This window comes from Actinoallomurus purpureus, assembly GCF_024055795.1.
GTDB classification, from domain to species: domain Bacteria; phylum Actinomycetota; class Actinomycetes; order Streptosporangiales; family Streptosporangiaceae; genus Actinoallomurus; species Actinoallomurus purpureus.
Map to the genome: position 1 here is coordinate 919,107 of NZ_JAMXMY010000001.1, position 57,671 is coordinate 976,777.

The window sequence follows — 57,671 nt, forward strand, 5'->3', positions numbered from 1 at the left end:
GTGGCCGACGGCGGCAACCCCACCCAGTGCCGTGCCTCGGCCGCGATCGAGGCGACGTAGACCGGCCGGCCGCGCCCGTACCTGCCCACGACACCGCTCGGGTGGACCACACGGACGGCCAGGCCGAGCAGGTTCAGGAAGAACGGCGCGACCTCGTCGGCGAGGCTCGGCCAGAAGTCCGGGTCGGCGATGCTCGTGATGATGTCGCGCAACGCCTGGCCGCTGTCGAACCGCTGATCGATCAGCTTGGTCAGCGCCAGGTAATCCTCGGGGTGAGAGCCCGATCCGGCATGATCACGTTCGGCCGGCCGGGTCGTCCGGTGCTCCTGCTCGTAGATTCTGCGCACCACGAGCCACAGATCGAGGTCCTGAGCCTTCTTGATCGCCTCGACCAGGTGGCCGCGCAGTTGCGCCGCGTCCCTGACGAAAGCCCCGTCGACGAAGACCTCGCCGCCTGCGGCCTGCAGGATTGCGTTGTAGAACCGATCGCGATCAGCGGGCACCTCGGCGAACCGCTTCCAATGGCGCTGGACCCACTGCCGCTGCCAGGCGCTCACCCCCGCCGGCACCGGCCCCTGCCATGCCGACGATGGCTCCGCGGGCCCATCCGCGGGCGCCAGGGCGAGGCCGTGGTCCGTGTCCGGCTCGCGCCGGCCACCGGCGACGGGGGCCGGACGGGTGCCGGCGCCCATGGCCGGCGGCGTCGTCAGCGGCGCCAGTCCCACCCACGCGTCCCCGGACTGATCGTCCCGAGCCACCAGGGCCAGCGTGATCGACTCATCGCCGTAGGAGGTCACACGCCCGTCCGCCGTGGCGACGCGGATGCCGACGCCCAGATAACGGTGCGCGAGCAACGGCCACAGGCGACTGGGCAGCGCGTTCCCGCCCTCCGGATCCTGGATGCCGGCGATGAGCTCCTGCCATACCTCACCGTCCGGCCGCTGGGGTTCCTGCCGCTCCACCCCGGTCGGCGACCCGTCGCCCGGATCCCGGCCTCCCCGCTGCGCCCGGGCGCTTGTGTACGCCTCCGAGATCGACTTCCAGTCGTCGGAATCCGCGGGGGAATACATCCGCTGCACCAGCGCACTCCGCGCCGCGACCGCGTCATCGAACTGCAGCGGAACCCCCGAAGCACGACCCGCGGCGATCAACGCGTCGAAGAAGCCGGCGTCGCCACCGCGCGGACCGACGAAGCTCATCCCCAGGGCGGCGGCCCGGACGACCTGTCCACCGGACAGCCCGGCGAACACCGAGCCCACGCCGGCCGGCAGCCCGAGCCACCGCGACGCTTCTCCGGAGCGCTCGATCTCGACGACCACGACCGACGGGGATCCCGACCCGTACGAGCTCATCCGCCCGTCGGCCGCGACGATCAGCACGCTCAAGCCGAGATACTCGCTGATCAGCGGCGGGGCGACCTGATCGCCCAGTTCCTCCCAGTAGCCGGCGCGAGACACGCTGGCCTGGACCTGCTGCCAGGCCTGCGCCTCGATCTGCTCGGTGAGCCGTGCCTGTTCCGCCGGCGACTCACCGTGACCGGGCTGCGCGAGCACTTTGGCCCGGGCGGCGGAGCGGTAAGCCGTGACCACCTTTTGCCACCAGTCAGCGTCCTCTGCCGGAGGCCGGCCGTCCATGCGCTCGCCGAGGAGGCGACGCAACGCGTCGACGTCGGCGAGCTCCCGTGTCTCACCGCCGACGGTGACCTGGCCGCGGCTCGCCGACAGCACCGCCTCGTACAGTGAGCCCGCCTTGTCCAACCGCAGTCCCCACGACTGCGTCCACCGCACCTGGGCCCAGCGCACACCGGCGGGCACACCACCCGAACCGAACCCGGGCCGGACCGGCGCGTCACCAACCGCGCGATCCGGGCCGTGCGTTGCCGGCGCGTTCGGACGGGGGGTTCCGGACGCCGGTGCCGGCCGTACGGTGGCGTTCGGGGCGAGCGCGGAAGTGTCCTCCGACGGGACGGTCACGTCGGTCCGTTCATGACCGGTCAGCATGAAACCGTAGACGGTGTCCTGCGACACCGATGCCAGCTTCCCGGACGGTCCGTCGAGCAACACCACGGCATTCAGCTGGGCGTCATAAATGGCGTTGAACACATGACCTGTGCCGTCGGGCCGGTACACGCCCACGATGCCGTGCGCCCCCGGCCCCTCCGCGACCAGGAGATCGACAATCTGGTCCGGCCCGCTCAGCCGCCGGAACGGTGCACCGAAATACCGCTCCAGGAGCGAGTCCTCACGCCGCCCGTCCGAAGGCGCCGGCGTGAACTCCTGTCCCGTCGACAGCTTCGTGGCCACCGCCACCGCGACGTTCACGCAGTTGACCAGATAACCCTCCTGACCGGCGTTGAACTGCACCGAGTTCAACGCGAGCAGGTCCGCGTAGTTCCGCTGCAAGAACGCGATCGCGTCCAGTGAATGCTCCGGATAACGCTCCCGCCAGTACACCTCCACCGCAGACGCCGGCTGCCAGCCCCTCGCCGTCGTTTCCGACGGTGCGGGCTCCGATCCGGACACCCCGGTGGCGGTGCGCTCCTCAGCGAGGGAGTCCTTGAGTTCTTCCAGGGCGGTCAACACCGCACTCTCCGCTGAGCCGACGCGGGGCCGCGTCGCGGCCGGTGCGTCCGGGTTGGACTCTTCGGCGGACCGTTTCAGGCGCTGCCCGCCCACGGCGCCAGACCACACCGGTTTCCCGCCCTGGGTGCCGAACGTGCTGAGCGACACCCACCCGTTCGGATCGGCGTTGCTCTCCGCGTCCATGGCCGGGGCGACCTTCGGATCGACCGCGCCCGGTCGGTAGGGCAGCGCGGCGTCTCCGAAATAGGAAGCCGGCTCCATCGACACCCACACCGGCCACACACCGGGGGCAACCTTCGCCCACCGGTCGCGCGGCGGATCCCACACCATAAACCCGACCATCGCGTCCGATATACCCAGATCCCAGATTTTTCGGACGAGTAGCTGACTGATGATGACGCCCGGGTTCTCGCCACCCGCAGAGCTGGGAGACGCACTGACGCCGGGCGACTCCACCCGTACGACCAACCTGCGCCCCCTGTTCGCGGTGACCTGCGCGGCGACATGCTTCGCGAAATCGGTAAGGCCGTCGGCCTGATGCGGCTGGAGTTCCTGCCCGGGGAAGAACTCCAGGTACAGGTGGCTCGACTCCCGGCCACGGAGCTCCTTGATCAGGCCATCGGCCTTCTGGACAATGGTGACCGAATCGGCATAGCCGAAACTGTTTGGCGTGGTCCGTGCGACGTCGGACCGGATGGCCTCGAGCGCCTGTCGGAGCGATCCGGCCCTCCAGTCGCCGAATCGGCGGAAGGCGTGCAGGGCGAGCACCGCTTCCGCAAGCAAGTTGGTGGTCACCTCGCCCTTGGTGATCGGTTCGCGAAGCCGCTCGAAGGCACCGTTAACGGTGTCCAGGAGGACGCGAACCCGCCCAACCAAGTCGTGGCCCTTTGGCCTTTCGCCCAGAGCCTTGACCGCGTCCTTCAGCGCACGGACGTAGACCCTGCCCTCCTCGCTCTTCTCGTTATTCTGAAGCCGCTCCTTGACCTGGTATGCCCACCGCGCGAAACTCTCGGCGGCTTCCGACCTGACCTTGATCTCATCGAGGGTGAGCTCGGACTCTTCCGAGATGTCGCGCCACTCCACGACGATAAGAGGATGCTTCAGGCGCCCGCCGTTGTCGTCCGGGAGGGGGAAGTTCGTACGGACGTTCATGCCCGTGTTCTGATCCACGTACAGACGACGGCGATCCTCGGGCCACAGCAGGTTGTCGGCCCAGTCGCCCAGCGACACGTCCGTCCGATACTGCAGCGCGTAGTCGAAGACATCCCGCGGAGCGGATCTGCGCCTTTCCACCACCCGGAGATCCTTGAGACGTTCTCTACCGAACTCTTTCCTGAGAACTTGTTCGAGCTCGCGCCTGATCTTGTCGCGTTTGCGATCAAGGAAGTCCTGGGCGTCCGGGGAGAGGAGAGACCTGATTCCGGCGAAGTTCGTGCGAAGGGTGCCGAACACCTGGTTCTTTGCTCGGTTGCCGTCGAACAGCTGCGTGTCGACCTGGGCGAAGACATGCGAGGCCAAGATGACCATGGCCTCCCTGAGCGCCAGCACATCCGGCGTGAAGTCCATCGCGGATACGGCATGCTTGTCGACCTCGCTTCCCGTACCGCTCTCGACGAACCAGCGAGCGATCTTGAGGGCGAAACTCGAGCTGAGGTCCAAATACCGGTGCAGGGTCCTATCGGTGAAGAACTTCTCAACGACGACCCGCAGGAAGGCCGAGTAGCCCTCCAACGGGATGCCCACCGAGATCTGCCCGTAAATCGAGTCCAGACCCTTCACGCCGTCGGGCCCCACCATAAGGGTGACGTCGGGATAGTGGAGCTTCTGTCGCCCCCCCTTCTTGGGCGGAAACAGCTCCTTCAGCGGGGTGCCCCGCTGATTCGGCCCCAGCACGCCCCGCCGCCCCAGCAGATCGCGCGGAGGCCGGGCCGTGCTCAACTTCGCGATGAGAGCTCGTTTGTTCGCGAACGCCTCCTCAGCGGAGCGCAGATTGTTCTCGCCTGGCATGATGACGCCGTGCGGGTCGGACACGATCTCAATGACCTTGACATCTACGAAGGTCACCGGCCCTAGGCCGGCCGCCTCTGCGGCCTTCCGGGAGGGGAAGTAGCGTCCCCCGGCCACCGGTAGCGTCCAGGTATCGGTCATCAGCTTCAGGCCCAGATCCGGGTCCTCCATGAGGACCACGTCGCCCTTCCAGGGGTTACCGTCGTGGCGGTGCACGATGACACCGATCTCCAGTTCATCCCCGGCTCTCCCGTACTTCAGGTCAGGTGACGGGTGGAGCAGCGCCTCCACGGTGGTCGCCGCCGTTACCACCTCTTCCTTTTCGGACAGCGGCACCGCATGGCCTGAGGGATCGACGACGATCACCCGTACCCCGGCGAACGGCTCCGCCTTGTCGATCGGCTTTTGCGTCTGCTCGATCGCCGGCGTGACCCTCTCCCCTTCGGCATTCTGGGTCTCGATGTGGAACACCGTCTTGCCTTCGTTACGCAGGACGAACCCATGCCGATGCCTGCGCTCCGATGGCGGTGACGTCAGCACGAACGCTGCCGCGCCGTGACCGAGCTCTTCAAGACGCTCAATGACGGTGCCGAGCGAGGGTTCCACCGGCCGCCAGTCACCGCCCAGAGCGGCCGCGAGAGAGTCCTGCCGCCGCGACTGGTAGAACGCGGAGTCGTCACGCGTGACTTGGGGGCCGAAGAACTCGGCACGCACCTTCTCCATCCGTGCGACACAGTCGGGGGCGTTGCTGCCACCCAGCCCGAGCGCCTTGCCGAGCCGCTTCTCCAGCATCTGGGCCGGGGACAGGGTCGGCTCGAGATCGAGGCGTGCCATCGGCTTCGGCTTCTGGGCGCTACGCGACCCGCCGGCCGAGGACGGGGCCGATTCCTGCCTAGGCTTGGCCGCGTCGCTGTCCAGGGAGAGCGTGAACGGCTTGCGCGTGTTCTGCGCGGCGACGGGCCCATGACGCTCGTCGGCTGCCGTCGGAGTAGGCCGGACGGCCGACGATGGTGCGGCCGCCTCCTGTGCGGCGTCGTGCGTGGGTACTTCGACAGCCGGATGCTCGACCGGCTCATGTTCGACCGGCGGGACGGTCACCAGGTGGCGGTCGATCGAGCCGTCGGGGTCGCGGACGAGCAGTTCGACCGGGATGCCGCGGTCGGCTGCGAGCCGCCGTGCCGTCTCGGAAGCGGTCGCCAAGTGTTCCGCGCGGGTCCACAGCCGTAGTCTCCCAGCGGTGTGCGCCGCGGCCCTCTCGACGACCTGGGCCGCGGCGTCGGGCGGCAGAGTGCCGTCCTTCGCCCACTGGGCGGGAAGCCGGTCCTCGCCGAGCGGTGGTCGTTCCAGGGCCAGATGCGGATCGGCGGCGATGAGCCGCTCCACGACGGTGGCCGGAAGCATGCCGACCAGGCCGTCCTTGTTCGTGACGGTTACGCGATGGCCGTGCGGACCGGTGATGTGGTACTCGGCGTCGAAGACGTAGTAGTCGAAGTCGCCGGCGCGCTGACGGTTGGACTCGACGTAGTCACCGGTCGAGTTCTTCTTGACGCGGACCGTCTTGCCGCCCCTGTCGCCGGCGACGCCGGGATCCAGCAGCGGACGCTCCGCGCCCTCCTGCAACGGCTGGCCGACCGGACGGCCGAGGTCGAACTCGGCGCTGGCGCTCCAGCCCCGGTGCTCCTCGTACTCGCGTTCCGGCTCGGCGGCGTGCTCGGGGAAGTTGAGCGCGGTGTACCCGCCCCGCGTCAGCCACCGCGCCCGGTTCGGCACGAGCCGCACGGTCAGGTGCTCGCCGTTCACGAGCGGGACGCGGTACGTGCCGGCCAGCAGCGCGGCGATGTTGGCGCGCAGGTTGCGCTCGCTCAGCGCGAGGTCGAGGGTGAATCCGTCCTGGGTGCCCGGCGCGAACTCCTCCACGATCGGCTCGACGCCGCGCGCCACCGCCTTCTCGTCGACGCGGCGCCACGGGACCGCCGCGAGCGGAGCCCACGGCGGCAGCTTCTCGGCGCCCGGCATCGACAGCGCCTGCACGTGCTCGGCCAGGACGGTCGCCAGCGCCGAGGGAGCCGACGCCGGCGTGCGCGCGACGACCGGTGCGGGCTTCGTGGACTCGGCGACCGGTGCGGGCTCTGCGGGCTCGGCGACCGGTTCCGTTGACGGCCGGGCCGTCGTCGTGGTGAGGTGCGTCGGCACGAGGACCGTCGCCTCGCCGTCCACCTCCACCGTCGCTGCCGAGGACCGGTCGGACGGGTACAGACGAGGCCACATCCGGCGGCTCTCACCCCGGGACAGCACCTCCATCAGGGTGGGCACGGCGGTCAGGGCCTGCTTGGCCCGCCGGATGAGCTCGTCCGGCGTGTACCGGTGGAAGACCTCGATGCGGTATGTGACCTTGTGCGTGAACTCCTGGGCGGTGTCCTGCGCGGTGGCGCGCCGGATGTCGCGTCCGACGCTGGTCGTGCCCACTTTCGACCGGCTGCCGTGCTCGTAGCCGCCGCTCACCTCAGCGGCCGGACGTAGGCCGCCCGGCGCGGCCGCCGACCGGCCGTGCAGGAAGGCCGCCACCCGGCCGGTGCGGCCACTGCTGCGGGCCTGGCCTTCCTGATCGAAGGCCTGCCCGCCGGTCGTCACCTTGACGTCGGGCCGGGGCCGCTGGTATTCGACCTCTTCCTTACTGACCGTGACGCGGATCCCGGTATGCACGGTGCCGGTCGTCCGCGGGGACATCTTCATGTCGTCCCAGGCGCCGTAGTTCATCCAGTACTTGGCCGGGAAATTGAAGATCTGGCGGATGCCGCCCCGGCGCGCGATGCCGAACTGGGCGCGAATCGCCTCTTCGGAGAACGCCGTGTCCACCGCGCGCACGATCTCCGGATCGGTGCCCCCGCCGAGGATCTCGATGATCTTGTCGCGCACCCCGTCCGCGTCGACGTTCTCCACGTATGCGACGGCCAGTGCGAGGTTCTGGTCCAGGTAGCCACGCTCGCCCTGCTTGGCGGGCAGGTCATCGCGGGCGGGGACAGGCAGGCCGTGGTCCGCCGCGCGGACGTACGGCGCGAGGATGTCCATGCCACGGTCGATCTTCACGTGGCGGGTGACCGCGTAGAACAGCGGTGTGGGCAGGCCCCGGCGCTCCTTGCGCAGCACGTTCCCCTTGGGCCGCTCCGGGAGCCTGCGCGGGCGGCGCCAGCGCACGTACTCGATCGTGTACACCGGGTCGGCGCCGACCAGTTCGCCGTCCCCGCTGTAGGTGCCCAGGTTCAGGTCCAGGCCACCGCCCAGCTCGCTGCTGTGCCGTGCCCACGACGCGTCACCGCCCCCGGTGAGGCCGCCCGAGACCTGGCTGGCCGACTTCTGGCTGGCCGTGTGCTCACCTTCCGCGGCGGGAGCCGCGCCGATCCGCCCGACCCCGCTGAGGCCGCCGGAGACGTCGAGTGTGTCGGTGACCTCGTTCTGCTCGCCGAAGCGAAGATCGGCCTCGGTGTACTGCTCCAGCGTGCCGCCCTTGACCGTCTTCTCGTGCCGGGCGTTGAAGGTCCGCACGCGGATCCTGACCTCCCGCTGCCACCCGTCGCCGGCCGGCGGCAGCGGAACCACCAGGCCCCGCTTGCTCATCATGGCCCGTGCATTCGCCTCCAGGAACGTCTGTGTGCCGACGCGCAAGATCCGCTCCGCCGCGCCGTACCGGCCGCCGGACGGCACGATTTTGGCGAGGACCTGCTGGAACGCGTCCGCCTTCGCGCCCACCCACGATGCCTCGTGGTGCTCTGCGATCATCTCGGCGAGCTGCGTCGAGATCTCGCTGACGCCGATGAGGCCGACCTGAATACCGGACAGGCCCTTCTTGGTCAGGTCGAACTCCTCGCCCTTCTCCTCCCCCGGCCAGGCGCCCAGCCGCGCGACGGCGTCGTCGTCGTTCGGGCGTGGTCCGCGAGACCAGGTCCGGCCCTTCTCCACCGTGACCTGGCCGACCCCGAGCAGCTCGTCCGCCGGTATCGGCTTGTCCGGCAGGTGCGCGTCCGAGACGGTGACGGCGGTCCAGTACCCCTCGCCGGACAACTCCTTTACCTGGGCCGCGACCACGCCTTCGGAGGCCCGCCGGGTCGTGACCGCCAGTGTGTAGGCGGTCTCGTACTCGAACCGGGTGACGTCCCCGGCGGTCCGGTCGCGGCGGTACTCCTTGACTCCCGTGGTGTCGATGACCTTGTGCGTCCAGGAACGCTTGAAATTCAGCTTGAGCGCGTTGATGTCCAGGCTGAACCCGTGGTCCACCCTGACCCGGGCCCGAATGTCGGTGCCGGCGCCGAGTGCGAGACCGGCCTTCTCCTCGGTGTCCATCGAGACGACGCCTTTGCGCTGCGAATCCAGCGTGACGCCGCGCTCGGCCACCGGTTCCCGGCGCAAGGCGCGCAGCTCGGCGTCGAGCGTGACGGTGAAGACGTGGTCGCCGACCGGGATTTCGTGGGAGACGCCACCGTCGATCAGAGCCGCATAGGCGCCGCGCAGTCCCGGCACGCCGAACTTCATGGCCAGCACCCTGTCCAGGTGCTGCTGCTCGGCCGCCGACAGCCGCTTCGCGACGCCCGCCGAGCGCATCTGGTGCGCCAGCGCGTCGCGCACCTCGCGATACGCCTCTTCCAGGCCAGGCGTCTCACGCACGATGCTCCGGCCCAGGCCCATCCGTGCGGCCAGTGCCTTCGGCTCCCGCGGGTGCACCCCACGCCACGGCCGCAACGGACCGCGGACCCGACCGTCCCTGTCGATGACGAACCGCGCCTCCGGCGATACGACCGGTGCGCTGCCTTCGGCGGCGTCGTCGTTCGCGAGCGGCCGGCCGTCGGCGGCGAGTACCGGTCTCTCCGGCCGCGCGCGTATCAGCGCCACGGCCCGAGCCCAGGGTGCCGGTTGGTCCGTGTTGGACTTGTCCAGCTGCCGCAGCAGCGCGTCGGTGAGCTGGACCTGCGGCACGCCGCCGCGCGCGACGAATTCGGCGAGGGCGTCCATGTGGGCCGCCCGCAGCGCCTTGACCAGCTCGGTGCTCTCGTCTCCCCGCTCCTCCGACGCATCGCCCCGGCTCTGCGCCGCTGCTGTCGGCGGCGCAGGGTTGGGCACGTACCCGCGCGGCTCCCGTGCGCCCGTCGGCGACTTCTCCATGAACAGGGCACCGACGACATGGGCCTCGTCGTCCACGACGTACCGCCACGGCGCGTTGCCCGGTCCCTCGGCCCGCGAGACCAGATGGGAGTTCTCCTCGCCCATCAGGACCCAGGTGACGCCGTCGTACCCGAGTTGCAGCGCGCGCCAGCCGGCCGACCACGGCAGCCCGGTGGGCGCCTGCCCGTCGTGGTACTTCGGGGGCAGGGCGATCTCGATCGGCCCCCGCTCGGCCAGCCACAACAGCTCGTCCACGCCGTGCACACCGCCCGGCGGGTACGGCGCGGGCGGGGTGCTGCCGCCGAACCTGTCCCTGAGCCGCTCGGTGAAGGGGGTCCGGCGGCGCGGCGGCAGCGCGGGCGCCCGCTCGGCCCGGCCGGCGGGCACCTCGAACTCACCAGGTCCCACCAGGCCGGAACCGGTGGGCTTTCCGCCCAAGGCCCGGCGCTCGAACTCCACGGCGTGCTCACGGCCGACGGCCAGCTCCCCGAGGACCGGTTTGGTGACCGTCACGTCGCCTCGGTCGGACCGGAGGGCGACGGTCATGAGGAACTCGGTGCGGTACCGGACCAGCCGGTCCTTACGCATGGTCGCATTCTTGGTCTGACCCTCCACGCCCACGGTGTGTCCGTGACCACGGGCCGAGGAGATCTTCGGCACCTCGACGCTGGGGGTGGCCAGATGCTCACCGATCTCGATGCCCAGTGCCAGACCCGGGGTGACGCTCGCCGAGCTCCCGTGCTCGCCGCCGTCGCGGAACATCACGGTGTCCGCGATGTCGTTGCGGATCAGAACTTCCTGTTCGGTCGTCGTGACATAGCGCACCGTGTGCGGCCGGGCGCTGATCTCCAGGTGCCCGTTGAACGACGACCAGCGGGAAACCTCCTCGCTGATCAGGCCCGACACCCAGCTGTCGGTGAGCCACCACTGGCTGCGGTCCTTCAGCGTCTTCTCGTTCAGGTACTCCTCGGCGATCTCCTGGCGAATCTCGTCCACCGCCTTTTCCGGCAGGCCGAGCTCCTCCAGCGCCGCGGCGAGGGCGTCCAGCACTCCGCCGGGGACCGCCGCGTTGACCGCGTGGTCCAGCCCCTGCAGCACCGACGGCTCGACCACCCGTACGGTCGGGTGCCCGTGCCCGTGCTCGCCGAGCCGCTCCTCCGCGGCCGAGGTTTCGGCGGAGGAGGAGTACACCGTCGGGAACGCCAGCCGCGCCCTGCCGGGCAGCACCAGGTCTTTCTTCGCCTGCCGGTCCACCGTCGCCGCGACCCGGATCCGTGAGGTGAAGGCGTGGGTGGCGTTCGCGATGACCCGGTTCCCCGCCTGCACCTCCATCGCGATGCTGCGCCCGGAGGAGTACTCGCGTTCCACCCCGATCTTCACCGATGGCGACACGTGCGACACACCAGCGTTCAACGCCGCCGACACGAACAGCAACGGCTCCACCCGGCCGCCGACCGCGGTCTGCAGTCGCCGCGATTCGCCCTCGCTGTAGGAGGTGTCGCCGTACTTGCTGAAGTAGGTCTGGTAGCCGGGCTCGTCCGGGCCGGCGATCGGCGGCGCGTATTCCAGTTCCTCGGCGGAGAAGGTGAGCTTCACCCGTACGGCCGGCAGGTCCGGCCGGAGTGGCTCGTCCGCGACGATCAGCGCGCCGTGGAAGAGCAGCCGCTCCCAGTTCCGGGGATCCTCCTCCCCTAGCAGCGCGATGATCTGCGTCCGGACCTTGGTGGCCGTCGCCTTCCGCATGCCCTTGGTGACGTCTTTAAGCCACTCATCCACCCGTACGTTCAGCCCGCCGGCCACGGACTTGCGCGTCACTGCCGCCATCGACGACACACCGCCGTCACCGAACCCGCCCTGACGCACGTACCAGGGCACGGACGGCGTGGAAGCGCCCGGCAGGGACTGCGCCGCATCCGCGCGTACGGCGCCGGGGGACTCAGTGCCGGGGGACGCGACAGGCCCGGTGACGCCTGGCTGGTCTCCAATCGAGGTGACGACGGCGGCGTCGGACTGAGGTGGCATCGGGCGCGGCTCATCCGCTGTCGCGTCGTCGGGCGACGCGGTCTCGGCCGGCGCCTCCGCCGGTGCCTCCGCCGACGCCTCGGCCTGTGCCTCCGCCGGTGTCTCGGCCGGCGTGCCGGCCGGCGTGCCGGGGGGCGGCGAGAAGATCGTTATGAACTGTTCAACGGCGGCGAGGTCGCGCGCGGCGGACCGTACGGTCTGTTCGTTCCACTGCGCGACCTCCTCGTCGTGAGACACCGCCGCCGCCCGTAGGTCCCCGGCCAACCCGGCGGCCCGGTTCTTATGGTTGCCTGCGGTCGCCGGGTCACGGGCGGGATCGAATTTGGTATTCCACAGGTCCTCGAGCCGCCTGTACTCCTCTTCCGAGCTCTGGTTCGCGGCGTCGGCGCCCCTGTCGAGCAGCCGCCCGATCTGTTCGTCGATATCGCGGCGTATCTGCTCCAGCTCCCGCTCCGCGTCGGACAAGAACTTCTCGGCGGCGACGGCGCGGGCCAGCAGGTCCGGCAGCGCGGGGTGCGAAGACGCCAGCCGCGCGCGACGCCCGTCGATCTCCTCCTGCAGCGCCTGATCGAACGTCTGCCGACGGTCCCAGGACGTCCGGTAGATCCGCCCCAGGTCGCGCGCTTCGATGCCGAACAAGTCGACGTCGGGGCGGAGGTGTTCGGGCAGCAGCCCCACCTTTTCCGCCTCGTCGGCATCGAAGGTCAGCGGGACGCCCTCGCGCTCGCGTGCCTCCTCGATGACCGGGTCGAAGGCGTGCACCCGCCCGTCCGGACCAGCCCACCGTTGCGTCTTCTTCCCGTCCGGACCCAGTATGTCCAGCCGCACGTATCCGTCCAGCTCATGCGCGATATCCCGGGCCAGGAACACCGGGTCCAGCGCCAGCACGCCGACCTCCGGCGGGAGCTCGGCGAGGGCGCTCTGGGCGTTGTCCGGGTGCAGCGCGTGGACCCGGTGCACCTCATTGATGATCGCGGTGGTCACCTCCGCGACGCTCGTGAGCGTGCCGGGCATCTTCGGCAGCATGTCTTGATAGCGCTGGTAGGTCGCGAGGGTGCGCGGTGTCTCGATGGTCGGATCGAACTGCCGGGCCTGCGCCAGGTCGGCGGTCATGGTGCGCACGGCCCAGGGCACGACCGCCCGGAAGGCATCATCGGCGGAGGCGGCCGCGTCGTAGGTCAGTACGACCGAACGACCGCCGAGCCGCGGCCGTTCCGTCTGTTCGCGGATCCGCCGTGCGACATCCTGGTACGCGCGGGCGGCGCCCCGGTTCCTCCGTGCCGCCTCCACCAGCAGCGGGGCGAGCTCGAACGACGTGCCATCCTGCTTCGGCCATGCCGCCGGCCGTTCCTTCGCTGCTGTCTGAGCCCGCTCGTCGCGCTGCTTGCGCAGCTCCTCCACCTGCGCCTGGCCCAGCATCGCGTACACGTCACCGGTGACCGGATCGCTTCTGTAGGTGCCCTGGTGGGTCCGCTTATTCCTGGGGTTCCAGAAGTGGTAGCGGTACTTTTCGGCCTCCAACCGGAACTGGCCGCGCAGCCGCACCATGAAGACCGGGCCCTGCTCCTTGCCGTGCTGTTCCCGGCGGTAGTTCTCGGTGCCGGCAGCGCCCTCGCCGGCGGACGTCGTATGGCTCTGCGAGGTCGAACCCTCAAGTGTGTTCGGCGGCGTGTGCGGGTGGGTCGTACCGGAGACCGAGCCGCTCGCCTCCGCGCTCATCCGCCAGTGATCCGATGACGCACCGGCCGTGGTGCCGCTCTGGTGCTTGACGTAACGGCCGATGCCGGTGCCCTTGTCGATCTGCGCGATGACCTCGAGGTCGAACAGGTCACCGGCTAGCCACACCGTGGCCCGGTCGGAGGAGTGCCCGGGCACGAACAGGTTCTCGCCGACCTTGTACCGCTCGCCGCGGATCGCCTTCTGCAGGTGGTTCCGCAGGTGGGTGCGTGACAGCCTGGTCGGCAGCGACAGGTTCGAGCGGGTGACGTCGTCGGCCTTCCGGTCGAAGAGCTCATCCAGCAACTTCATGCCCTCAGGGAGCAGGTCGTCCAGGAGCGTTCCGAGAAGATACGCATTGCCGGGCAGCTCCGGCAGCGGTACGAAGTCGCGCACCGGGTGCGGTCCCCGCATCTGGCCCGCCTCGGAGATGGCGCGCGGTATCTCCAGCTCGAGCGTGCCGGCGTGGGACACGGTCTCCGCGGCGCTGTGGTGCGTCCACCGGTCGAACCAGTTCATGAGCCGGTTGTTCAGCGGCCGGCCGGACATCTTCAGCCGCCGTACGCTGACGGTCAGCGTGTGGCGGAACCGCACCTGGTAGTGCCCGGACCAGTCGTAAATGGTCTGCTCGACGGTCGCCTGCTCGGCACGGTTGATGGAGCGGTGATTGCCCCCGGAGAGCTTTATGTCCGCGGCGCCCGAGCCGGTCGGTGGGGGGTCGGCCGGGTTGTCGTCGGCCCCGCCGGCGCGCCCGATGCTCAGGCTGGGGAACGTGAGCGTTTGAGTGCTGTCCCGCGACCGCGTCTTGGACGCCTGCTCGTAGCCGTGCCCGTAGTTCTCGTTGCCGGTCTTCGACTTGAAGTCATGCACCTCCGGATCGGAGGTGAGCACGTAGGACAGCTCGACCTCCACGACGTCCGTCAGGAACCAGCCGGTCGGGTTGACCAGGTAGAACTTCTGGCCGTTCGGAGACAGGGCGTCCTCCAGCAAACCCTGGTCGCGGCCACGGGCCAGCACCGCCTCAATCGAGTCGATGCCGCCCTGCAGCCGGCCGATCATCCGGCCCTTGCCGTCCCAGACCTCCGGGTCGGCCGCGAGGAGTCCGGGCGCCACCTTGTCGATCTGCTCCTTGACGATCCGGACCGTCGACTTGCCGTTGTCGTAGGTCAGGTCGCGCACGCCGTGGTGTCCCAGGAGCCTCTTCTCCCGATCGGCGCGGGTCAGGTACTCCGGCAGCTCCATGGCGCGGAACGCCGACGCCCGATCCTCCAGATCCAATTCGAACGTGGCGTTGAACTTCTGTCTGGTGCCGGAGTCCACCACGGGCAGCGCGCCGGCGGTGTGCAACGCGGCCAGTTTCTCGGCCAGGCGCCGGAGGTCGGTCCCCGGCTCGTCCACGGACTCGGGTCGCCGCCGTCGCTCGCCGGCCCAGCGGATGAGGATCTTGGCGACCACGTCGCCGCTCAGCGTCAGCGATTCGCCATCGGCTGCCTGCGGCTCATAGGTCTTCGCCCAACGGCCCAGCGCGTCGTCGAGCTGGGCGTCGGAGACCGGCAGGACACCGTCCGCATACTGAGTCAGCGCCTCCGGCTCCGAAAGGAGGTACATCATGAGGCGGTCCGAGACTTGCCGCTTCGCGTACTTCTCCGAACGCGGCATCAGCTTGACGTCCTGCAGCTTGGATTTCTTGATCCGCCGACCGATGGCGGTGAGGTCCATCGTGGTCCGGTACAGGTACGCGCGGTTGAAATCGAGCTGAATCAGCTCTGTGCCGCCGGTGCTCGTCTGAGTACGCGACCGGTTCCAGCCCCAGTGCCGGCTGATGTCGAGACCGCCGGTCAGAGAGGCGGGCCCGGCCGACTCGCCGAACGCCAAGTTGGCCGCGTCGAAGGTGAAGCCGGACGAACTGGAGTCGGTCGTGGACGCCTGGCCCAGCCAGAGCTTGATCAGGCCAAGGACGAATTGGTCCTTCGTGGCGTCGACGAACGTCGACTCGCCCATCGTGCCGCTGATGTCCAGCGCCGCCAGGGTGTCGCGCCAGAACCCGGGCTCGAAGAACTGGTCGGTGGTGAACTCGCGGTTCAGGATCTCCTTCAGGTGCGCCCGTAGCTCGATCGTGCCGCCGACCGAATCCAGCCTCTGGTCCTCCGTACCGGCCGGGCCGATCAGCCCCTTGAACGCCGCTCCTGCCGCCGCGCGCATGTCGGTGAAGTCCGCGAAGTAAGGGACAGCTTGGTCGAGCACACTGGTCGGTGTCGGCCCGTCGGACGTCGGGCCGGGCTCGGTCTCCGTGCCGAGCGGCAACAGACGCGCCAGGGCGGTCTGCCCGGTGACCTGGATCGGCTCGGGGTCGCGCCTGCCGGGTCTGATGTCACCCTGGAGACCGGAGTGCTGGAACTCGACGGTCACCTCGTAGTCGCTGGTCAGGTTCCACTCGTCGACGACGCCCGGGTACTCGAGCAGCTCGGGGCGGTTGCTGAGGAAGTTGATCGCCTCGGTGGCGCCGACGGTCCGCTGCAGCTCCAGGCCCATCAAGCCGTTCCTGAACCATTGCAAGAACGCCTTCCATTTGAACCCGATCCCCACCCTGCGGTTGCCGCCGGTCGACTGCCCGGCGGTGTCCATGCCCATCGCCAGGTTGACCGTGTGGAACTGATCGGTGGTGCCGAGGAACTTCGGTTCGGCACCGTCCGTCGGCCGCGCCCTGACCGTGACCTTCGCGGAGTCGACGTCGAGGTCCATGCCCGCGAAGCCCCGCCGCCGGCGCAGCGTGAAGACCATCCCGTCCTGGTGGATCTGGTCGTAAAACGCGTCGAAGCCGCGCTGGGAGATCATCTTCTCCAGCAACAGCAGGTTGTCGAGCTGGCTGTCCAGGTCGTTGCCGTGCTCCCACCACGACCGGCCGGCGAACTCATCAGGCCCGTCCGGAGGCAGGAATTCGCGTTCGCGCAGGAGTGGTACGAGCCTGTCCCCGATCTCCTTGATCGTCGACTCCGGCACCGTGACCAGACCCATGCCGACGCCTCGGCCGGCCGCCAGCTGCGGCGGAGGCGTCTTGTCCTCCGGGTCACCCTCCCGGCGCCCCGTGCCGCGCACCAGTTCCGGCTCGTACTTCACCGTCTCCTGCTCGCCCGGAGGGACCTTCAGTGCCTCCTTGTCCACCGGGAAGCCGTGCTCGAACGCCTCCGGCTCCGGCAGCCGCAGCAGCGCCCGTCCTTCCACGGCCTCCTTGGTCTCGAGCAGATCCGGCCTGTCCCTCAAACCGCCGCGGACCTTGGTGACGGCCTTGTAGGAGAACCGCGCTTCGTAGGCCGTGGTCTGGCCGGTGAACCGCGGCACCACCACCCACAAGCCGGTACGGCCTGCCGAGATCCCATCCGTGTTCGACCACGTCTCCGAAAGGGAGACACTGGGCCCGAGCTTGAGATCCTCGGGCAGCGGGATCGGCAAGTTGAAATCGAGGAAGCCGGTCAGGCCGCTGTTGTGGCCCAGTGTGTGGCTGCCGCTCATGCCGTCGATCCCGGTCCGCACATTCTCCAGATGCGCCTTGTCGCTGGTCGCCCCGGTTCGCAGGCTGCTGGACTCCAGCCGCTCGGCGTGCACCTCCACCACGGCCACCGGGCGTCCGCGTCGCGTTCCGATCCCCGGCCACTTACTCCACTCGTGCAGGTCGAACCGGTAGCCGTGTTCCTTGTCGTTGACCGCCCGGTCCAGGTGGGCATTCAGGTTCCACAGCTTCTGCATCAGCTCTTCGCGGATGACGGAGCCGACTGCCAGCTCTACGCCCTGCTCCTGCAACTGGGCGACGATCCGGTCGAACAGCTCGGGCAGATTCGTCAGCCCCGACGCGAAGTAGGTCGCCGGAAGCCGGTCCGTCTTCACCCCGTCACCGGTCGCGGTCACCTGCTTCGGCGCCTCGCGGAGGTAGTGTTCGGGAATCCACAGCAGCAACCTCTCCGAACTCTCGTTCTGGACAGGGTGCGATTGGATGTCCGCCCATTTCTGGCTCTTGTCCGCCCGAACCTTGAACGACCAGTTGGCGGAGAGGGAGACCAGGGTCGCGTCGACCCGGTTGTCCTCAACGTGGCCGCCCTCGGCGTCGATGGCGTGCGTGCCGCTCCGATCGGACCGGTTGGCCACGCCCGACGCGGTCATTCCCAGGTTGATCGGGAGGGGCGGGACGGCGACCTTCACCGTCGCCGAGGCGCGGGTCGCGCTGGTCGTCCCGGAATGTGTGTCGTTATGCGTGCCGGTGAGGTAGGTCGCGTTCACGCCGTCGTTCCCCACGGTCGGCGGCGTCGTGGACGAACCCGTCGTATCGGCCACGCTGTACCGCTCGCCGGGAGTCAGCGAGACGAGCAGTTCCACCTGCCCGAGCTGGACGAGCAGCCCGCTGTCGCCGGCCCCCTCAGGCCCGGCCAGCAGGTACGGGTAGTTGCTCAGGAGGCGATGCGGCAGGCCGGTCCAGACGTCTTCGTCTCGCGGCACCTCTTTACCGGTCTTGCGAACCGCGTCCCGGAGATCACGGATCAGTTCGTGGAGGTGCGGCAGACCCACCCTGGGTATCCCGATGGACAGCATCACCGGGTCGGGGGCCGGCGTCGCGATCGACGTGGCCTCGGCCGGTGCCGCCGCATCCTCCGGGGACGGTGGCGGACCGGCCGCCGCGTCCGGCCTCGACACCACCGGAAGCTCGGGGTAGATGGCCTTGCCCTCCGGAAGATCCGGCAGGTACAAACGGAACCAGTCGTCCGTGGTCCGTTGCGCCCTGTCGGCTCCGGCGGGCCGGGCCGGGCGTAGAATCCCGGTCTCCCGGTCGAACCGCACGTCGTACGGGGTGGCCACCACCGGCACGCCGAGCCGCTTCGCCAGTGACCCGGCCAGAACGTCGGCGTTCGGCATCCACAGGATCAGCGCTTGGTCCGGCGCCTTCAACTTGATGGCCTCGGCCAGGACGTCCTCGGAAACCTCCCGGTCGCCGTCCACGACCTTGCCATCGCGTACCGAGCCGAACACGATCACCGATTGCTCTGGCGGGTCGAGCCGGTTCCACGTCTCGTCGGAGTCGAACGAGGGCGCGTCGTCCGAAGCCCCGGGCAGCCAGATCGCCACCGGCCGGCTCGCCGAGCCGCCCACTCCGACCCGGATCGCCTTCTGCAGGTTCGTGATGTCCTCGACCTGCGGTCGCTCCTCGGCCTCGCCCGGGATGGCCCCGGTACGGTACAGCTCGTCGAGGTCCCCGGTAACCGTGTCCACGACCTCGGGATCACGTTCCCGAGCCTCCTGGTCGGCCCACCGGACTTTCTTCTCCTGTACGGGCTTGGCCGAGCCTTCGTCGGGGGCCACGGCGCTGCTCGGCCCGCCGCCGCCCCCGATCTCGCGGGGATCCACGGGCGGGCGGGAGCCGCCCGGCGGCATGCCGCCCGTCCGGCGAGGGATATCCAGCCAGTCGGCCAACTCCTCCGACAGCTTACGGGCCGCCGCATGCGCCCGGTCCTTGTCTCCGGTGCCCCTGAACGTGCTGTACAACCGCTCGGCGACGGCGTAGAGGACGCCGTCCTGGAGCTCCGGCTGCACCGCCGTCTTGTCGACCGACGGCAGCCGTTGATGCCACGCGATGGCCTGCCCAGCGGCACTCAGCAAGTCCTCGTAGTTCCACAGCGCGTCGCCATCCTCACGGACAGCCTCGACGATCTGCTTCGCGCCCTCGAACGCGAACTCCAGCAGCGCGGGCCGGTCCTTCCCACGCAGGTCCTCCAGCTCCATGCGCGCGCCCTGGACCGCCAAGCGCATGAGCTCGGCGTCGATCGCCGCACGGGCAGCGACCTCCGCGAACACCGGCGCCTCTTCGGCCGAGGTGTACGCGGCGACCAGGCTCGCGGCCTCCGCCGGCGCGTCTTCCGGGCCAAGGCCACGTGCGTGGATCTCACGCAGCCCGTCCCCGAACACCACGAGATCCAGCGGCCTGACCCCGGTTCGTTCGCTGAGCCGCCCCATGTCGATGAGGCTCATCCCGAGCGATCTCGCCGCCGCACGCAATGCCGACAGCTCGTCCCGCAGCCGCCGTACGTCGCCGTCTTCCGTCCCCTCCTCCTCGATCGGCGGTAGATGCGGACGCGTGAGCGAGATGGAAACGGTACGGAATTCCTTGGCCGTAGCGCCCGCCATCCAGGCCGTCGCGGCGAATGTCCCGAGGTCCCCGCCGAAGATCGAATCGTTCTCCCTGTACTCCTCGAAGATGCGCCGCGCCTCGGGCACCGGGTCCAAGCCGCCCTCGCGCGCTCGCGAGTAGACCGCGCGCAGATCCGGGCCGAACATCCCGATGTGATCCAGCTCCACCCGTGATTCGGAGATCATCCGCGCTAGGTCGCTCACGCTCATCTGCCCCAGCGACGCCGCGACCCGCCCCAACCGCGACAACTCGGCACGGACCACCTCACGGGCGTCGGGCATCCCCCGCAGTTCGACCAGCGTCGGCGTCTGCCGTTCCGCGACGTCGAACGAGGTGAGGACCGCGCGCAAGTCCGGAGCGGTTACGCCCAAGTTCGCGGCCATCGCGGAGAAATTCCGGATCTCGCCGAGACTTTCGCGAGCCTCCGAGTAGTCATCGAACACGCGCTGGACCGCGTCCCGCCAGTCGAAGCCGTCCTCCGCCGCTGCCGCGCGCTTAACACTGATCGTGTGCAGCTCCGGCTCGAAGACCCGGATGTGATTTAGCGCCACCCCGGATATGGAGATCACCCACGCGAGGTCGCCCACGCTCATCTGCCCCAGCGACGCCGCGACCCGCCCCAACCGCGACAGCTCGGCACGGACCACCTCGCCAGCGTCGGCCATCCCCCGCAGATCGACCAGCGTCGGCCCACGCTGATCCGCAACCGTGTACGACGCGAGGACCGCGAGAAGCTCCTCGGTCTCGACGCCGGCATGGTCGGCCACCGACTTGAACCCCTGCAGATCGAGCGCGAAGTCCAGCAGGTCGTACGTGACGACCCCGCGCAGGTCCCACAGGTCCCAGCCTTCAAGCGCCGCCGTTACCTCCACCAGCCCGCGCATGAGGTCGGCGTCGATCCCCAAGCCGGCGGCGATCTCCGCGAACTCCGCGGCGTCCCCATCCGACGCATACTCGGCGATCACGCTCTCCGCCTGCGCGGCGTCCGGCGTAAGACCCCCGGCGAATCTCTTAGTCAGCTCATACGCGAAAACGTCGAGATGCCGCAGGTCGATCCCGGTTCGTTCACTGACCCACGCCACATCGGTGAGGCTTATCGGCGCAAGCCGTTCCGCCGCCCTGCGCAGTGCCGACAAATCGTCCCGGGGCGAACGACCAGGACGTCCCGCGATGAGGACCGCACGGTACTCCTCCGCGCTTGCGTCCGCGTCCGCCGCCAACTCTGCGAATTGAATGAAGTCCCCGCTGAACCACGAAACGGCGTCCAGGTAGTGCGCGAGCATGATCACGGTCGCTCGCACCGGGTCGAAGTCGCCGTTGCGCTCCTGAGACCAGATCGCACGCAGTTCCTGGCCGAACACCCCGATATGGTCCAGCGGCACCCCGGAGTCGCGAACCACCCGCAGCACGTCGTCCGCAGTCATCGGTTTTAGCGAAGCGACGGTCGACCGCCACCCGGACACCAGCTCGTGAAGGTCGGGTGGGGCCATGTCGCGCAGTTGCTGCAGCCTCGATGACCTTTGCACGTTGCTCGAGTCGAGCAACGTGAAAAGGTCATCGGCGTTCAGCTGCGCGCGAACCGCAACCGTGACGAAGTCCCGGAGATTGAGCGGGAAATCATCCTTGAAGGCTCGCTTGAGCAAGTCCCGCGCCGGGTCGCCGTCCGCGGCGGCGTAGGCGTAGATTTCCCGCACGTCGCGGGCGAAAATCCGAAGATTCTCGGGCTCGATACCGATATGCGCATGGATCCATGCGACGTCATGGACCGGCATGTGCGGGAACCCAGCTGCCACCTCCCGCAACCTGGCGAGCGTTCCGTCACGCAGATGCTCCAGTTCATTCTGCTGCATCTGCGTCAGATCCGACAGCCGCAGGCGTTCGTCGTGGAATGCCGTGACCAGCAAGGCCGACAGGTCCTCGGCCGTCAGGGCAGCCCTGACGGCCAGCGACACGATCTCCGGGAATTCTTTGCTCTTGTATCTACCCTCCGGGCCCCACACTCTGAGCCGCGAGACGATACGTCGCTCGTCCCCCTTCTCTGCCGCCCCGTCCACCTTGGCGAGCCGGTCGCCGAAGACCCACAGATCGCGCGGATCGATGTGAAGAGCACTGGCGACCCGGCTCGCCTTGTCCTCGGTCATCGGCGGGAGTTCGCGGGCCACCTCCTGGATCTCGGCCTCCGACACGGGCGGCCGCTCCCGCAGGCCGACCAGGCGCCGTGCCCGGTTCGTGGCCCACCGCTCCCGGGCGTCGTAGTCGCCGGCGGGGAGCGACAGCACCTCCGTGACCTGCTCGACGACGCCATCGAACCAGGTGACCTCCACCTTTCCGAGAGGCGGCGGGTCCCCGTGTGCGGACTCCGGCAACGCACGCAGCCTGCCCGGCATCTGCCGATGCACGATCTCGGAGGCCCGTTCCGCAGGGCTCCGGCGCACGCTCTCGAAGTGGAGTTGGAGGATTTCGTCGACCCAGAGGAAGACGTCCTCGGGCTGCATCCGCCGCAGATCACTGACCGTGTATCTCGTCTGTGTCTGATCCAGCTGTGCCTGATCCTCCAGCGCCCGGCGCAGGTTCGCCGCGGGGAGCCCGGCCTGGGTGGCGACCGTCACGAAGTCCGCCATCTGGTCGGCCGGGGCGTACCTGCGCGCGAGAGCCCGGACGTTCGCGAGCCGGTCCCCGTGCCGGCGAGTGCCCGACGGCGAGTAGATCTCGCGCAGCTCCTCATCGAACAGGACCAGGTGGCGCGGGTCGATTTGGAACGCGCGGCTCGCCTCGTAGACGTCCTGCGCGGTCATCGGCGCGATCCGGGCGGCGATCTCCTCCAGATCGTCCGGAACCCGGCCGATCAGCTCGACCAGTTCCGCGAGTTGACCCGCGTCGACCGGCCGGAGGCTGTTGCGCACCGCCTCGAAACGCGCCGGATCGAACCAGGAGTACCGCAGCAATCGCAGCGCCTGGCTCTCCGTCACATCGAAGCGTTCCGCCACCGCCAGAACCAGCTCTGCCGGCACGGCGTCCGGATATTCCGGCGGCGGTTCAAGGACGTAAGGGGGCAGCAGCGTCGCCTCGCGCCCAGCGAGCGTCCCCGCGACGTAATAACGTCTACCCTCGTCGAAATAATGTCCATCGTCGCCGATAACAACGAGTGGAACGACATCCGCGTCATGCCCCGACCAACCGGCCGGATAACGAGAGCGAACCTGCCACACATCAATCGGGACACCGAAGATAACCGAGAACAGCTCCGGAATATCTTCATTCGCCTCATTCCAGTACGGCTTCGCATGACGAACATCATCGATATACTCCCGCACCGCACGGACGTCGGCCCGGCGCCCGTCCAAGGGCGGCAGGAACTGCGCAATGATCGGCTTATCGCCCGGCTCGGGAATCGCGCGCTCGAAACTGGTCTGCAGGAGATCCGCCATATGACCACGGACGCCCTCGACCGTCGGCTCGCCCCCCAGGACGTCACGAACCCGCTGCTTCACCGCCGCAGGCGCCTGATCGCCCAGAAGGGTCTGGAAGAAGCCGTCGGTCTTCGGCGGCCTCGTCGAGAAGCCGAAGTGCTCCAACGCGGCCAAGAAATACGGCCACATCAGACGGCTCACATGCGCGTCCAGCTCACTCTGCTCCTCAGAAGTGAGCACATCCACCGCACGCGAAGCCCGAGCCCGCAGCTGCTCCCGCTCCGCCCGGACGAACTCCTCCACCCGATTCAGATACGCCTGCGGATAGTCGAACCGGTAATCACCATCGATAAAGCCGGCGGCGCCATCCGTGCTCCCCCCGTGAGCCGTGGGGTGCGCCTCAGCACCGGCCGCGTGGGCGGATCCGCCGGCACCTGACGTGCTCGGCCCCGCGCTCGAAGCCGCGCTCGAAGCCGGCGCGCCGCCCCGCATCTTCTCCGGCGGGCGGCCGCGGGCGATCTGGTGAGCGATGGCGTAGGCCCTCGCGGGCATGGTGGCGGGGTACGGCACATTCCACGCCTCCAGCGCCCCGACCGCCGCGGTGACGACATCCGCATGGACGGTGCCGCCGGTCCAGCCCAGCGTCTCCCGCTCCTTTTGCAGCGTGTGGTTGACCCAGGCCAACAGGTCGGCGGCGTTTGCGTTGGCGGCCGAAGCCCCGGTGGAGGACCCGGCCACCGCAGCCGGGACGGTACGTGCCTGCTGGGACCCCCCACCGGCCGACGATGTGACGTCCCCGAGTCGGTCGATCGTGCGCCAGAGGATCCGCAGTGCGGGCGAATCGTCCGGAATGGCCAGCTCGGTACGGTCGACCAGTTCCGCCAGCATCCCGGCGATGGGGCCGGCATGCTCGCGCGGATCATCGAGATATCGATCGAGTCGTTCCAGGAGCTGGATGGAGATGCGTTCCGTGATGACGGGTTCGCCGGGAATATAGTGCAGTACCTGGTCCGCGGCCTGGATCTCATCGAGCGCGCGCAACGTGGCGCGCACTTCCCGATTCGCGGTCGTGCTCAGCCTCTCCGCCATTTGCTGCAGACGGGAGATCCTTGTTGGATCATTATGCGCCGATTGCCGGAATGCGAGAGCCGACCGATAATTCCAATTAACCAGCGATGTCAGGGCACTGAAGACGACAGCTACATTCTCAATCGTGTCGGTACGCGCGTAGTGATGCCGTAGTTCCAGCAGCACCAATGGCGCATCCAGTCGACCCTGATCGGTGTCGAGCTCGGAGAAATGGGTGTCGACGCCAAGGGCTTTGTCCTGGTCGATTATCTGGCCCGGCTCCGGCAGCAGGGCATTGTCGAGATAGTCACCGAGGGTGGCATCGCTCTCATCGAGCAGATCACGCCGATCCCAGACGTCGTCGGCCAGCAGCGGCTTTTCGCCTCGCGCCGCGCGAAGCATGGCCGCCCGAATCTCCTCCGCGTCGTCACGCAGGAAGTTCTGGATCGAATCCGGCAGCGCCCGTCGCCATGCCGCCACGTCGGTGCGCAGGGCGATGGCGGTACGGTTCTTGATCAGTCCCGGTTCGTCGGGGCCTGGCGGAAGGAGCGCCGCGATCTGCGTGTACACCACGGCCAGGAAGAACCGGAGCATGGAGGTGTCACGGCCATCCAGCAGATCAATGGTGTGCGGCGAATATTCCGCGCCGAGGTACCGGGCGACCATCTCACCGGCGAACCGGATGCCATCCGAGATCCGCCTCTTCGATATCGGCTGCGACTCGTGATTCCGGGCATACTTTAGAAAGGCCGTTCCATTCTCGAGAGCAACCCCGACAGTGTAATGCATAAAAAGGTAATCAGACTCATCCTCCCGTATGTCGGGGAAAAGGATTGCGTCTTCGGCATCGCTCGAGTAGATGAACTCTTCTCCCGGAAATACCGCCTCAATAGGGGTCCCATCTTCAGATATGCCTCGCATCTGAGTCAGATAATAAGCGACACTAGCAAAGGCTCTCTGGGAATTCGCCCTGTTGTCCTCTCCGGGCAACACGCCCATCGGGGAGGTGACGATCTCCAGGACCGGCCACCGGGTTCGCCGCTCCGACGCCAAGACCTTGCCGGCACTAATAAGGTTTTCCTCGTACCTGTAGAATGTGTCATCCGTTGCCCTATACGCGCTGTGCGTGTCAAGGACGATCTTGAACGTGCCGTCGCGCGCGGTGATCTCAAAGTTCTTCTTGTTCGCGCCGTCACGGAGGTAGACGACTGGCGGGGTTTCCATCTCGAAGCCGATCGCACCGCCCTCGCCGACTGGGAGCGGCATGCCGGCGATGTGGTAGGCAGCCCATCGCGCTCGCGCCCGTGGGTCGCCGGGCAGCCCCCTTTCTGCCTTCAGCTCCTGCAGAGCCGCCCGGACGTCATCCTTGCCGACCTCCTTGCCCGACCGCCCGAGCTCGTCACGCAGCCACTTCTTGGTGTCCTCCACGAGAAACTCACTCGGCTCCACGCCTTCGCGTTCTGCGGCAGCGGAGACAACGTTGTCTTCCTCGTTGCCGAAAAGTGAGGACGCCGGCCGGGTCGCCGTGGCCTGGGGCGGTGCCTCGGCAGGAGTCCGCTCCGGCTCGTCCGGCATCGTGCCGTCACGATTGATGGTCAGGGCGCGGGCGTCACCGGTGAGGGCGGGCATCCCGCTCCCCGGCCGATCCGCGTCGTCCGGAACGGTGGTGACCCTCGATTCCTCGCTCGTGCCGCGGGGATCGAAGAACCGCACGCCCGCGGTGGTGCCGACGAGGGCGATGTGGGTACGGCCACCGTCGAGGGCGACGACGGTCACGCCCCCTTTCGGCACCTGGCCGATCAACGCGTTCCAGGAGGTCGCCTTCGGCCATCGGGTGAGCGGCAGGGTCAGGTACTCGGGGGCTTCGCCGGATCCGATCGCCGTCTCACCGGCGAGCCCGACCAGCTTCTCGACGAGGCTCCAGACCACCTTGTCGTCCGGCGCCTTCCCGCCGGACCCCGCGGCCGACACGACCTTGTCGACCAGCTGACGGAGTCGAGCGGGCGACAGCCCGTCCAGAACAGAGCCCTTGCCGAACCACTGGGTCGCGCCGGGAAGCGTGGCGGTCGACGAGGACCCGTCGCCCCCGGAAACCGTCAGACGCGGCGGTTCTCCCGCCGCCGCGCCCTGACCCTGCGTGTAATGCGATGCGGACGAGGCCTCGACGAGCATGACCTGCACGCAGGAGGCGTCTTCCGCCGTCCCGCTATGGCTCGACTTCCGCCAGCCCGGCATGCTCACTCGTCCTCGTCCAGCACCGTCTGGACCACCTGCGTCGGTGTTCCGCGGCGTACGAGAGCGCCTCGTCCCGGCGGGCGCTCCACAGCGCGCTGGTCTCCGAGCAGCACGCCCTCCCGGTGGTCGCCGGACAGCACCAGGCCCGGCGCGCCGAGCTCGCGCAACCTGTTGATCAGCGGATCGGACATCAGCGCGCGGGAGCTGCCGCCGACACGCCGCGCCAGCACCACGTGGAATCCGAGCTCACGGGCCTGGGTGAGGTAGTCGGCCAGCGGTGCCAGCGGCCCTCGCGACGTGGTGCCGGTGACCAGGTCGTAGTCGTCGACGACCAGGTAGAGCTCGGGCCCGGTCCACCAGTTGCGTGCCCGCAGGTCCTGCGCGGAGATGTCCGGTGGCGGCAGCCGTTCCTTGAGCTTTTCCACCAGCTGGTCCACATAGGCGGTCGCGTATTCGACGTCACCGGCCTGTCCCCCGATGTAGGTATCGGGTATCGCGCCAAGGAGGCTGCGCCGGTAATCCACCACGATGAACCGCACGTCGTTGGCGGACTGCCGCTCCACGAGGCCACGCGTCCACGCGCGCAGGAAGGAAGTCTTGCCGGCCCCGGAGTCGCCGAAAACGAGGAAGTGGGGCTCGTCGCCGCGCAGGTCGAGCCCGACCGGCGCGAGGTCCAGCTCACGCACCCCGATCAGCACCTCGCTGGGCGCGGGCTCGTGCACCGGGTCCGCACTGTTCGCCGCGGCCCTGGCGGCCGCCTGCAGGTCCGCCACCGACACCTGCTTCGGCAGCGTCCGCAGTCGCGGAGCGCGTTCGCCCGGCCAGGCCAACGCGATGTCGGTCACCACCGCTTCCTGCGCCTTGTTGAGGTCGTCGGTGGTCGGGGCACCGTCCATCCGCGGCAGCGCCGCTTGGAAAAGGAGACCGGGCGGAGCGATACCACGGCCAGGTGCGACCGTGCGCAGCAGCTTGGCGACCTGCCGGTTGGTCTCGGACTCCGCGGGTTCGTTCAGCCGCAGCTCGATGCGTCCGCGGATGTTGTCGCGCAGGTTGGACCGGATCTCCTGCCAGCGGTTGGCGGTGACGATGAGGTGGACGCCGACGCCCAGGCCACGCGCGGCGACGTCCGTCACGAGCGCGTCGAAGTTCTCGTCCGCGACTCGTACGGCGGCCCAGTTGTCGATCACTAGGACGACGTCGGCGGCACCCGTCCCGGCGGGCAGGCGGTCCTCGTCGCGCAGCCGGCGGAAGTCGCTCATCGAGGAGATGCCGAGCTGCTCGAACAGTCGCTCCCGCGCTCCGACGAGCTGGTGCACCTCCGAGAGCGCGCGGCGGGTGCGCTCCTCATCGTGGCGTCCGGCGACACCGCGGACGTGCGGTGCGTCCCGCAGGCTCGCCAGTGATCCGCCGCCGTGGTCGACGCAGTAGAACTGCAGTTCCTCTGGGGTATGGGTGAGCATCGCGGAGATCAGGGCGGTGCGCAGCACGGTGCTCTTGCCGGTCTGCGGAGCGCCGGCGAGCGCCAGGTGGCCATGAACGCCCCCCAGCTCCAGGACGAGCGGGTACTGGGTCTGCTGGGCCGGCAGGTCGACGACGCCGATGGGGAAGCTCAGCTGTCCCTGCGGCCAGCTGATGGCCTGAAGTCCACGGTCGGGGGTGTCTACGTCGACGATGCCGAGCACGGCGTCGAGCGTGATGTGCTCCGGAAGCGTCGGCAGCCACACCTGGTGCACCGGTGAGCCGTACCGGCGGATCTGCGCGACCACGACCTGCATCTCGGTGCGCTCCCCTACCGCCGCACGTGGGGAGATCGTGGGCGCGTCCGCGGCGGACTCATCCCGACCCTGGTGGGGCGTGCGGAACGTGAACGGGACCGGCGGAAGTTGGGGGGTGGCGCTCAGCTCCTCCTCGGACGGATCGTGGTACGGGGCGGACACATGTGCGACCCGGAAGCGTTCGTAGACGGACTCGTCGACCTTCAGGTACGCCGACCCGGGAATGCTCGGCAGCCGGTAGGCGTCGGTCGTGCCGATGACCGCCCGGCTCTCAGCGGCGCTGAACGTACGCAGGCAGATCCGGTACGACAGGTGCGACTCCAGACCCCGAAGCCGCCCCTCCTCCAGCCGCTGCGTGGCCAGCAGCAGATGCATGCCCAGGCTTCGCCCCACCCGGCCGATCTGCACGAACAACTCGATGAAGTCCGGCCGCTGCGACAACAGCTCACCGAACTCATCCACCACGATCAGCAGGTACGGCAACGGCTCCAGCGGCTTGCCGTTCACATCGGTCCCACCCGCCGCCTGCCGCAGCTGATAGTCGCGCAGCGAATCCACGTTCCCCGCGTCGCGCAGCATGCGCTCGCGGCGCTGCTGCTCCCCGTGCAGCGCGGCCCGTACCCGGTCGACCAGCGCCAGGTCGTCGGCGAGGTTGGTGATCAGACCCGCCACGTGCGGCAGCTCGGTGACACCCGCGAACGTCGCACCACCCTTGAAGTCCACCAGCACGAAGCTCAGCAGCTCCGGCGAATGCTGCATCGTCAGCCCGGTCACCAACGTGCGCAGCAACTCGCTCTTGCCCGACCCGGTCGCACCCACCACCAGGCCGTGCGGCCCGATACCGCCCTGAGCGGACTCTTTCAAGTCCAGCATCAGGTCCTCGCCCTCGCCGGTCACGCCGATCGGTATCCGCAACAGCGCGTCATCGTCCGGCGCGCGCCAGCGCGTCCGCGGGTCGAACGTCGCCAGGTCCGGCACTCCGAGCATGTCGGGAAGCGAGATGGTCCGCGACAGCACCTCTTCCCGCTCGCCCGACAGGCGCAGCGGGGCGAGGTAGCGGGCGATCTGCTCACACAGCACCGGGTCCCCCCGGTCCGCCACGGCGTCCTCGACCGCGCTGTGCAACGCCGGAGAACGGCTGGTCAGTTCGAGACCGCCCGCCTCATCGAGGCGTGCCCGGACGTCGACCCGTTCGGGCTCCTCCTTTTCCTTGCCGACCAGGCACACCACCACGAGACCGGTCTGCTGCCCCGCGGCGTGCAGCAGGCGCGCGACCAGCGGTGTCCGCGCCCAGTCCGCGTCCGGCCGGTACCCGTCCAGCACGACCACCAGACGGCGTTGCGGGCCGCTGTCGCGGAGGGAGCCAAGGCGGCTCGAGCGCTCCGCTTGTGCCTCCTGGGCCTGGGTGAGCCAGTCGTCCAGGTAGTCGGCGAGCCCCTCGAATTCCTTGGCGACCAGTGGTACCACACCGGCGTCCGCGCCGCGGGCGTCCTCGTCCTGCGTGTGCGGAAGCCACTTGGCCCACTCCCAGCCTTGCGCCCCGTTCGCGCAGACCGCCACCGTGACATCGTCCGGCGCGTGCAACACCGCCAGCTGGGTGAGCAGCGTACGAGCCGCCGCCCGCGTCTGCTCCGCCGGGCCGAGCAGGCTCACCACGCCGGAGCGCCCCAGATCCAGCCAGGCGGGTTGCCCGCCCACCGTCGCGTTGGCCGCGACCAGCGCCTGGGCCGCACGCTGGGACTGCTTGTCGTACTCGGCCAACGGGTCGTTCTGCCCGGCCTCTTGGAGCTGCAACCCGTGCGGGCCGTGCCCGACACCGAGCCGCAGCTTCAGGAAGTCATCGTCGGTGCTCCGCCGCTCCCACACACGCCGGCGACCGGCCGCGATCGCGAACAGCCGCTCCGGGCTCGGATGGGCGAACGCGCTCGCCACCCGCTGCATGCCCGCGACGACGCGCGCCTGCCGGCGTACGTCGGCCAAGTGCTCGTTGAAGCGCTCCCGCAGCCGATCGCGGGAGCGGCGGTTCGTGCTGCTCGTCTGCCAGCGGACCGCGCCGGTGACGCCGACGGAGACCACCACGAAGCAGATGCCGAGCACGACGAGCCACGGCTTCCCGTACGTCACCATGTAGGCGGCCATGCTGATGCTGCTCAGCAATGGCAGCAGCAGGTACAGCCACGTCGAGGCGCTGTTGCTCTGGGGGGCCTGGGGCGGGGACGCCAGCTTGACCTGTTGCGCAGGCACCTCCGGCGGCATCGTACGGGCCGGGCGGTGAAAGGCGATCCTGCTCATGCGCCGAGGAAGGTCAGAGCGGGGGTGAGGCGATGTGGCACGTCGCGGTCATCCAGTTCTGCAGGTCATGCCGAGACGCGATCGGGACGGAGCCCGTCACCACGTCTCGGTGTTAGCGGTCACGTCGAATTCCGTGATGCGCGGTGGCGGAGACTCTGGCTCACCGTTATGCAAGTCTGGCTCACGATTGTGGAATAGTTGTGGATTTTTTGTGGGGGCATTCTTGAATTTCCGGCGAGAGCCGACATGATCCGGGTACGGGCTTGCGCGGTGCTGAGCGGGCTTTACACTGCTGCTCGAACTTCATTGCCGGACGGGGGACGGCGTGGCGGCTGAAAAGGCGTGACGGCAGCGATGGCCGACATCCCGGCTCGGCTTACGCCTTTCTCGATGCCTTACATGTTCCAGCGCCGGCACGCCTGTTCACTGACTTCGCCACCCGATCGACACCCTCACGGAATGGCGGACTTTCTAAGGAGGACCGGGACAGTGGAGGAACCGACCTCGGATGCGCCGGACGGTCCGGCGCGACCGAAGCTCGCACGTGCACTGACCGCGAGCATCCGCAGACAAGGTGACAAGGGGACCCTCACCGGCCGGATCGTCACCGCCGGCCTGGCCGTCGCCCTGACGTGTGCGCTGGCCATAGGCATCGGAGCGGTGGCCACACACACCAAGAGCGCGGCCGCAAAGAGCCCGGACGCGGCGGCACGGCGCTCGCCGACGACCTCGCCCTTGGCGAAGACCGTGCCCCCGTCGGGCGCGCCCAAGACGTACACGACGGTGCCGGCGGGCCCGGCAGGCCCGGTCCCGGTCCCGGTCGGCGCCGCCGCCACCCGGCCGAAGGTCAAGATCTACAGCAGGACCCCCGGAAAGCGCGCAGGCACGAAGACGATGTCGGCGGCGGAGACGGCGGCGCAGAAGGCCGCCGCGACCAGGACCATCGTCAGTTACGCCGACGGCCGATGCATTGACGTCACGAATAAGGGACAGACCGGCGTCCCACTACAGACCTGGGACTGCGATCCGGTGGTCGACTGGAAACGGTGGACGTTCTACTCCGACAACACCATCCGTTCCATGGGAAGGTGCATGACGGTGGCCGGTGGTTCGGCCAATGGAACGCCCATCGAACTGGCTTCCTGCAACGGCGGCGCGTCGCAGCGCTTCGTCCTGAAGAACTCCCTCGACCTGGTCAACATCGCGGCGGACAAGTGCGTGGACGTCAAGGGCAAGCAGACCGCGAACGGCACCCCGCTGCAGCTGTGGGATTGCGGTGGTACGTCCAACCAGAAGTGGCACACGGGCGCTTGACCGCGTCGAGAGACCCGATGCGCCGGACGATATTCGAGTGAACTGCACGCTGCGCCGGGCTCGTCCTGGCAATCACCACGAAAGGTGGACGTCATGGCCGCCGACCAACCTGGCGCGAACGTCGGTGGTGTGACCTACCAGGTCACGCCCGAGTATCTGGCCAATGCCGCAACGAGCACCGACCACACCGCGGCGGAGATCGACGTGATCCTCACGCAGATCCGGGCCTACGTGGTCAACCTCGAGGCCTCCTGGCGGGGCGTCGCGTACAACACCTTCCAGACGCTGATGGCCGAATACGACATCTACGCCAAGATGCTGCACGACAGCCTGACCGGCATCGCCTCCGGCCTGCGCGGCAACTACGTCAACTACACCGAGTCCGAGCAGACCAACATCAACAATCTGCGTTCCCTGGACGCCGGCCTCCCGAAAGGCAACCACACCGTCCCCCCGGCGCAGCTGGGCTGAGCCGTACGCCAGGCGGTGCATCCCCGGCGTCCGAGCGTTTCCACACGGAGCGATCGGCCGCCTCCCCCCTAAACGCCAAGGAGTCCTCCCATGGACGGCATCGACCACAGCCAAATGTTCGTTAGCGCCGGCCTCGAGGGCGCCGGCGCCTGGATGAACAACCAGGCCGCGCACTGCTCCGACGAGCTCGCCAGGTTGAAAGCCCAGCTCGCCCCCCTGCAGGAGGCCTGGACGCTGAGCAAGGCGGCCGACTACTACCAGGGACTGCAGCAGGAGTGGAACATCGCGGCCGAGGGCCTGTTCGGCCCGGCCGGTGTGCTCGGCCAGATCGCCCATGCGATGAACGTCAACTGGGGCAACTATTCCGACGCCGAGTGGTCGAACATCAGGACCTGGCAGCACTGAGCGGCGGCTGCGGCGCCGGATGAGCATGATGTGAGGAATCGTACGTGGATGATGAACGGTGCCGGATCACGGTGGTCGGCATGCGACGGCGTGTCGATCTCGCCGTACCGGCGCGCGCCCCGATCGCCGAGTACGTGCCGAACCTGAGTCGGCTGTGCGGCCAGGAGACCGACGAGACACTCCCGGCCTCGTGGTCGCTCGCCCTGGCCGGGGCCCGGCCGTTCCCGCCAAGCATGTCGCTCCTGGAAGCCCAGGTCGTCGACGGGGCGACGCTCTACCTACGGGACGTTGTCGAAGGCGAGACCGACGGGCCGCTGGTCACCGACATCGAGGAGATCGTCGAAGAGGCGGCCGGGCAGTGGGACCGCTGGAACGGTCGTCACCGCGCGATGACCGTCATCGGCGTCGGCCTCGGCGGGTTCCTCGCGGCGCTGGCGGTACTCGTCTTCCAGGCACCGACCGGTCCGCTGACCGGGCTCGTCGCCATCGTGGCCGGCTTCGGGTTCGCCCTGCTGGCCGGGCTCGCCACCCGTCGCGGCTGGGCGATTCCGGTGCCGCTGCGGGTCGCCCTGGCACTGTCCGCGTGCCCTGCCCTCGCGCTGGCCGGCTATACCCTGCCAGGGGCCGGGGACGGGGCCGGTGCGGCGATCGCCATCACCGCCGGGGCCGCCGTCGGTGCCCTGGCGGCCGCGCTCGCGCTGCCGCACGAGGCCACGCTGGCCGTGGGCCTGCTCGCGGCGGTGGCGCTGCCGGTGGCCATCCTGATCGCGGCGGTGGGGGCCGACCTCGTCGAGAGCGCGGCCGCGGTCGGAGTCGTCGCGCTCCTGATGCTCAGCTCGGCGGCGGCCGCCGCCGGACGCCTGGTCACCCTGGTCCCGGCGCGGGCGAATCCGGGCGCGTCCCCCGACCCCGTCGCGGAGACGGCGGAGACGATGAGGCGCGGCCGCCGGGTCATGATCGCCTTCGCGCTGGTCTCCTCACTGGTCTCGGTCGCGTCGCTGCTGGTCCTGACCGCGTCGGACGACCCGTTCGCGATCATGCTGGCGCTGTGCCTGAGCCTCGCCCTGCTGACACAGGCAGGCCAGAGCGTCGTCCCGGTGGCGGTCATGCCCGGCATCGCGGCCGGTGCCGCCGGGCTCGTCGCCCTGGCGATCCAGGCCCCCGTCCACCTGCTGCACGCGACGGCGCCGGCGCCGGCGCTGATCGTTTGCGGCCTCGCCGCCGTCGTTCTCGCCGTGGGTTTGACCCTGGCCACCCAGCCGGCGAAGACGCTGGACGAGCGCCCGTCATGGCTGGCCACCACCGGCCTGCTGCTGACCGTGTCCTCCGCGCCGCTGGCGGTGGGCGTCTTCGGCGTGTTCCAGTACCTCGCGGACGTCGGCGGGCGGCTCTGACCGGCGGCCGGCACGGAGCCCGCGTCGCCGTGGTGCCCCGCCGCCCGGCGGTACCGATGAAGGGTGGCGGCGGGTGAGGAGGTTTCGGGGTATGAACGCGTTCCTGCCGACGGCATGGTGAAGCTCGGCCGGCAGCGGGTGGCGCCCGGAGCGTGGGGCGCGCACCGGACGGTCGGCGCGGCCGTGCAGGCGGCGGCTGACGGAGCCGCGGTGTCCGTGGAGCCGGGCGTCTACCAGGAAGCGGTCGTCCTCGACCGGGACGTGACCATCGTCGCGGCGAAAGGCCGGGGCACCGTGCGGATCGTGTCACCTCACCGGCCCGCACTCACCCTGCACGGGTGTGCGGCGACCATCCGGGACATCACCTTCGAGGCGCCCTCCGGCGAAGAGGTGGCCGTCCTGCTCCGGGGCGGCTCTCCCACGATCGAGGGCTGCGAGATCGTCGGCCGTGTCGAGGTGACCGGCGACGCGGAGTGCACGCTACGCGAATGTGACGTGCGCGACGCGACGTACGCCGGCGTTCACCTGACCGGAACGAGCCGGGGAGTGATCGAGGAGTGCACGGTACGGTCGGTGGAGGGCGACGGCCTCCGGCTCGACGACTCCGCCGGCGTCGAGTGCGCGCGTACGACGGTGGAGCGGGTCCGCGGTTTCGGCCTGCGGCTGGGCGGCACTGACGGCGGAGTCTTCACCGACTGCCAGGTCAGCCGTTCCGAGGACGCTGCGGTGCTGGTCGAGGCGCCCGCCCAGCCCGTACTGCGCCGATGCGACATCCGCGACATCGGTGCCGAGGGCGTACGCGTCGAGGGCCTGGCGAAGTGGGCGCACAGCGCCACCCAGGTGCTCCCGTCCGAGACGCCCCAGAGCGGCGAATCGGCCGGCCGGGAGGAGACCCGTGTCCGGCTGGACGGGTGCGAGATCACACGTGTCGCAGCCGAGGGGGTCCTCGTCCGCGGCGATTCCGGCGTGCTACTGAAGGACTGCCACGTCCGCGACACGAAGGAGTCCGGTGTCCTGGCCGCCGGTGTCTGCCAGGTGGAGCTGGACGGCGTACATGTGGCCGACACGCAGGGCACGACTCTGGTGGTCATGGAGTCCGCCCGCGTCCAGGCCCACCGCAGTGTGCTCACCCGTGCGGCGGCGAACGGCGTGCACTGCAGCGGTGACGGCGTCGTGACGCTGACCGACTGCGAGGTATCCGAGACGGCGTTCACGGCCGTCCATCTCGGCGGTGCCGCACGCGCCACCCTCAGCGACTGCCGCGTTCGCGAGACCCCCGAGCACGGCATCCGAGTGCGAGAGCAGGCCGACGTGCTGGCCGAACGGGTCGACATCGAGCGGACCCGGATGGCGGCCGTGAGCGTCGAGGACGCGGACGCCGTGATCCGCGAATGCCGCATCAGCGACGTGGACGCCGGCGTCAAGATGACTACCCGGCATCGCCCGCTCATCGACGACTGTGAGATCTCCGCCGTGTCCCGTACCGGCGTCGAGGTCGGGCCGGGCACCGGCGTCCTGATGCGGGGCGGCAGTGTGCGGAAGACCGGCTCGGCCGGCATCTTCCTGGACGAACGCAGCGACGCCTGGATCCAGAACGTCGAGATCGCCGACACCGGCGGAAGCGCGCTCGTCGTCTGGACCGGCGCCCGGCCGCAGGTCCGCCATGTCACGGTCTCCCGTTCGGGGAAGAACGGTCTGTACGCCGCCGATGGCGGTGGAGGCGTCTTCGAGGACTGCGACATCTCCCACACCGAGTTCCCCGCGATCTACGTCGGGGCCGAGGCCACGCCCACCCTCCGGCGCTGTGTCGTGCACGACACCAAGGAGGACCTGACGCTCGTCGAGGGCGCCATTCCGGTATTCGAGGAGTGCTGGACCAACGACGTGGTGAACGCCACTCTGCCGACGACGACCCGCGGCGAGAAGCTCTCCCGAACGGCCGGGGGCCGGGGCGCCGGCGCCTCCGGACGCCGGCCCGAGAAGGCGGAAAAGGAGGCGACGGACAGTCTCCCGGACCTCCTGGCCGAGCTGGACCGGCTCGTCGGACTCGACCGCGTCAAGCAGGAGGTCAGCGCGCTGGTCAAGCTCATGCAGATGGTCAAGCGGCGCGAGGAGGTCGGGCTCTCGGCGCCCCCTCTGTCCCGGCACCTGGTCTTCGCCGGCAACCCCGGCACGGGCAAGACCACAGTGGCCCGGCTGTACGGACGCATCCTCGCCGCACTGGGACTACTGGAGCGCGGGCACCTGGTCGAGGCGGACCGCGGCGATCTGGTCGGTGAGTACGTCGGTCACACCGCGCCCAAGACGCAGGCGGTGTTCCGCCGGGCGCTCGGCGGCGTGCTGTTCATCGACGAGGCATACTCACTCGTGCCGTACGGGCAGAGCAACGACTTCGGCCAGGAGGCCATCTCGACGCTGGTCAAGCTGATGGAGGACCACCGCGACGAGGTCGTGGTGATCGTGGCCGGCTACCCCGGGGAGATGGACCGGTTCGTCGGCTCCAACCCTGGGCTCGCGTCGCGTTTCAGCCGGATCCTGACCTTCGATGACTACGCCGCCGAGGAACTGGTCAGGATCGTGGAACAGCACGCCGGACAGCACGACTACCAGTTGGCCGGTGATACCCGCGAACGGCTGCAGGAGTACTTCGATGACTTCCCGCGCGGCGAACGGTTCGGCAACGGGCGCACCGCCCGCCAGGTCTTCCAGCGGATGACCGAGCGTCAGGCGGAGCGGGTCGCGGAGATGCCGGAGGCCACCACGTCGGATCTGACCGAGGTGCGCCCGGAGGACCTGCCGCTGGACCATGTGTGACGGTCCATATCGCGATTCAGCTCGGCGGCGTAGGCACGGATGAGGTCATGGGACCAGAACCTGTCGCGGCCCGAAGCGGTGACGAGCCGGGTGCGCACCAGCTCGCCGGCGGCGTCACGGGCCGCACTCGGTGATACGCCGGCGAGGCCGGCCATCGCCTCGATGGTGATGTCCGGTCCGGTGTGCAGGGGCAGCAGCCGGAAGATCCTCGCCGCCTCCGCGCTCAGCATTCGGTACGACCAGGAGAACACGCTTCGTACGTCGTTTTCGAGGTTGTCGTCGCTGAAGCCGTCGAGGCTCTCCGAAGAGTCGCGGAGTTCGGCCGCCACCCGCGACAGCGGGTATTCGGGGTGGCTGACCGCTCGCGTGGCCACGATCGCCAAGGCGAGCGGCAGCCGGCCGCACCGCTCGATGATCTGCTTGACCGCGTCGATCTCTCCGGCGGTGCGCGACTCCCCGATCCGCTTCGCGAAGTACGAGAGTGCTTCTCGCGGAGACGGCACCTCCAGCGTGAGCAAGGACGCCCCGTTGGCGGCGGCGAGGCCGGTCAGCCGGCTGCGGCTCGTCACCACGACCATGCAGTCCGGCGTTCCAGGCAACAACGGCCGTACCTGTTCCATGTCGCGCGCGTTGTCGAGGACGACGAGCACCCGGCGTCCGGCGAGGACGCTCCGGTACAGCGCGGAGCGCATGTCCGTGGACGCGGGGATGTGCTGCGGGGAGACGCCGAGCGCGTCCAGGAAACCGTGGAGCACGTCGTTCGAGTCCGAAGTAACGCAAGCGGGGCCGAATCCGCGCAGGTCCGCGTAGAGCTGCCCGTCGGGGAACTCCGCGGCGACCCGGTGCGCCACGTGTAGGGCCAGGGCGGTCTTGCCGATACCGGGAATACCGTCGATCGCCAGCACGCGCAGGGTTCCGCGGTGTTCCCGGGGAAGGCCCGTTTCAAGGGCCTTCGCGCGTCCGGTGAAGTACGGCAGGTCGGGAGGAAGCTGGGCTGGCCTGATCAGGGGCACCGGCCGCGTGCCGTACGGGGTCGCGGCCCCTACCGGCCGGGCGGATCCGGAGCAGTCCGTACGTTCTGCCGGGTCGTCCCGGGCGGCCTGCTGACGCAGGACCTTGTCGTACGCGGCGCGCAACTCCGCGCTGGGATCGACGCCGAGCTCGTCCGCCAGCCGCAGTCGTATCTCCTGGTACAGCGCCACCGCCTCCGCCTGCTTGCCTTCGGCGGCGAGCACGAGCAGGTGTTTCGCCTGCAGTGCCTCGTCCAGGGGGTTGCGTCCGGCGGCTTGGCGGAGGGCCGGCAGCACGTCTTTCGCGCGCCCGCATCGCAGGGCGCTCTCAGCCGCCTCGCAGACCACCGAGGAGTACTCGTGTTCGAGCATCACGAAGGCCGGGTGCGTGCTCGAGGCGGGTTCCAAACCCTCTGCGCACCGCCCCTGCCACAGGCCCAGCGCGGTGATCAACAGCCTCAGGGCCGCTGCCGGCTCGTCGGCTTTGACCGCGCGGCGGGCTTCTTCCACCTGCTTGCGGAAGTCGAGAAGATCGAGGGAGTCCGCGTCGACCTGAAGCAGGTAACCGCCGCCCTGCCGGATCAGCCACCGCCCGGGGGACCGGGACCGCAGGCACGGCTCGAGAAGACGGCGCAGCACGCCGACGTACCGATGCACCGCGTTGGCCGCACTGGCCGGTGGCCTGCCGTCCCAGAGCAGGTCGACGAATTCTCCCATGCTGACCGGCCGTCCGGCCCGGGCGAGCAGGATGGCCAGGATGAGGCGTTGCTGCTTCGGCCCGAGCGGCAGCTCGCTACCGGCGCGCCAGGCCCGTACCGGCCCCAGCACGGAGAACCGGACGGTTTCGTTCGCAGATTCGCGCTGCGCCGTCGCCGACGATGCCCGTTCCGCGGGGACCGTCATGCGCTTGGTTCGGTCCAGGTTGGGACCACCGCGGCCTGACCATGACGAACGCCGTCCGCGTCCACCAGATTCCACATGGTGACGTCCTCGATCCAGAAACGACGACCGGACTTCGCGACACGCAGGCCCCGGTAACCGGTCACATGGCCGCTGTCGCTCGTGGCCTGAAGCAACGCGTTCCGGTCGGTCTGGTCGGCAGATGCCGCCGACAGCCAGGATGGCATGCCGACGAACTCCTCCCAGGAATAGCCGAAGCGCTGCTGGGCCGTCCGGTTGGCATAGGTGTAGCGCGGATCGGCACCGCCATCGTGGGCCAGCAGCCCGAACGGCGCCGACGTGTACAGCCACTCGGCGGCCTCCTGCGGCGTGGACCGGGCGACTTCGGACAAGTGCCTGCCGGTGAACCTGTGGTAGCTGGACTCGAGCAGGTCGGCGAACCACGGATCCAATGGTGTCGATGCCACAATCACACACTATTTCACATCTTGTCCGGAAGACGACGCGCTACCTACGTGGACCGGGCGGCAGGCCGCACGGTCGGCGCGAGCGGCCCGAAGCCGACATATCACCAGGCAAGGGGCACCGATCGCCGCACCCCATCGGAGTCCCGCCCTCCTGCAACGCCCGTTCTCACACTGTTCGCTTGTAAGGTTGGATCGCACACGCCAGAAACACACTTTGTGTTGTATTCAAGGCAGCACACACCGCGTCGCGCCGCCATACAGCCGGCGACGTGAGCGCACCCCCGAAAAAAGAAGGGCACATCATGCGTTTTAGGTCCCTGGTCGTCAGCGCCGCCGCACTCGCCTGCATGTCGCTCACCGCCGGAGTCGCTCACGCCACTCCGCCCGGTCCCGGGATCACCGGCAAGATCATCGCTCAGACCACCGACGGCGGTAAGGACTACATCCTCCGAGAGATCACCATTCCGGGGGGTCAGGCCACCGGCTGGCACTACCACGACGGCACTCTGCTCGCGTACGTCAAGAAGGGAACCCTGAGCCACTTCGACGCGACCTGCAAGTCGGATGGGGTGTACCGGTCCGGGAGCACTTTGACGGAGCCGTCAGGCGCCAACCACGTCCACATCGGTCGCAACCTGGGTTCCACCGACGTCGTGCTGGACGTCCTCTACATACTGCCTCACGGCGCGCCCCTGTCCGAGGACGCTCCTAACCCCGGCTGCGACTTCCAGTGACCGGTGTCATCGGCGCTCACGTGGACCGTTAAGTGACCCGCGCCCGACCGTTCTGCGGCTGAACGCCGCGAACCGGCTTCGCCATCCCTTCGGCGAGGGCGAAGCCGGTTCGCAAGTCGGGCGTGAAGTTCTCGGACGGGAAGTGTCACAACCGCCGCTGCTGTCTGGTCGTTTCCGGTGACGGGCCTTCCACCTCCGCCGGCCGCGCACGAGTTCTCGGTCTGACCTCTCCTCGGCGCGCGCACACCGCCCGATCCCCCAGTTCCGGCGGACGCTCCGGCCGACCACGAAGAAGGACGCACGATGCTCCGAGACACCGACGACCACTCCAGCCTCGCAGCGGCCATCATGTCGTTGAGCGCTGAAGCCGCCCTCCTGAAGGATCGCGTCCAGTTGCTACAGCAAGAACTCGAGCATGTCGACACCCGCATAGCCTCAGTGTCAAACTCACTGCGCGAACTGAGCCGGTCGGTCGAAGACGAGAGCATCCATGGCGAATTTGCACAGAACGGTTGAGCACCGTGCGGCGGTCGCGATCCGCGAGAACCCAGCGGACGATCACCACAGATCAGCCCCCAACCCCGGCAGCCCGCGCGCTGAGCGCACGGCCTGACACCGTGTTCCCCGCACTCTCGCGCAACAGTTGCTTCGCCAGGGGCGGATTGGTCACACGATCCACATGTTCAGGGCCGCGACAGTATAGCCTGTATCCCGAGCAGGATGTGAGAGGGGCACATGGCCTTCGTAGCGCACACGGCGCAGAACATTGAGAGCACCGCGGAGAACCTCCAGGAGGAACTGCGTCGCCTCCAGGCCCAGAAGCAGGCCCTGGAGAGGGAACTGGCAGCGGTCGTCGCTCACCTCGGCTCGGTGCAGAAGACCCTTGACGCGCTGCAGGAGCTGATGCTCACCGTGCCACCCGCCGGCCCCACGACCACCGCCGGGGACCGGATGGGAGAGCAGCAGCCGACAGCACCCACTCCCGAACCCGGACAAGAAGACACCGGCTCCGCCGGTTCTGAACCACCGCCACGGCCCACCCGAGGCGACCCCTCCACGCCGGGAGCGTACGGCCAACTCACCGAACAAATCTTGAGCTACTTCGCGACCATCGGCGATACCAACGTCCGCGCGCGGGACGTCGCCGCCGCTCTGGGACGTGACACCGACGCTGGAAGCATCAACGCAGTTCGTAGCACACTCGACCGTCTTGCCAGCGGCTCCCGTATCAAGCGCACCGGGCGCGGGCTCTACTGCGCCAACCTTTCGTAACGCTCGCGCACGATACCGTGCCGGCCCGGTGGCGCGACCTCGGTAGGCTGGGCCGACCAGCAACGGACGGCGTCGGGCGGGCGGTGTATGCGGGCGGCAAAGCCGGGAACGGACAGCGGGCTCGACCAGGCCGCCTCTGTTTTCCTGAAGTTGCGTCCGCACCTGTTCGGCATCGCCTACCGCATGCTCGGGAGCGTGGCGGAGGCCGAGGACATCCTCCAGGAGGTCTGGCTGCGCTGGCAGAAGACCGACCGCACCGTCGTGCTCGACCCTCCGGCCTTCCTCGCGCGGACCACCACCCGTTTGGCCATCAACGTCTCCCAGTCCGCCAGGGCGCGACGCGAGACCTACGTCGGGCCCTGGCTGCCCGACCCCGTTGACACCAGCGTCGATCCCGCGGTGGGGGCCGAACGCGGGGAGGCACTGGAGCTCGCCGTCCTGCTCCTGCTGGAAAAACTCAGCCCCACCGAACGCGCTGCGTACATCCTCCGTGAGGCGTTCGACTACCCGTACGGCGATATCGCGGACATCCTCCAGCTCAGCGCCGTCAACACCCGCCAGATCGTCAGCCGCGCCCGCAAACGCCTGTCCGCCGAGCGGCGCGAACCTGTCGACCCGGCCGAGCACCGGCGGCTCTTGGAGGCGTTCCTCGCCGCCGCCCGGGCAGGCGACGTCGCCGCCCTCGAGAACCTCTTCGCCGCGGACGCCATCAGCTACACCGACGGCGGCGGTATCAGGGGGGCCGCGAGGATCCCCGTGGCCGGCCACACCCGCGTGGCGAAGTTCATCGTCGCCTTCGGGCCACGCGTTTGGCCGGGCGCGGAGCTGGCATGGGTGGAGGCGAACGGAAGCCCCGGCGTTCTGGTCTCCCGCGACGGCACGGACGTCGCACTGCTGACCATCGAGGCTCTACCGCAGGGCATCCACACGCTCCGGTGGGTGATGAACCCGGTGAAGCTCGAAGCGTTCGGACGCTCGCGTGGACGCGCAGGTGCCCGCGATGTCACATCAGAGGGATCTACCCGGTCGTAACCGATGGACGGCCGCAGTGGCCGCCATGCAGTGCCGGCCGGGCCGAAGGCGCCGAGCAGGCCTACCGTCATCGTCCAGTGCCAACGGCCCACCCGAGGGCAGATTGAGCTCCCGACCTGGCGCGCCGAGAACCGAAGGGACAACCGCAGCGACAGCGCCGGTGTGAAGATGATCGACACGAGCGGCACCGCGTCGGAGCCCTTGACGACGAGATGGCCAGGCGTCTCCCGCACGCGACAGAGCGAACTGGAGTTCGCCGCTACGGAGCGTTACATCGATGATGTAACCGTTACGCGTTACACCCCGAAGCAGGCCGACTGACCCCGAACGATCCGGAGTACTCCGCACCCCTACCCTGGCACGCGCTGATGGACTGTTTCCGCTGCTCAGCCGACGGAAGCCGGGATGGCCTCGGGAAACTCCGAGTCTTCGTAGGGTTGGATCCAGGCCAAGGCGGGAATCTTGTCTCGGTATCCAGCGTTCACGTTAGTACGAACGCAAGCCGTCTGGGAGGCACGTCACGATGGCCGAGCGCGCACTTCGCGGCACCCGACTCGGAGCCACGAGCTACGAGAACGATCGAAACACCGACCTGGCCCCTCGTCAGGAGGTCATGTACGACTGCCCGAAGGGCCACCGGTTCACCGTCATCCTGGCCGCGGAGGCCGAGGTGCCGATGACCTGGGAGTGCCGGAGCTGCGGCGCCACCGCCCTGATGGTCAACGGTGAGATGCCCCAGTCCAAGAAGGGGAAACCCCCCCGCACGCACTGGGACATGCTCATGGAGCGCCGCACGATCGAAGACCTTGAGGAGGTCCTGGCCGAGCGATTGGCCGTGCTGCGCGCCCAGCGCAGAAGGACCGCGTAACCGAACGCCGAACGCACACGGGCCGTGCCGTCAGCCCCTCGACGGCACGGCCCGTGCGTGTTCAGCGCCGGTCGCCCTCCCTGTCGTCCTCGACGACCTCTCCGCGCACGACCCGCGGCCCCGGATCCGGCTCCGGCCCGGGACCCGGCCCGTACACACCGCCCAGGTCCCCGAACCGCAGCCCGCTCCGCCGTCGCGCCGTCGAGACCCGCCGCGCGATGAGCCGCGACAGCAGTCGGCGTACGAGCGGCCGCGTGAACGGCAGCACGAACAGGAACCCGAAGAAGTCCGTCACGAAGCCGGGCGTCAGCAGCAGCACACCGCCGACCAGCACCAGCCCGGCGTCGGCGAGCTCCCGGTCGGGCATTCCCCCGCCGCCGAAGGTCTCCTTCAGCGCCCGCCACGCCCGCCGGCCCTCATGCCGGACGATCCACGCCCCCAGGAGGCTCTCGGCCAGCAGCAGCGCCACCGTGGGCCAGCCGCCGATCAGCTCGCCCACCTGGATGATGACGTAGATCTCCAGGACGGGCAGCAGGAGGAACGCGAGGAACAGCACCACAGGGAGCATGTCTCCATTGTGGCGTGCCCGACGGGGCGTTGACCGACGTGGACGAGGGACGTGTTCGCCGCGTTGAGAGTTCCCGGTTCGCTGCGGGCGGACACGCCCGCGCTCGGGCCGCGTTTCGTCGCGATTCGCCTTCGGCGCTCTGCTCGAGGCGCCGGCCGGCGCCGGCACCCCGGTGGCGATCACCGCGCTCATGCGGATCACGCACGGTGCCCGTCGCGCCGGGGCCCGTCCCGGCGGAGCAGTTGGCGGTGATTTGAACACCGCGCCGGCGTAGTGCCCCAGGCCCCGGGTACCGGTCCCTATCGAGGGAACCGCAGGTCAACGGGGGGTTAACGATGTTGAGGCTCATGCGCCGTGCGGGCATCACGTCCGACATGATGTACATCGCCGGCTTCGGGTCCATCCTCGCGTCGGTCGGGACGTGGGCGCTGTCGATGCGAACCGAGAAGGCCGGGATGCACCGCGCCGACCACTGGGGGATCTTCGTCGGCGAGTGGGCGCCGACATTCTTCGCGGTCGGCGTCGCGCTCCGGATGGAAGAGGAGTACGGCGAGGAGATGCCCGGCGAGAGGGCCGAGCGGATGAAGCGGCGCGCCCGGGAGGCGATGCCGGTCGGCTGACCCGCGCGTACGCCCGGAGAAGATCACCGGAGTCCCGGTTGGCCGAGCTGCCGCGGCTCGTCCGGCCCATGACGCCCCTGCCGAGACGGTCGCTGCCACCGGATGAGGACGAGTACGGGTGGGAGCTGAAGTGGGACGGCGTCCGGGCGGTCGCCTACGTCCAGGGTGGCGGTCTGCGGCTGACGTCCCGCAATGACAAGGACATGACGCGCTCCTACCCGGAACTCGCCGTCCTGGCCCGGATGCTTCCCCGCCCTGCGGTCCTCGACGGTGAGATCGTCGCCCTGCGCGACGGCCGGCCGAGCTTCGCGACCCTGCAGAACCGGATGCACGTCCAGCGCCCTGGCGAGCGGCTCATGCGGGCGGTGCCCGTCCAGTACTACCTGTTCGACCTGCTGCACCTGGACGAGGAGTCGCTGCTGCCCCGGCCGTACACCGAACGGCGGGACCTCCTCGACGGGCTCGGTCTCGACCGGGAGCCGGTGCGCGTCCCGCCGTGGTGGCGGGGCGAGGGAGAGAGCGTCTTCGCGGTGGGCCTGGCCCAGGGCCTGGAGGGCGTCGTCGGTAAGCCGCTGCGGTCACGCTACTACCCGGGACGGCGCGGGCCATGGATCAAGGTGAAGAACGTTCGTCACCAGGAGGTGGTCGTCGCCGGGTGGCTGCCGGGCGCGGGACGCCGCGCCGACATGATCGGGTCCTTGGCGCTGGGCGTCCACGACGAGGGCCGGCTGCGGTACGCGGGCAATGTGGGGACCGGCTTCAGTGAGACGGACCTGCGGGACCTGGCCGCCCGGCTCGCGCCACTCGCCCGCGACGCCGACCCGTTCGATCCGCCCGCTCCCCGGGAGGTCGCCCGCCGTGCGCACTGGGTCGAACCCGAGCTCGTGGGCGAGGTGGCGTTCGGCGAGTGGACCCTGGACGGCATTCTGCGGCATCCCAGCTGGCGGGGCCTGCGGCCGGACAAGAAGCCGGAGGAGGTCCGCCGTGAAGACCCGGCTTGATGGCGTTCTTCCGGCGTGTCCATTTGCGGGATCATGGTGACGAATCGAGCGTTCGGCGCTTTGCTCGGCCAAGGCAGTCAGAATTTCCGGTCGCGGTCAGAGCCGGGTGAGGCGGTGCTGGACCTCGGGGTCGTCGGAGAGCCCAGGGCGGAGCGTCACGCCATGGCCGGGGGCGCGGGACGGCCGTATCGACCCGTCGTCGATCTGCGGCAGGCCGGTGACGAGATCGGCGTACCACGTGCGCAGGAAGGCTCGTACGGTCTCCTGAACCAGCCCGTTGGGCTGGCCGGCGACGAGATGGACGCATGCCGCCAGGGTCACCGGGCCGGTGCAATCGTGCGGGGCCAGCGGCACGCCGTAGGCGTCGGCGAGGACGGCGATCTTCCTCGCCTCGGTGATGCCGCCGGTCCACTGCACATCCACCGTGACCACATCGACGGCGCCCTGGGTGAGCAGCGGCAGGAAGCCGCGCCGCCCGACGCAAGTCTCACCGGTGGCGATGGGCACGTCGGTCTCGGCGGCCAAGTGAGCCAGTGCGTCGACCGCGTCAGGACGCAGCGGGTCCTCCACCCAATACGGCTGGTATGGGGCGATGGCGGCGAGAATGCGGGCGGCAGCCGGCCGGTTCCACAGTCCGTGCAGCTCGACCATGAGGTTCATCCGCGAACCGACCTCGGCCCGGATCGCCTCAAGGACGGCGAGTCCCTCATCGAGGTCGGGTGTGGTGATCTCGGTGCCGCCGGTCCGCTCTGCCGCCCGGTCGAACGGCCAGATCTTCATTCCGCCGATGCCTTCGTCGGCCAGCTCGCGGGCGAGGCGGCCGGGATCGGTGAGGAAGGCGCGCAGGTCGTCGTAGCGTTCGGTGTCGTGCAGGCCCCAGTTGGCCGACTCCTGCCGCGTGCTGGTGCGGACATAGCCGGGGCCCGCGCAGGTGTTGTAGATCGGGACGGCGTCGCGTACCGCCCCGCCGAGCAGGTCGACCAGCGGCAGCCCGGCGGTCTTGCCGAGCAGGTCCCACAGCGCGATGTCCACGGCACCGTTGCCGCGGGTCTCGGCACCGGCGCCCTGGTAGCCGACGTAGCTGGTCAGCATCCGGGCACAGCGCTCGGGGGTCGGGTCCGGCAGTCCGAGCAGTACCGGCGCGACGGTGTCGTGCAGGTACGACTCCACCGCACCGGCCCCGTAGAACGCCTCGCCCAGTCCGGTCACGCCGGCGTCGGTATGCAGCAGGAGCAGCAGCAGGTTGGGGTGGACGCGGGGCCGCAGAGTCTCCAGCGCGACGATCTTCACGCGAACCCTGCCTCCCGGCGGATGACGGCGTCGATGTTGGAGGAGCTGACGATCTCGGCCCCGGTGTCGTAGTCGCGCGCCGGGTAGCCGGGATCGAGTTCCATGGCCAGCAGCGTGGCGGCGATCCAGCCCTGGGCGTACGGGTTCTGTCCGAGGGTGAAGTCGATCGTGCCGCCCTTGATCCCTTCGAGGATCGGGTTGACGAGGTCGAAACCGCCGACCGCGAACCGCCGACGGATGTTCTGCTGCTTGATCCACGCGGCGACGAACTGGTGGTCGACTCCGGACATCGACCAGCCGGCGATCCGGTCGCGCTCCTTGCGATACTTGGCGTCGATCTTTCCGAGGGCCTGGGTCTGCTCGAACGAGCTCACGAAGTCGTCGCCGGCGAAGGATGTCCCGTGGGCCTTGTTGTAGGCGTCGATCCCCCGCTTCATGCCCTGGATCCGCTGCTCGAGAGCGCTGTTGCCGGGATCTCCGTTGCCCAGCACGATCAGGCCGTCCTTGCGGCCGAGCCGCTGGGCGTACTCGCAGATCTGCTGTCCGCACAGCTCGCCCGCCGGCCCGAAGTCCTGCCCGACGAAGGCGAGGGAGAGCTTCTCCCGTCCGGCGCTGGCCACGTTGGACAGCACGATCTTGATGTTCTGCTTGAGCGCACGCTCGATGTTGGCGTCGAAGGAATGGTCGTCGATCCGGGTCAGGATGAGCCCGTCCGGGCGCGCGTTGATCGCGCTCTGCTGCAGCTCGACGGTCTTCTGGATGTCCAGCGCAGGAGGGCCGGTGAACTGGGTCTGCCAGCCGAGCATCCTGCCGGCGTTCAAGAAGCCCGCCTTGATCGGCTCGAAGAACGGCGATCGGTCGTGCGCCACGAAGATGACCTTCTTGCCGCGCTGGAGGTGTTCGCCGCCCTTTGACGCGTCGGGCTTTTTCTCGCTGGCGCATGCCGCCAGCGAGCCGAGCATGCCGAGCGCCGCGCCACCGACCATGGTCCGGCGGGACATATCCGCGTTTGTCATCATGCCTCCCTACGGGCCGGCGACCGTCGCCCGACCAGTGTGTTGACCATCACCGCGGCCAGGATGAGCATGCCGGTCGCGATCTGCTGCCAGTTGTTGTCGATGCCGAACAGCACGAGGGCATTGCTGATCACCCCGGTCAGCACCGCGCCGAGAAACGTGCCGAACAGGCTGCCTCTGCCGCCGAACAGGCTCGCGCCGCCGATCACGATGGCCGCCACGGCGAGCAGTTCGTAATTGGTTCCCGTGGTCGGGGGCGCGTCTCCGAACTGAGCGTTGATGATGACGGCGGCCAGCCCGGCCAGCCCGCCACTGATGGCGAAGCAGATCGTTTTGACTCGTGCCGTGGGGATGCCTGCGTTGGCGGCCGCCGACCGATCGCCGCCGGTCGCGTAGACGTGATATCCGAAGACCGTCTTCGCCAGGACGAAGCCGCCGACGATCATGGCACCGACCATCCACAGCGTCTCCGCGCTCAGGTTGGGCAGCGGGTAGCCGGCGAACAGTTTCTGGAAGACCGGCAGGCGCGAACTGTCCACCGGCATGCCGTCGGCGACGAGCAGGGCGAAGCCGCGCAGGATCCCCATACCGGCGAGCGTCACGATGAACGACGGGATGCCGAGCCGTGTGGTGATCAGACCGTTGACCGTCCCGATCCCGACGCCGATGATCAGGACCAGCGGCACCGCCGCGCCCACCGGAATGCCGACCCCCGTGACGAACGTCGCCAGCGTCACCGCCAGGAACCCGTACAAGGATCCGACCGACAGGTCGATCTCACCGGAGATCAGGACGAACGTGACGCCCACCGCGATGATCCCGAGGATGGAGATCTGCTGGGCGACGGCGAGCAGGTTCGAGGTCGTCAGAAACCGATCGGCGAATAGCACGCAGGTGACGAAGACGCCCACGGTGGCGGTCACGACGCCGAACTCGCGCGCGGTCAACAACTGATGAACGAGCCCGCCCGGGCCGTCGTCGACGTTGATGCGAGGCGCTGCGGTCAACTCGGTCATGTGATCACTCCGGCCGGGTCGGTACATCGGTGAGCAGCGATGACGCTGTATCGCCGAGGATGAGTCCGACGATCTCGGCCGCGGTGGTCTCGCTGATCTCGCGTACGCCCGCCACCACGCCGCCGCGCATCACCGCGACCCGGTCGGCCACCGCGAGCACGTGATCGACGTTGTGGCTGACCATGACGACCGACTTCCCCTGCGACCGCAGATCGCCGATCAGGTCCAGCACATTGCGCTGCTGCTCCGGGCCGAGCGCGGCGGTCGGCTCGTCCAGCAGCACCAGGCGCCCGCCCTCGTGTACGGCGCGAGCGATGGCGATGGACTGCCGCTGCCCGCCCGACAGGCCACCGACCGGAAGCCGGACCGACGAGATGTGAATGCGCAGCGTGTCGAGCACCTCGCGAGCCTCGCGGCGCATGCGCCGGGCGTCCACCAGCCCCCGCCGGTGCGGCTCGCGGCCCAGGAACACGTTCGTTGCCACGTCGCGGGTGTCGACCAGGCCGAGGTCCTGGAACACCACCGAGACTCCGCGGTCCACCGCGTCGCGCGGGTTCCGGAACGACACCGGCTCGCCGTCCATGCGCAGCTCTCCCGCGTCTGGCCGGTACGCACCACAGATGATCTTGATGAGCGTCGACTTTCCGGCGCCGTTGTCTCCCATCAGGCCGAGCACCTCCGCGGGCCGTACGGCGAGATCCACACCGCGCAGGGCCTCGACGCCCCCGAACCTCTTGCGCAGACCGATCGCCTCGAACAGCGCCATCGCGTCGCCTCCCGGATTTGGTCAAACCGGTCTTACCAGAGCGATACCATGTCCTCTCACTGGCATCGGTGTCAAGAGCTGGTCGATCGACCCATCACCCCAGTGAAACCCGGTTCTCAAGGCCAGACCGACCACGCGTGCCCGGTGCCGGAGGATCCTCGGATCGCCGGCGAATCGGTTAGTCTGGTCAGACCTCTTACTCCCTCGGAGGGTCCAAGTGACGGATCTCAACGGCTCGGCCGCCGACCGCGTCCTGACCAAGGAAGCCCTCGTCGAGCGGCTGGAACTCGACCTGCTGTCGACCGGCCCTCCCCCGGGCACCAAGCTGGAGCCCGAACGGCGGCTGGCCGAGCGTTTCGGCGTCAGCCGGCCCATGGTGCGCGAAGCGTTGCGTGCCCTGGAGGCCCTCGGCATGATCGAAGTGCTGCCCGGTCGCGGGGCGTTCGTACGTGACGTGCGCTTGGCCGATGCCGTACGCCCGCTCGACACCTTCGTCCGGCGTCGCAAACCCACTCCGCGCGACCTCGTGCAAGCACGGAGGACGCTGGAGAGCGAGACCGCATCGTTGGCCGCGGCCAACGCCGACGAGGACGACCTGGCCCTCATGGAGTCGGCGCTACAACGCTTCGACGCTGCCACCGACCTGGTGTCCCGTGCCCGCGCGGACGTCGCCTTTCACGCCGCGGTGGCCCGCGCGTCGCACAACCCGGTGATCGAGACCATGTTCGCGTCCATCACCACCCTGGTCTTCGAGCAGATGCTGCGTAGCCTGGGCGACCCGTCGGTGTCCCGAGAGGGGATCCCCTACCATCACGAGGTCCTCGACGCGATCCGGGCACGGGACCCGCAGGCGGCCCGCGCGGCGATGGAGGGACACCTGCTGGTCGCGCTTCGGACCTACGGCAAGGACCTGGATCGCAGCCTCGACTTCATCGCCCAGCGCACGATCGAACAGATGCTGCACGAGTGAACGGCCGCGTGATCGGTCAGGCCCACGGTGGCCTACCCGGTCAGGCCCAGGGGTCGACCAAGATCTTGACGCCGGGTTCTGCCTCGAAGCCGTCCGGCACCACGCGGTCCAGCGGCACCCGCGTCGACGGCAGCGGCCGCGGATCCACCACGCCTGACTCCAGCAGCCGCACCGCCGCCGTGACGTCCTCGTCCCACAGGTGCGCGGCCGAGCCGAGCAGCCGCTTCTCGGCCACCACCACCTCCAGCAGCGGCAGCGGCTCGTCGTCGTCCCGCGTGCCGACCAGCACGACGGTGCCGCCGCGGCGCACCAGCCGTATCGCCTCGCGCACGGCGCCCGGCGCGCCCGAGCACTCCACCACCACGTCGGCCCCGCGCCCGGATACCCGCTCCCCGGGCACGGCCGCCGAGCCGTACGACGCGACCAGCCGTCTGCGCTCGGGATTGGGATCGACGATCGTTATCCGGCCGGCTCCCGCCGCCCTCGCCACCTGCGCCGTCAGCAGCCCGATCGTGCCGCCGCCCAGGATCGCCACGCGGGCGCCCGACAGGTCGCCGGCCTTCCTGCAGGCCCGCACCGCCACCGATGTCGGCTCGGCGAACACGGCCACCTCCGGCGGGGCGTTCACCGGTACGCAGGTGTCCGCCGCGGCCACCACATATCCAGCCAGACCGCCATCGCAGTGCAGACCGATCACCGCGCCGTCGGGACAGATGCCCTCCTGGCGGCGACGGCACCACCAGCACGCGCCGCAGCCCAGCACCACGTCCGGGATGACCCGGGTGCCGTCGACCGTGCCGACGATCTCGTGGCCCAGGGCCAGCGGCGCGGTACGGCCGGTCAGCGGGTTGGGGGCGTCGACCGGGATGTGCACCGGGCCATCGCGGTATTCCTCGACGTCGGTCCCGCAGATCCCGCACAACTCCACCTTCACGAGAACCTCTCCGGGCCCGGGAGAGGGGTCGGGGACCTCCTCCACCCGGACGTCACGTCGTGCATGCCAACGGGCCGCGCGCATCAGCGTCACCTCCGGTCTGACCAAATACAGTCCAACAGTCGCGCCCGTCAAGGAGGCCGCATGACCCGCGCCATCACCATGTGGGACTTTTCCTGGCTGGAACACCCCCGATACGCCGACTGGAACCTGGTCCTCGACGAGCTGGTGGCCCGCGGCTACGACACGGTGCGCATCGACGCCTACCCGCACCTGATCGCCTACGGCGCCGACCGCGGCTGGCGGCTGCTGCCCGTCTGGGACCAGCACGACTGGGGCGCCACCACACCGATCACGGTACGGCTGCGGCCCGCGTTGACCGAGTTCGTCGCCGCCTGCCGTGACAAGGGGGTCGCCGTGGCGCTGTCGTCGTGGTTCCGCCGCGACACCGATGACGTACGGATGCGGATCCGTTCCCCGGAGGAGCACGGCCGTGTGTGGATCGCGACTCTCGCAGAGCTCGATCGCGCCGGGCTGCTCGATGCGATCTGGTATGTCGACCTGTGCAACGAGTTCCCGCTGCGCATATGGGCGCCGTTCGTGTACGAGTCGCCCGGCGGGGACGACCGCCCGCGGCACGACCCCTCCCTGATGGACTGGATGGCCCGCTCGATCGCGACCGTACGCGAGGCGTACCCGACCCTGCCGTACTGCTACTCCGTCGCCGAAGGCGTCGGCGCGCTCGACCGCGAGGATCCCGCACCGGTCGACCTCTACGAACCGCACATCTGGATGGCCCACCCCGACATCAGCGACTTCTACCGGCGCATCGGCTACGACCTGGCGGCCTCCCAGTTCGACCCCCGCCAATACGCGATCCTCGCCGAACGGGCCGAGGCGACCTACCGCGCCGACCCCGAACACTGGCAACGGCTGCTGACCCACGCCATCCACCGGATCGCCGAGGTGGCCCGCAGCCACCGGCGCCCGCTGGTGACCACCGAATGCTGGTCGATCGTCAACTACAAGGACCTGCCCGGCCTCGACTGGGGATGGGTCAAGGAGCTCTGTGCCCTGGGTGTCCGGGAGGCCGCCGCGACCGGCTGCTGGGCTGCCATCTCCACCAGCAACTTCAGCGGACCACAGTTCTCCCTGTGGGACGACATCGACTGGCACCGTGGCCTCAACGAACAAATCCGCCTCGCGCCCGGATGCATGGACAATAGAGCTGCAAGCCGTTTGCAATAGCGCTGAGCACCTCGAACTGGGTTGATGGCGTTCTTCCGGCGTGTTCATTTGCGGGATCATGGTGGCGACAGCAGAGTTGCCCCGGCGTTCCGTCCGGTCGCGATCCGGTGCCTCACCGGACGCGACCGCGCCCGCGGAACGCCTTCCCCTCACTTTTGGAGTGTCGTCGTGCGCAAGCATGTGCTCGTTCTCGTCGCCGTGGCCGGCCTGGGCCTGGCGGGCTGCGGCAGCGGATCCGCGCATCATGACAAGGCCGCCGCGTCCGCTCCCGCGAGCGGTGCGGCGGCGGGGATTCCGCTGCCCACCTCCTCACCCCGGGGCGACAGCGACGCCCCCACGTGCACGACCGTCTCCTACCGGGTCACCGGCGCGGGCGTCGAGGTCGGCGCCCAGGTGGGCAAGACCCCCATCACCCTCAACTTCGAGGCCGATGACGCCGACGACAACCCCGTGACGGGCGATCCGAAGACCTCGGGCGTCACCTACGCCTTCAAGGGCGGTGACACCCGCCACACCCTGGTGATCAAGGGAGTGCGGTCGCTGAACCACGTGACCGTCATCGGCCTGGGCACCGACGAGAACGACTCCTGCCGCGCCTACCAGCGCTGACCCGGGCGGCGCCGTTCCCCTCTCCCGATCACGCCGGGAGGGGGCCGGTGGTCGCCGGCGGTGAAGGCGCTGCGAACTCGGTGGCTCGTCCAGTCGCGGGGCGTCAGCGGCGGCCGCGGCCGGTGAACCGGCCCGCCCAGTAGGCGAAGCCCCACCTGGCGATCCGCAGGAACGCCTCGATCATGATCGCGCGGCTCATCTTGCTGGCGCCGTGGGTGCGCTCGACGAAGCGGATCGGGACCTCGGTCACCCGCAGGCCGTTGCGCACGGTGCGCAGCGTCAGGTCGACCTGGAAGCAGTAGCCCTGCGACGCGACGCCGTCGATGTCGATCTTCTGCAGGGTCGTCGCACGGTAGGCGCGGTAGCCGCCGGTCGCGTCGCGCACCGGGATGCCCAGCATGATCCGGGCGTAGATGTTCGCGCCCCGCGAGATGATCTCGCGGTTCAGCGGCCAGTTCTCCACGGTCCCGCCGCGGATCCACCGGGAGCCGATGACCAGGTCGGCTTCGCCGAGCGCGCTGAGCAGCCGGGGCAGTTCCTCGGGCTGGTGGGAGCCGTCGGCGTCCATCTCGACGAGCACGTCGAAGCCGTGGTCCATCCCCCAGTTGAAGCCGGCGATGTACGCGGCGCCGAGGCCCTCCTTGCCGGCGCGGTGCAGGACGTGCACCCGCTCGTCGCCGTCGGCGAGCCCGTCGGCGATCTTCCCGGTGCCGTCGGGGCTGTTGTCGTCGGCGACCAGGACGTCGGCCTCGGGCACGGCGGCGCGCACCCGGGCGACGATGCTCTCGATGTTCTCCCGCTCGTTGTACGTCGGGATGATCACGAGCACCCGTCCGATGTCCTCTGTGTTCAGCACCGGTCAGGCCCCCCTGCTCGTCCGTGTCCGCCAGGCGGCGGCGACCGCGGCCGCGAGTCCCAGCAGCGCCAGCACCCACTCGGGTGCGGCGCCCAAGTGATCAGTAAGCGTACGCGAGGTGCGCAGCGGCACGCGCCGCACCTGGAGATCCGGTGTGAATTCCTTTGACTGCGCCAGAACCCGGCCGTCCGGCGCGATTATGCCGCTGATCCCGCTCGTGGAGGCCACGAGCATGCTGCGGCCGTGTTCGACCGCGCGCAGCCGCGACATCGCGAACTGCTGGGGGGGCAGGCTCGTGCGCCCGAAGGTCGCGTTGTTGGTCTGCACGACGAGCAGCGGGGCGTCCGCGACATCCCGCACGATCCCGTCGTAAGCAACCTCGAAACAGATGACATCACCGATTTTCACCGGACCGAGCTGAAGGGATCCGCGTGAACGGCCCTTGACGAACTCCCCAACCCGGTCGAAACGCGTGATGAGCTTTCGCAGCACGCCCCGGAAGATCGGGATGTACTCGCCGAACGGCAGCGGGTGGCGTTTGACGTAGTAGGCGCCGGGGCCCTTCGCCGGGTCCCACACGATCCCGCGGTTCTCCACGTGCTCGCCGTCGCCCGCGTCGATGACGGCGCCGACCAGGACGGGCACGCCGATGTCGCGGACGGCCGCGTCGATCACCCCGCGGGCCTGGGCGTCGGCGTAGGGGTCCAGGTCACTGGAGTTCTCCGGCCAGATGACCAGGTCGGGTCGCGCCAGTTTGCCGGCGCGGACCTGCTCGGCCAGCCGGTGGGTCTCGCGGGCGTGGTTGTTGAGCACGGCCTGGCGCTGGCCGAGGAAGTCCAGGCCGACCTGGGGCACGTTGCCCTGGACGACCGCGACGGTCACCGCCCGGCCACCGGTCGGACGGGGCACGAACACACCGATCAACCCGAGGGCGAGCACACCGGCCAGCGCCAGGGCCGCCCAGCGGACCGGGCGGCCTGCGGGCGGGCCCGGCTCGGCGGTCACGGCGGCTCCCTCGGGCCCGGCACCGTCCGCCGCGGCGACCGCGTCCTCCTCGGGCTCCGTGGCCGTGGTCCGGCGCCGCCACAGGAGCAGGACCGCCGCGGCCAGGAGCCCGCCGGTGAGCGCGGTGACGAAGCTGAGCAGCGGCGCCCCGCCCACCGAGGCGTAGCCGGTGAAGGGAGAGGCGCTCTGGCTGAACGCCAGCCGGGCCCAGGGGAAGCCGCCGAACGGCACGCGGCCGCGAATGAACTCCTCGGTGATCCACGCGGCGGCCGTCCATACGGGCCAGCCCCGCAGCCGGGTCACCAGCGCCAGGCCGGCGCCCAGCAGCGCGAAGTACAGCGCCTCGAAGATGCTGAGGGCGATCCAGGCGTCGAGGCCGACGGGCCGCAGTCCCTCGAACGTCGGGAAGCAGAACGCCAGCCCGAACAGCATGCCGAGCCCGGCACCGCGCCGCCAGGTGCGGCCGCGCAGCAGCAGGGCGAGCAGGGCGGTGGCGACGGGTGCCAGCGGCCACCACCCGATCGGCGGGAACGCCGCGGCCAGCAGCAGACCGGCCGCCACCACGCCCGCCGGGCGCGGTAGCCAGGCCGGAACTCGCGACGCCCGGTCGCGTTCGGCGACGCCGGGGGTCTTCTCGGCGAGCATCTCCTGCGCCACCAGCACTCCTCATCAGGTCCGACCGTCTACGGAACGCTACCCGCCGCCGGTGACCGGGACGGAATACGGGCAGCCCGCTTTGGATGGATGATCCCACTTTCGGGGACGAGTCGCACCGGTCGGGAATCAGGTGACTCGAGAAGCCGACGATCCGGGAACGCGAAGGTCGGGCGTGAGGGGCGAATGCGGCCCTGGACACGGAAGAGGACCCGGGCGCTCCCTTCGAACCGGACCCGTCTCGTCGGCGGCGAGCGCGTAGTCCGTTGTCTGATGGGTGCCCAGGCCCTTACCGAGTTCCACCCCCCGCCGGCCGGAGTGCTCCGGCCTCGGGCGGACGCGTGATCGTGCGTCTGGTACGGACGACGGATGGATGCCTGAGCCGACGCGTGCTCGCAACCCCCGTCGCGGCGCAAGATTCGCGGCGCCCCGGTCGGCCGACCGGTCAGTCCTGCGGTGGACGTTCAGGCAACCTATCGAGATCCGTAGCGATGTCAAGGTGCCCACGACCTGCGGATTGCCGCATTTCCGCAGGTCAACGGGGCCGTGACAGCTCCCGGAAATCCCCGGGATCGAGGCCGTTCATCGCGTGTCGGTCAGCCGGTCACGTACCGGCGTGCGGTAGGACGACCGTTCCGGTGGCGGTGACGACGACGAGGGGCTCGGGCAGCACCTCGGCGGCCGACGGCCCCTTGTCCGGGCGCGCCCGGCACACGACGCGCGCCTCGAACGCCAGAGTGCGGCTGCGGCGGCCCGCGCGGATGACCGTCGCGGTCGCCTCCAGGACGTCCCCCGCGTTGACGGGGGCGCGGAACTGCACGTCGTCGTAGGAGGCGAACAGGCCCTCGTCCCCGCCGGCGCGGACGCACACCTCGGTCGCGACGTCCCCGAACATGCCCAGGACGTACGCGCCGTCGACGAGGTTCCCGCCGTAGTGGGCGTGCGCGTAGGGGACGTACCGGCGGTGGGTGACGGTGAGGCCGACGCGCGGGTCCGGTTCGGCGGTCATGCGACCTCCTTCGTCGGAGAAGTGACCAGAGGTGCTGTGCTCATGATTCGCTCGCTCCGCTCGCTCATGTGCTCTCCGTGGGGTCCTCGGGGGTCCAGTTGGGCAACAGGGCGTGCACGAGGTAGCTCGCGACCTCGCCGGGAGTCGTGCCCTTGCCGAAGATACGGTCGACGCCGAGCTCCTGCTCGGTGACCGTGTCGAAGCGCGGGCCGCCCGCGATGAGCAGCGGCCGGCCCATGCCGGGCCCGACCGCCGTCGGGTACGCGGCGTGGAAGGCGGCCGCCATCTGCTTGGTGTTGTGGATGTGGGCGTTCTTCTGGGTGACGACCTGAGAGACGAGCACGGCGTCGGCGTTCTCGGCCTTGGCCCGCTCGACGAGCTCCTCGACGGTCACCTGCGCACCCATGTTGATCACCTGGATCTCGCGGTGGTACTCCAGGCCCTTCTCCCCCGCGAACCCCTTGACGTTCAGGATCGCGTCGATACCGACCGTGTGCGCGTCGGTGCCGATACAGGCCCCGACGACGACCATGCGGCGGTTCAGGACGGTGCGGATGGCCAGGTCGATCTCCTTGGCCGACAGCAGCGGGTACTCCCGGCCCTCGGGCACCTCGATGCCCACGTAGTCGATAAGGTGGTTGACCTTCCCGTACACGATGAAGAACGTGAAGTTCGGCCCCATCGCCTTGGAATGCACCACGCTGGCCGGATCCAGCCCCATCTTCCCGGCCAGTTGCAGGGCGGCCAGCTCGGCGCGCCGCCCGGAGGGCACGGGCAGCGTGAACGACAGCTGCACCATCGCGTCACCGGTCGTGTCGCCGTACGGCCGGATGATCGATGGCAGGTCCTGCGCGGCGGTCAGGTCGGTCGTCGACTCGTGCGGTCTCAATCTGTGCTCCCTGCGGGCGTCGGCACGGCGGTGGCGTGCGGGTCCTGCGACTCCAGGATCTCGGTGACCGGGTTGAAGTAGCCGTCGGCGCGCTCGACGACGCCGT

At 69.2% G+C, this 57,671-nt stretch carries 30 protein-coding genes (2 of these 30 cut by a window edge); 15 read left to right on the forward strand and 15 right to left on the reverse strand.

Translation table 11 applies throughout. The annotated features are described in order from the left end of the window. Both NE236_RS04295 and eccCa read right to left on the reverse strand, forming a co-directional pair. A protein-coding gene (locus NE236_RS04295) for a toxin glutamine deamidase domain-containing protein (RefSeq protein WP_252840452.1) crosses the window boundary here: on the reverse strand, positions 1 to 26,366 show its 5' portion. The gene continues 2,305 nt to the left of window position 1, outside the view; the window shows 26,366 of its 28,671 coding nt (coding positions 1-26,366); the start codon lies at positions 26,364 to 26,366; the stop codon falls past the left edge of the window. Between the two features lie 2 nt (positions 26,367 to 26,368). Beyond that, positions 26,369 to 30,433: a type VII secretion protein EccCa gene (gene eccCa, locus NE236_RS04300; RefSeq protein WP_252840453.1), complete on the reverse strand. Its 4,065-nt coding sequence runs from the start codon at positions 30,431 to 30,433 to the stop codon at positions 26,369 to 26,371. Between the two features lie 489 nt (positions 30,434 to 30,922). Here eccCa and NE236_RS44310 point away from each other — a divergent pair, with 489 nt between their 5' ends. The 5 genes from NE236_RS44310 (at position 30,923) to NE236_RS04325 (ending at position 36,831) form a co-directional block, all read left to right on the forward strand. After that, positions 30,923 to 31,747, forward strand: a complete 825-nt coding sequence (locus NE236_RS44310) for a ricin-type beta-trefoil lectin domain protein (RefSeq protein ID WP_252840454.1) — start codon at positions 30,923 to 30,925, stop codon at positions 31,745 to 31,747. 93 nt (positions 31,748 to 31,840) lie between these two features. Further along, positions 31,841 to 32,218 (forward strand): WXG100 family type VII secretion target, encoded by a 378-nt coding sequence (locus tag NE236_RS04310; protein ID WP_252840455.1) that lies wholly within the window; start codon positions 31,841 to 31,843, stop codon positions 32,216 to 32,218. A 90-nt stretch (positions 32,219 to 32,308) separates the two neighbouring features. Then, positions 32,309 to 32,623, forward strand: coding sequence for a WXG100 family type VII secretion target (locus NE236_RS04315; RefSeq protein ID WP_252840456.1), 315 nt, complete (start codon positions 32,309 to 32,311; stop codon positions 32,621 to 32,623). A 44-nt stretch (positions 32,624 to 32,667) separates the two neighbouring features. After that, complete coding sequence (locus NE236_RS04320) at positions 32,668 to 34,017, forward strand: EsaB/YukD family protein (RefSeq protein ID WP_252840457.1); 1,350 nt, start codon at positions 32,668 to 32,670, stop codon at positions 34,015 to 34,017. A gap of 63 nt (positions 34,018 to 34,080) precedes the next feature. Continuing rightward, a complete protein-coding gene (locus NE236_RS04325) occupies positions 34,081 to 36,831 on the forward strand; it encodes a right-handed parallel beta-helix repeat-containing protein (protein WP_252840458.1) in 2,751 nt (916 codons plus the stop codon). Here NE236_RS04325 and NE236_RS04330 read toward each other — a convergent pair. Together NE236_RS04330 and NE236_RS04335 are read right to left on the reverse strand one after the other, a co-directional pair. Next, on the reverse strand, positions 36,741 to 38,744 hold the full coding sequence (locus NE236_RS04330) for an AfsR/SARP family transcriptional regulator (protein ID WP_252840459.1): 2,004 nt from the start codon (positions 38,742 to 38,744) through the stop codon (positions 36,741 to 36,743). The genes NE236_RS04325 and NE236_RS04330 overlap by 91 nt on opposite strands. Further along, complete coding sequence (locus tag NE236_RS04335) at positions 38,741 to 39,193, reverse strand: MEKHLA domain-containing protein (protein ID WP_252840460.1); 453 nt, start codon at positions 39,191 to 39,193, stop codon at positions 38,741 to 38,743. Before NE236_RS04335 ends, NE236_RS04330 begins: the two co-directional genes overlap by 4 nt. Before the next feature lie 317 nt (positions 39,194 to 39,510). Here NE236_RS04335 and NE236_RS04340 point away from each other — a divergent pair, with 317 nt between their 5' ends. From NE236_RS04340 to NE236_RS04360, 5 genes are all read left to right on the forward strand, one after another. Continuing rightward, a complete protein-coding gene (locus tag NE236_RS04340; protein WP_252840461.1) occupies positions 39,511 to 39,942 on the forward strand; it encodes a cupin domain-containing protein in 432 nt (143 codons plus the stop codon). A gap of 303 nt (positions 39,943 to 40,245) precedes the next feature. After that, complete coding sequence (locus NE236_RS04345) at positions 40,246 to 40,458, forward strand: hypothetical protein (protein WP_252840462.1); 213 nt, start codon at positions 40,246 to 40,248, stop codon at positions 40,456 to 40,458. A gap of 219 nt (positions 40,459 to 40,677) precedes the next feature. Further along, on the forward strand, positions 40,678 to 41,214 hold the full coding sequence (locus NE236_RS04350) for a hypothetical protein (protein ID WP_252840463.1): 537 nt from the start codon (positions 40,678 to 40,680) through the stop codon (positions 41,212 to 41,214). A gap of 87 nt (positions 41,215 to 41,301) precedes the next feature. Then, positions 41,302 to 42,246, forward strand: coding sequence for an RNA polymerase sigma-70 factor (locus tag NE236_RS04355; protein WP_252840464.1), 945 nt, complete (start codon positions 41,302 to 41,304; stop codon positions 42,244 to 42,246). A 523-nt stretch (positions 42,247 to 42,769) separates the two neighbouring features. Beyond that, complete coding sequence (locus NE236_RS04360; RefSeq protein WP_252783493.1) at positions 42,770 to 43,114, forward strand: RNA polymerase-binding protein RbpA; 345 nt, start codon at positions 42,770 to 42,772, stop codon at positions 43,112 to 43,114. 61 nt (positions 43,115 to 43,175) lie between these two features. Here NE236_RS04360 and NE236_RS04365 read toward each other — a convergent pair whose 3' ends face one another. Next, positions 43,176 to 43,682, reverse strand: coding sequence for an FxsA family protein (locus NE236_RS04365; RefSeq protein WP_252840465.1), 507 nt, complete (start codon positions 43,680 to 43,682; stop codon positions 43,176 to 43,178). A gap of 347 nt (positions 43,683 to 44,029) precedes the next feature. On the opposite strand from NE236_RS04365, the gene NE236_RS04370 reads away from it, so the two are divergent. Both NE236_RS04370 and ligD read left to right on the forward strand, forming a co-directional pair. Beyond that, positions 44,030 to 44,302 (forward strand): hypothetical protein, encoded by a 273-nt coding sequence (locus NE236_RS04370; protein ID WP_252840466.1) that lies wholly within the window; start codon positions 44,030 to 44,032, stop codon positions 44,300 to 44,302. Between the two features lie 38 nt (positions 44,303 to 44,340). Then, positions 44,341 to 45,303, forward strand: a complete 963-nt coding sequence (gene ligD / locus NE236_RS04375; protein ID WP_252840467.1) for a non-homologous end-joining DNA ligase — start codon at positions 44,341 to 44,343, stop codon at positions 45,301 to 45,303. Between the two features lie 96 nt (positions 45,304 to 45,399). On the opposite strand, the gene NE236_RS04380 is transcribed toward ligD, so the two are convergent. From NE236_RS04380 to NE236_RS04395, 4 genes are read right to left on the reverse strand one after another with little or no spacing between them, the layout of a single operon-like run. After that, complete coding sequence (locus tag NE236_RS04380; protein ID WP_252840468.1) at positions 45,400 to 46,593, reverse strand: mandelate racemase/muconate lactonizing enzyme family protein; 1,194 nt, start codon at positions 46,591 to 46,593, stop codon at positions 45,400 to 45,402. Beyond that, positions 46,590 to 47,609, reverse strand: coding sequence for a substrate-binding domain-containing protein (locus tag NE236_RS04385; protein ID WP_252840469.1), 1,020 nt, complete (start codon positions 47,607 to 47,609; stop codon positions 46,590 to 46,592). The genes NE236_RS04380 and NE236_RS04385 overlap by 4 nt, the downstream gene beginning before the upstream one ends. Next, entirely contained in the window at positions 47,609 to 48,625 is a 1,017-nt protein-coding gene (locus tag NE236_RS04390; RefSeq protein ID WP_252840470.1) for an ABC transporter permease, read from the reverse strand. Before NE236_RS04390 ends, NE236_RS04385 begins: the two co-directional genes overlap by 1 nt. Before the next feature lie 4 nt (positions 48,626 to 48,629). Next, entirely contained in the window at positions 48,630 to 49,391 is a 762-nt protein-coding gene (locus tag NE236_RS04395; RefSeq protein ID WP_252840471.1) for an ATP-binding cassette domain-containing protein, read from the reverse strand. Between the two features lie 217 nt (positions 49,392 to 49,608). Between NE236_RS04395 and NE236_RS04400 the strand changes: the two genes are divergently transcribed. Further along, positions 49,609 to 50,361, forward strand: coding sequence for a FadR/GntR family transcriptional regulator (locus tag NE236_RS04400; protein ID WP_252840472.1), 753 nt, complete (start codon positions 49,609 to 49,611; stop codon positions 50,359 to 50,361). 40 nt (positions 50,362 to 50,401) lie between these two features. Here NE236_RS04400 and NE236_RS04405 read toward each other — a convergent pair whose 3' ends face one another. Then, complete coding sequence (locus tag NE236_RS04405; protein WP_252840473.1) at positions 50,402 to 51,379, reverse strand: zinc-binding dehydrogenase; 978 nt, start codon at positions 51,377 to 51,379, stop codon at positions 50,402 to 50,404. A 60-nt stretch (positions 51,380 to 51,439) separates the two neighbouring features. Between NE236_RS04405 and NE236_RS04410 the strand changes: the two genes are divergently transcribed. Together NE236_RS04410 and NE236_RS04415 are read left to right on the forward strand one after the other, a co-directional pair. Next, complete coding sequence (locus NE236_RS04410) at positions 51,440 to 52,543, forward strand: cellulase-like family protein (RefSeq protein ID WP_252840474.1); 1,104 nt, start codon at positions 51,440 to 51,442, stop codon at positions 52,541 to 52,543. A gap of 168 nt (positions 52,544 to 52,711) precedes the next feature. Beyond that, on the forward strand, positions 52,712 to 53,152 hold the full coding sequence (locus NE236_RS04415; RefSeq protein WP_252840475.1) for a hypothetical protein: 441 nt from the start codon (positions 52,712 to 52,714) through the stop codon (positions 53,150 to 53,152). A 103-nt stretch (positions 53,153 to 53,255) separates the two neighbouring features. Here the strand turns inward: NE236_RS04415 and NE236_RS04420 are convergent, their stop codons facing one another. The 5 genes from NE236_RS04420 to kamD form a co-directional block, all read right to left on the reverse strand. Continuing rightward, a complete protein-coding gene (locus tag NE236_RS04420; RefSeq protein WP_252840476.1) occupies positions 53,256 to 54,008 on the reverse strand; it encodes a polyprenol monophosphomannose synthase in 753 nt (250 codons plus the stop codon). A gap of 3 nt (positions 54,009 to 54,011) precedes the next feature. Next, positions 54,012 to 55,670, reverse strand: coding sequence for an apolipoprotein N-acyltransferase (gene lnt, locus NE236_RS04425; RefSeq protein ID WP_252840477.1), 1,659 nt, complete (start codon positions 55,668 to 55,670; stop codon positions 54,012 to 54,014). Positions 55,671 to 56,271: 601 nt separating this feature from the next. Beyond that, the gene (gene kal, locus NE236_RS04430; protein ID WP_252840478.1) at positions 56,272 to 56,676 is read right to left on the reverse strand and encodes a 3-aminobutyryl-CoA ammonia lyase; all 405 of its coding nucleotides are present in this window, start codon (positions 56,674 to 56,676) and stop codon (positions 56,272 to 56,274) included. Positions 56,677 to 56,740: 64 nt separating this feature from the next. Beyond that, positions 56,741 to 57,565 (reverse strand): lysine 5,6-aminomutase subunit beta, encoded by an 825-nt coding sequence (gene kamE / locus NE236_RS04435; RefSeq protein ID WP_252840479.1) that lies wholly within the window; start codon positions 57,563 to 57,565, stop codon positions 56,741 to 56,743. Further along, positions 57,562 to 57,671 carry the final stretch of a lysine 5,6-aminomutase subunit alpha gene (gene kamD, locus NE236_RS04440; RefSeq protein ID WP_252840480.1) on the reverse strand. Its footprint extends 1,486 nt past the window's final position, so only the last 110 of its 1,596 coding nucleotides appear in the window; its start codon lies off the right edge, out of view; it ends in the stop codon at positions 57,562 to 57,564. Before kamD ends, kamE begins: the two co-directional genes overlap by 4 nt.

Excerpts from the sequence above, each read along its gene's own strand:
- NE236_RS04365 (WP_252840465.1), bottom strand. The coding sequence starts at position 43,682 with ATGCTCCCTGTGGTGCTGTTCCTCGCGTTCCTCCTGCTGCCCGTCCTG.
- NE236_RS04360 (WP_252783493.1), top strand. The coding sequence starts at position 42,770 with ATGGCCGAGCGCGCACTTCGCGGCACCCGACTCGGAGCCACGAGCTAC.
- NE236_RS04350 (WP_252840463.1), top strand. The coding sequence starts at position 40,678 with ATGGCCTTCGTAGCGCACACGGCGCAGAACATTGAGAGCACCGCGGAG.
- NE236_RS04330 (WP_252840459.1), bottom strand. The coding sequence starts at position 38,744 with ATGACGGTCCCCGCGGAACGGGCATCGTCGGCGACGGCGCAGCGCGAA.
- NE236_RS04395 (WP_252840471.1), bottom strand. The coding sequence starts at position 49,391 with ATGGCGCTGTTCGAGGCGATCGGTCTGCGCAAGAGGTTCGGGGGCGTC.
- NE236_RS04315 (WP_252840456.1), top strand. The coding sequence starts at position 32,309 with ATGGACGGCATCGACCACAGCCAAATGTTCGTTAGCGCCGGCCTCGAG.
- NE236_RS04345 (WP_252840462.1), top strand. The coding sequence starts at position 40,246 with ATGCTCCGAGACACCGACGACCACTCCAGCCTCGCAGCGGCCATCATG.
- eccCa (WP_252840453.1), bottom strand. The coding sequence starts at position 30,433 with ATGAGCAGGATCGCCTTTCACCGCCCGGCCCGTACGATGCCGCCGGAG.
- NE236_RS04370 (WP_252840466.1), top strand. The coding sequence starts at position 44,030 with ATGCGCCGTGCGGGCATCACGTCCGACATGATGTACATCGCCGGCTTC.
- NE236_RS04405 (WP_252840473.1), bottom strand. The coding sequence starts at position 51,379 with ATGCGCGCGGCCCGTTGGCATGCACGACGTGACGTCCGGGTGGAGGAG.
- NE236_RS04310 (WP_252840455.1), top strand. The coding sequence starts at position 31,841 with ATGGCCGCCGACCAACCTGGCGCGAACGTCGGTGGTGTGACCTACCAG.
- NE236_RS04410 (WP_252840474.1), top strand. The coding sequence starts at position 51,440 with ATGACCCGCGCCATCACCATGTGGGACTTTTCCTGGCTGGAACACCCC.
- NE236_RS04385 (WP_252840469.1), bottom strand. The coding sequence starts at position 47,609 with ATGACAAACGCGGATATGTCCCGCCGGACCATGGTCGGTGGCGCGGCG.
- NE236_RS04355 (WP_252840464.1), top strand. The coding sequence starts at position 41,302 with ATGCGGGCGGCAAAGCCGGGAACGGACAGCGGGCTCGACCAGGCCGCC.
- NE236_RS04390 (WP_252840470.1), bottom strand. The coding sequence starts at position 48,625 with ATGACCGAGTTGACCGCAGCGCCTCGCATCAACGTCGACGACGGCCCG.
- kal (WP_252840478.1), bottom strand. The coding sequence starts at position 56,676 with ATGACCGCCGAACCGGACCCGCGCGTCGGCCTCACCGTCACCCACCGC.
- NE236_RS04340 (WP_252840461.1), top strand. The coding sequence starts at position 39,511 with ATGCGTTTTAGGTCCCTGGTCGTCAGCGCCGCCGCACTCGCCTGCATG.